Annotated in this window: 54 protein-coding genes, 1 pseudogene and 1 riboswitch (2 of these 56 only partly in view); of the genes and pseudogenes, 17 read left to right on the plus strand and 38 right to left on the minus strand. The window is 55.8% G+C overall.

Annotated elements, in window-relative coordinates:
- A protein-coding gene (locus Q3V30_RS14510) for an iron-containing alcohol dehydrogenase family protein (RefSeq protein ID WP_306206756.1) crosses the window boundary here: on the plus strand, positions 1-16 show its 3' end. Its footprint begins 1,070 nt before the window's first position; 16 of the gene's 1,086 nt are visible here — the last part of the coding sequence; its start codon lies off the left edge, out of view; its stop codon occupies positions 14-16.
- A 72-nt stretch (positions 17-88) separates the two neighbouring features.
- Here Q3V30_RS14510 and Q3V30_RS14515 read toward each other — a convergent pair whose 3' ends face one another.
- The 4 genes from Q3V30_RS14515 to Q3V30_RS14530 form a co-directional block, all read right to left on the minus strand.
- Positions 89-865, minus strand: coding sequence for a DUF3750 domain-containing protein (locus Q3V30_RS14515; protein WP_306206758.1), 777 nt, complete (start codon positions 863-865; stop codon positions 89-91).
- A gap of 214 nt (positions 866-1,079) precedes the next feature.
- A complete protein-coding gene (locus Q3V30_RS14520; protein ID WP_306206760.1) occupies positions 1,080-1,529 on the minus strand; it encodes a GNAT family N-acetyltransferase in 450 nt (149 codons plus the stop codon).
- 8 nt (positions 1,530-1,537) lie between these two features.
- Positions 1,538-2,059: a GNAT family N-acetyltransferase gene (locus Q3V30_RS14525; RefSeq protein WP_306206762.1), complete on the minus strand. Its 522-nt coding sequence runs from the start codon at positions 2,057-2,059 to the stop codon at positions 1,538-1,540.
- Positions 2,059-2,622 (minus strand): helix-turn-helix domain-containing protein, encoded by a 564-nt coding sequence (locus Q3V30_RS14530; protein ID WP_306206764.1) that lies wholly within the window; start codon positions 2,620-2,622, stop codon positions 2,059-2,061. The genes Q3V30_RS14525 and Q3V30_RS14530 overlap by 1 nt, the downstream gene beginning before the upstream one ends.
- A gap of 144 nt (positions 2,623-2,766) precedes the next feature.
- Between Q3V30_RS14530 and Q3V30_RS14535 the strand changes: the two genes are divergently transcribed.
- Positions 2,767-3,507 carry a MerR family transcriptional regulator gene (locus Q3V30_RS14535; protein WP_306206766.1) on the plus strand — a complete coding sequence of 247 codons (741 nt, stop codon included), beginning with the start codon at positions 2,767-2,769 and terminating at the stop codon, positions 3,505-3,507.
- 162 nt (positions 3,508-3,669) lie between these two features.
- On the opposite strand, the gene Q3V30_RS14540 is transcribed toward Q3V30_RS14535, so the two are convergent.
- Entirely contained in the window at positions 3,670-3,843 is a 174-nt protein-coding gene (locus tag Q3V30_RS14540; protein WP_306206768.1) for a hypothetical protein, read from the minus strand.
- Positions 3,844-3,908: 65 nt separating this feature from the next.
- Entirely contained in the window at positions 3,909-4,493 is a 585-nt protein-coding gene (locus Q3V30_RS14545; RefSeq protein WP_306206770.1) for a hypothetical protein, read from the minus strand.
- A gap of 255 nt (positions 4,494-4,748) precedes the next feature.
- On the opposite strand from Q3V30_RS14545, the gene Q3V30_RS14550 reads away from it, so the two are divergent.
- The gene (locus Q3V30_RS14550; RefSeq protein WP_306206772.1) at positions 4,749-4,853 is read left to right on the plus strand and encodes a protein YohO; all 105 of its coding nucleotides are present in this window, start codon (positions 4,749-4,751) and stop codon (positions 4,851-4,853) included.
- Here the strand turns inward: Q3V30_RS14550 and Q3V30_RS14555 are convergent.
- From Q3V30_RS14555 to osmF, 4 genes are read right to left on the minus strand one after another with little or no spacing between them, the layout of a single operon-like run.
- Positions 4,840-5,565 (minus strand): ABC transporter permease, encoded by a 726-nt coding sequence (locus Q3V30_RS14555; RefSeq protein WP_306206774.1) that lies wholly within the window; start codon positions 5,563-5,565, stop codon positions 4,840-4,842. The two genes, Q3V30_RS14550 and Q3V30_RS14555, sit on opposite strands and share 14 nt — an antisense overlap.
- Position 5,566: 1 nt before the next feature.
- The gene (locus tag Q3V30_RS14560) at positions 5,567-6,499 is read right to left on the minus strand and encodes an ABC transporter ATP-binding protein (RefSeq protein WP_306206776.1); all 933 of its coding nucleotides are present in this window, start codon (positions 6,497-6,499) and stop codon (positions 5,567-5,569) included.
- On the minus strand, positions 6,496-7,656 hold the full coding sequence (locus tag Q3V30_RS14565; protein WP_306206777.1) for an ABC transporter permease: 1,161 nt from the start codon (positions 7,654-7,656) through the stop codon (positions 6,496-6,498). Before Q3V30_RS14565 ends, Q3V30_RS14560 begins: the two co-directional genes overlap by 4 nt.
- 46 nt (positions 7,657-7,702) lie before the next feature.
- Entirely contained in the window at positions 7,703-8,617 is a 915-nt protein-coding gene (osmF, locus tag Q3V30_RS14570; protein ID WP_306206779.1) for a glycine betaine ABC transporter substrate-binding protein OsmF, read from the minus strand.
- A gap of 220 nt (positions 8,618-8,837) precedes the next feature.
- Between osmF and Q3V30_RS14575 the strand changes: the two genes are divergently transcribed.
- Positions 8,838-10,313, plus strand: coding sequence for an MFS transporter (locus Q3V30_RS14575; RefSeq protein ID WP_306206780.1), 1,476 nt, complete (start codon positions 8,838-8,840; stop codon positions 10,311-10,313).
- Positions 10,314-10,363: 50 nt separating this feature from the next.
- Here Q3V30_RS14575 and idi read toward each other — a convergent pair whose 3' ends face one another.
- From idi to bglX, 5 genes are all read right to left on the minus strand, one after another.
- Entirely contained in the window at positions 10,364-10,903 is a 540-nt protein-coding gene (gene idi, locus Q3V30_RS14580; RefSeq protein ID WP_306206782.1) for an isopentenyl-diphosphate Delta-isomerase, read from the minus strand.
- 110 nt (positions 10,904-11,013) lie between these two features.
- The gene (locus Q3V30_RS14585; protein ID WP_306206784.1) at positions 11,014-12,909 is read right to left on the minus strand and encodes a methyl-accepting chemotaxis protein; all 1,896 of its coding nucleotides are present in this window, start codon (positions 12,907-12,909) and stop codon (positions 11,014-11,016) included.
- Positions 12,910-13,045: 136 nt separating this feature from the next.
- Positions 13,046-14,155, minus strand: a complete 1,110-nt coding sequence (locus Q3V30_RS14590) for a suppressor of fused domain protein (RefSeq protein WP_306213217.1) — start codon at positions 14,153-14,155, stop codon at positions 13,046-13,048.
- A gap of 179 nt (positions 14,156-14,334) precedes the next feature.
- A complete protein-coding gene (locus tag Q3V30_RS14595) occupies positions 14,335-15,207 on the minus strand; it encodes an oxygenase MpaB family protein (protein ID WP_306206786.1) in 873 nt (290 codons plus the stop codon).
- Between the two features lie 84 nt (positions 15,208-15,291).
- A complete protein-coding gene (gene bglX / locus Q3V30_RS14600) occupies positions 15,292-17,589 on the minus strand; it encodes a beta-glucosidase BglX (protein WP_306206788.1) in 2,298 nt (765 codons plus the stop codon).
- A 181-nt stretch (positions 17,590-17,770) separates the two neighbouring features.
- Here bglX and dld point away from each other — a divergent pair, with 181 nt between their 5' ends.
- Positions 17,771-19,504 (plus strand): D-lactate dehydrogenase, encoded by a 1,734-nt coding sequence (gene dld / locus Q3V30_RS14605; RefSeq protein WP_306206790.1) that lies wholly within the window; start codon positions 17,771-17,773, stop codon positions 19,502-19,504.
- Between the two features lie 126 nt (positions 19,505-19,630).
- On the opposite strand, the gene Q3V30_RS14610 is transcribed toward dld, so the two are convergent.
- From Q3V30_RS14610 to Q3V30_RS14620, 3 genes are all read right to left on the minus strand, one after another.
- Positions 19,631-22,066, minus strand: a complete 2,436-nt coding sequence (locus Q3V30_RS14610; protein WP_306206792.1) for a DUF3772 domain-containing protein — start codon at positions 22,064-22,066, stop codon at positions 19,631-19,633.
- 111 nt (positions 22,067-22,177) lie between these two features.
- A complete protein-coding gene (gene pbpG / locus Q3V30_RS14615) occupies positions 22,178-23,122 on the minus strand; it encodes a D-alanyl-D-alanine endopeptidase (RefSeq protein ID WP_306206794.1) in 945 nt (314 codons plus the stop codon).
- Positions 23,123-23,302: 180 nt separating this feature from the next.
- Positions 23,303-23,890, minus strand: a complete 588-nt coding sequence (locus tag Q3V30_RS14620; RefSeq protein ID WP_306206796.1) for a Yip1 family protein — start codon at positions 23,888-23,890, stop codon at positions 23,303-23,305.
- A 213-nt stretch (positions 23,891-24,103) separates the two neighbouring features.
- Here Q3V30_RS14620 and Q3V30_RS14625 point away from each other — a divergent pair, with 213 nt between their 5' ends.
- Complete coding sequence (locus Q3V30_RS14625; protein ID WP_306213218.1) at positions 24,104-24,688, plus strand: DedA family protein; 585 nt, start codon at positions 24,104-24,106, stop codon at positions 24,686-24,688.
- 53 nt (positions 24,689-24,741) lie between these two features.
- Here the strand turns inward: Q3V30_RS14625 and Q3V30_RS14630 are convergent, their stop codons facing one another.
- Positions 24,742-25,518: an SDR family oxidoreductase gene (locus Q3V30_RS14630; protein ID WP_306206798.1), complete on the minus strand. Its 777-nt coding sequence runs from the start codon at positions 25,516-25,518 to the stop codon at positions 24,742-24,744.
- A 140-nt stretch (positions 25,519-25,658) separates the two neighbouring features.
- On the opposite strand from Q3V30_RS14630, the gene Q3V30_RS14635 reads away from it, so the two are divergent.
- Together Q3V30_RS14635 and Q3V30_RS14640 are read left to right on the plus strand one after the other, a co-directional pair.
- Positions 25,659-27,473: a glycoside hydrolase family 15 protein gene (locus Q3V30_RS14635; protein ID WP_306206800.1), complete on the plus strand. Its 1,815-nt coding sequence runs from the start codon at positions 25,659-25,661 to the stop codon at positions 27,471-27,473.
- A 215-nt stretch (positions 27,474-27,688) separates the two neighbouring features.
- Positions 27,689-28,682 (plus strand): annotated as a pseudogene (locus Q3V30_RS14640) (L,D-transpeptidase family protein); the annotation flags it as partial.
- A 385-nt stretch (positions 28,683-29,067) separates the two neighbouring features.
- On the opposite strand, the gene Q3V30_RS14645 reads toward Q3V30_RS14640, so the two are convergent.
- Entirely contained in the window at positions 29,068-30,072 is a 1,005-nt protein-coding gene (locus tag Q3V30_RS14645) for a DUF481 domain-containing protein (RefSeq protein WP_306206805.1), read from the minus strand.
- Positions 30,073-30,488: 416 nt separating this feature from the next.
- Between Q3V30_RS14645 and Q3V30_RS14650 the strand changes: the two genes are divergently transcribed.
- Positions 30,489-32,099 carry an inorganic phosphate transporter gene (locus Q3V30_RS14650; RefSeq protein WP_306206807.1) on the plus strand — a complete coding sequence of 537 codons (1,611 nt, stop codon included), beginning with the start codon at positions 30,489-30,491 and terminating at the stop codon, positions 32,097-32,099.
- A 12-nt stretch (positions 32,100-32,111) separates the two neighbouring features.
- Positions 32,112-33,029 (plus strand): polyphosphate kinase 2, encoded by a 918-nt coding sequence (gene ppk2, locus Q3V30_RS14655; RefSeq protein WP_306206809.1) that lies wholly within the window; start codon positions 32,112-32,114, stop codon positions 33,027-33,029.
- Positions 33,030-33,106: 77 nt separating this feature from the next.
- On the opposite strand, the gene Q3V30_RS14660 is transcribed toward ppk2, so the two are convergent.
- From Q3V30_RS14660 to Q3V30_RS14695, 8 genes are all read right to left on the minus strand, one after another.
- Positions 33,107-34,315 carry an MFS transporter gene (locus Q3V30_RS14660; RefSeq protein ID WP_306206810.1) on the minus strand — a complete coding sequence of 403 codons (1,209 nt, stop codon included), beginning with the start codon at positions 34,313-34,315 and terminating at the stop codon, positions 33,107-33,109.
- A gap of 216 nt (positions 34,316-34,531) precedes the next feature.
- On the minus strand, positions 34,532-35,479 hold the full coding sequence (dusC, locus tag Q3V30_RS14665; RefSeq protein WP_306206812.1) for a tRNA dihydrouridine(16) synthase DusC: 948 nt from the start codon (positions 35,477-35,479) through the stop codon (positions 34,532-34,534).
- 47 nt (positions 35,480-35,526) lie between these two features.
- On the minus strand, positions 35,527-36,966 hold the full coding sequence (gene rhlE / locus Q3V30_RS14670) for an ATP-dependent RNA helicase RhlE (protein WP_306206814.1): 1,440 nt from the start codon (positions 36,964-36,966) through the stop codon (positions 35,527-35,529).
- A 199-nt stretch (positions 36,967-37,165) separates the two neighbouring features.
- Positions 37,166-37,945 (minus strand): anti-sigma factor family protein, encoded by a 780-nt coding sequence (locus tag Q3V30_RS14675; protein ID WP_306206816.1) that lies wholly within the window; start codon positions 37,943-37,945, stop codon positions 37,166-37,168.
- Positions 37,942-38,460, minus strand: a complete 519-nt coding sequence (locus Q3V30_RS14680) for an RNA polymerase sigma factor (protein WP_306206818.1) — start codon at positions 38,458-38,460, stop codon at positions 37,942-37,944. The genes Q3V30_RS14675 and Q3V30_RS14680 overlap by 4 nt, the downstream gene beginning before the upstream one ends.
- A 33-nt stretch (positions 38,461-38,493) precedes the next feature.
- The gene (locus tag Q3V30_RS14685; RefSeq protein ID WP_428979211.1) at positions 38,494-39,021 is read right to left on the minus strand and encodes a tetratricopeptide repeat protein; all 528 of its coding nucleotides are present in this window, start codon (positions 39,019-39,021) and stop codon (positions 38,494-38,496) included.
- 28 nt (positions 39,022-39,049) lie between these two features.
- Positions 39,050-39,607, minus strand: coding sequence for a cytochrome b (locus Q3V30_RS14690; protein ID WP_306206820.1), 558 nt, complete (start codon positions 39,605-39,607; stop codon positions 39,050-39,052).
- Between the two features lie 122 nt (positions 39,608-39,729).
- A complete protein-coding gene (locus Q3V30_RS14695; RefSeq protein ID WP_306206822.1) occupies positions 39,730-40,119 on the minus strand; it encodes a YbhQ family protein in 390 nt (129 codons plus the stop codon).
- Positions 40,120-40,301: 182 nt separating this feature from the next.
- On the opposite strand from Q3V30_RS14695, the gene Q3V30_RS14700 reads away from it, so the two are divergent.
- Genes Q3V30_RS14700 through Q3V30_RS14710 form a run of 3 tightly spaced genes read left to right on the plus strand, consistent with a single transcriptional unit; the run spans position 40,302 to position 43,269 of the window.
- Positions 40,302-41,063 (plus strand): endonuclease/exonuclease/phosphatase family protein, encoded by a 762-nt coding sequence (locus Q3V30_RS14700; RefSeq protein ID WP_306206823.1) that lies wholly within the window; start codon positions 40,302-40,304, stop codon positions 41,061-41,063.
- Positions 41,060-42,304, plus strand: coding sequence for a cardiolipin synthase ClsB (clsB, locus tag Q3V30_RS14705; protein ID WP_306206825.1), 1,245 nt, complete (start codon positions 41,060-41,062; stop codon positions 42,302-42,304). Before Q3V30_RS14700 ends, clsB begins: the two co-directional genes overlap by 4 nt.
- Positions 42,304-43,269, plus strand: coding sequence for a lysylphosphatidylglycerol synthase domain-containing protein (locus Q3V30_RS14710; RefSeq protein WP_306206828.1), 966 nt, complete (start codon positions 42,304-42,306; stop codon positions 43,267-43,269). Before clsB ends, Q3V30_RS14710 begins: the two co-directional genes overlap by 1 nt.
- Before the next feature lie 118 nt (positions 43,270-43,387).
- Here Q3V30_RS14710 and Q3V30_RS14715 read toward each other — a convergent pair whose 3' ends face one another.
- Positions 43,388-44,098, minus strand: a complete 711-nt coding sequence (locus Q3V30_RS14715) for a Bax inhibitor-1/YccA family protein (protein WP_306206830.1) — start codon at positions 44,096-44,098, stop codon at positions 43,388-43,390.
- Between the two features lie 273 nt (positions 44,099-44,371).
- Between Q3V30_RS14715 and Q3V30_RS14720 the strand changes: the two genes are divergently transcribed.
- Positions 44,372-46,315 carry a methyl-accepting chemotaxis protein gene (locus Q3V30_RS14720; protein WP_306206832.1) on the plus strand — a complete coding sequence of 648 codons (1,944 nt, stop codon included), beginning with the start codon at positions 44,372-44,374 and terminating at the stop codon, positions 46,313-46,315.
- A gap of 371 nt (positions 46,316-46,686) precedes the next feature.
- Here Q3V30_RS14720 and Q3V30_RS14725 read toward each other — a convergent pair whose 3' ends face one another.
- The 6 genes from Q3V30_RS14725 to moaA form a co-directional block, all read right to left on the minus strand.
- Positions 46,687-47,739: a DUF1615 domain-containing protein gene (locus Q3V30_RS14725; RefSeq protein WP_428979265.1), complete on the minus strand. Its 1,053-nt coding sequence runs from the start codon at positions 47,737-47,739 to the stop codon at positions 46,687-46,689.
- Between the two features lie 127 nt (positions 47,740-47,866).
- Positions 47,867-48,319, minus strand: a complete 453-nt coding sequence (gene moaE / locus Q3V30_RS14730; RefSeq protein ID WP_306206836.1) for a molybdopterin synthase catalytic subunit MoaE — start codon at positions 48,317-48,319, stop codon at positions 47,867-47,869.
- A 1-nt stretch (position 48,320) separates the two neighbouring features.
- Complete coding sequence (gene moaD, locus Q3V30_RS14735; protein ID WP_306206838.1) at positions 48,321-48,566, minus strand: molybdopterin synthase sulfur carrier subunit; 246 nt, start codon at positions 48,564-48,566, stop codon at positions 48,321-48,323.
- Positions 48,559-49,044 (minus strand): cyclic pyranopterin monophosphate synthase MoaC, encoded by a 486-nt coding sequence (moaC, locus tag Q3V30_RS14740; protein ID WP_306206840.1) that lies wholly within the window; start codon positions 49,042-49,044, stop codon positions 48,559-48,561. Before moaC ends, moaD begins: the two co-directional genes overlap by 8 nt.
- A gap of 3 nt (positions 49,045-49,047) precedes the next feature.
- Positions 49,048-49,563, minus strand: a complete 516-nt coding sequence (gene moaB / locus Q3V30_RS14745) for a molybdenum cofactor biosynthesis protein B (RefSeq protein ID WP_306206842.1) — start codon at positions 49,561-49,563, stop codon at positions 49,048-49,050.
- Between the two features lie 16 nt (positions 49,564-49,579).
- Positions 49,580-50,569, minus strand: a complete 990-nt coding sequence (gene moaA, locus Q3V30_RS14750) for a GTP 3',8-cyclase MoaA (protein WP_306213220.1) — start codon at positions 50,567-50,569, stop codon at positions 49,580-49,582.
- A riboswitch (molybdenum cofactor riboswitch) is annotated at positions 50,556-50,686 on the minus strand. (Overlaps the previous gene by 14 nt.)
- 179 nt (positions 50,687-50,865) lie before the next feature.
- Between moaA and Q3V30_RS14755 the strand changes: the two genes are divergently transcribed.
- A complete protein-coding gene (locus Q3V30_RS14755) occupies positions 50,866-51,780 on the plus strand; it encodes a gluconeogenesis factor YvcK family protein (protein ID WP_306206844.1) in 915 nt (304 codons plus the stop codon).
- Positions 51,781-51,859: 79 nt separating this feature from the next.
- On the opposite strand, the gene uvrB is transcribed toward Q3V30_RS14755, so the two are convergent.
- Positions 51,860-53,887 carry an excinuclease ABC subunit UvrB gene (uvrB, locus tag Q3V30_RS14760; protein ID WP_306206846.1) on the minus strand — a complete coding sequence of 676 codons (2,028 nt, stop codon included), beginning with the start codon at positions 53,885-53,887 and terminating at the stop codon, positions 51,860-51,862.
- A 449-nt stretch (positions 53,888-54,336) separates the two neighbouring features.
- Between uvrB and Q3V30_RS14765 the strand changes: the two genes are divergently transcribed.
- Positions 54,337-54,735: a hypothetical protein gene (locus Q3V30_RS14765; RefSeq protein ID WP_306206847.1), complete on the plus strand. Its 399-nt coding sequence runs from the start codon at positions 54,337-54,339 to the stop codon at positions 54,733-54,735.
- A 72-nt stretch (positions 54,736-54,807) separates the two neighbouring features.
- Positions 54,808-55,527, plus strand: a complete 720-nt coding sequence (locus tag Q3V30_RS14770) for an ABC transporter ATP-binding protein (protein WP_306206849.1) — start codon at positions 54,808-54,810, stop codon at positions 55,525-55,527.
- Between the two features lie 52 nt (positions 55,528-55,579).
- On the opposite strand, the gene bioD is transcribed toward Q3V30_RS14770, so the two are convergent.
- Together bioD and bioC are read right to left on the minus strand one after the other, a co-directional pair.
- Positions 55,580-56,254, minus strand: a complete 675-nt coding sequence (gene bioD / locus Q3V30_RS14775) for a dethiobiotin synthase (protein WP_306206852.1) — start codon at positions 56,252-56,254, stop codon at positions 55,580-55,582.
- Positions 56,247-56,656, minus strand: partial view of a malonyl-ACP O-methyltransferase BioC gene (bioC, locus tag Q3V30_RS14780; protein WP_306213221.1) — the 3' portion only. It continues 349 nt past the right edge of the window; the window shows 410 of its 759 coding nt (coding positions 350-759); its start codon lies off the right edge, out of view — the gene reads right to left on this strand; its stop codon occupies positions 56,247-56,249. Before bioC ends, bioD begins: the two co-directional genes overlap by 8 nt.

Consider the following 56,656-nt stretch of genomic DNA (forward strand, 5'->3'; position numbering starts at 1 on the left):
GGCGGCCGGGCTGTAACGCCGTCTGTTTCTGCGCATCGGCCACCAGAAGAGAGCCTGTACCGCTGAATGTCTCGTCCGCCGCTGGGGGTTACCCCGCGGCGTCACTCTCCAGCTTGGTTTGCCCTAAACGGCCGACAAAAGGCAGGCGCAGCGCCGGGGACTTCACATCGATCCCCATATTGAAGCCCAGAATATTCACTTCCAGCCCCTCTTCTCCGCCCAGGGTCAGACCCAGCACGCCCAGCAGTGAAAGCTGCAGCCCACGACCTGACGGCGGCAGGCCAACCGGATTTTTGAGCGGGCGGAAATCCTTCCCGATGGCATTGGCAGGCAGATCCAGCCGTAGCGCTGGCACTTCCCTGCCAATGTGCGCCAGAAAAGTGTTGCTGTTGGGGCCGGGCCAGACCCGGTAGGTGTGTGGCCAGGGATAGCTTTTTATCGCCTGCTCAATCTGCGGGATCATTGCCGCCGCTGCCGCCCCGCGATGGTCAACAATCATCTGGGGTTTCGCGCCGAACCAGTAGCCGTCCGCCAGCGCATAGTTCTCACGGATAACGTTACTGCTGCCCCAGCTCACCACTTCATAACGGCTGAACTCTGTCTCCCCTGCCTTTTTAAATATGATCCAGGGGTGCACGGCAAACAGTCCCCGCCAGCCAAAGGTTGGGGCAACATAGACCTGCACAATGGCCGTCTGACGGAACGTCAGCGGATCCGGCGCCAGCTCCGCAGAGTCGCGTCTTGCGGTAGACCAGCTCTGGCCGCTCAGCTCCACACCGCTGTGCGTAGCTTTATAGTAGCTCTGGCCAAACGAGAGCAGCATGACGCAGAGAAAGCCTAAGGTAATGATTTTCAAATAGAGCATAGTTCCTTCGTCCACCCGCCTGAAGCGGGTAAAAAGCGTGTATCGGATTGGGTTGATATCGCGGCTGGGACAGGGCGTCGTCAGGCTCAGGGAAGGTGACGTTTGTCACATTACTGAAATAGCTGCCGCGGTTCAATGATTATTCTTTGCACAGCATGATGTGTGCAAAGTGCGGCAAAAAGGGGCGCTGGCGCGCTGTTTTGTCTGCACCGTTTCAGAGCAGACGTCCCAGGCAAACGGCCTCTTCCCGACCCACATAGCGGCCAAAATTTTCACGGATCCGGTAGCCGTTTCTTAAATAAAAACTGACAGCTCGTTCATTGGCCTTGCGTGTTTCCAGCCAGATTTCCCGATATCCCCTTTTTCTTGCTTCCCCTTCGAGGAAAGAAAGCAGCGCATGGCCCACTCCCCAGGTGCCAGGAGAGGCGAACATCCTTTTTAACTCTGCAACATCTTTTTCTCCGGCCAGGGGCCTTATTGCCCCACACCCTACCGCTTCACCCTGAGTATTACGTGCAAGAGCAAAACAGGCACGAGGGTGTGCAACCTCTTCAGCATTGAAGCTGGCTCGCCCGTCGCTACCGGTTATGTCGTGTAAAATCATGGATAACATTGCCAGCAGCTTTTTTGCTTCTTCGCTGGTGACCTCTCCAGGGCTGACCATAATCATTTTCACTGCAAAAATTTGTACATCACGGTGGTGGCATCTGCTATGCCTTCAGTTGAGATCGCATAACCGGGGATCTGCCCGCATACCAGCCACCCCTGCGACAGATAGAGCTGCTCTGCCACATCACCCGAGCGGGTATCCAGCACCGCCAAAGATCGTCCCGCCTGCCGCGCCAGCTTTTCAGCCTGTTGCAGCAGGAGGCGGGCAATGCCCTGGCGTCTCGCTTTGGGATGCACCAGCAGTTTGGCTATTTCAGCCCGATGCGCGCCGTTTGGTGGCATATCCAGCACCACTATCACTGTCGCCACAATCTCCCCGTTCTGCCGGGCGACAATCAGCTGTTTATTGCCCTCTGTCAGGCTTGTGATCATACCCTGCCATAAACGCTGCATCGGTTTGGCATCCAGAGAGGTAAATCCAATGCTGGCGCCCTCTGCCACACAGGCATAAAGCACGTGATATAAGGCCATCTGTTCCGATTCTGCCTGGGCGGCAGTAAGGATCTGATACTCAATCTTTTCCATCAACGGCACACCACCAACGCATAATGCGCGCCTTCGGCCTCTGGCGCGTGGAAAGAGGAGCGGCCAAAGAGGTGAAAGCGCAGGCAGTCGCCCGCTTCCAGCCGCCACTGCTGGTCATTCATGCTGAACACCAGCACACCTGCAAGCATCCAGATGTGTTGTTCTATCCCTTCCACCGGCGGCGCATCATATTCAATCTTTGCACCGCTTATCAGCCTTCCCTCTACCAGCTCGCCGTGAAAGTTGCCGGCGGGTGGCGAAATGCTCCGCCGGTGATAGCCATTCTCGTGGTCCTGCCAGACGCTCTGCTGGTGGCGGCGTAAATGCTGCGGCCCCGGCTCTTCCACCTCACTTAACAGCCGGGACATGGTTAACCCATATGCGATGCATAAACGGTTCATTAAAGAGGCTGTAGGGCTGGTCTCGGCGCGTTCGATGCGCGACAGCGAGGCTCTGCTGATGCCGGTAATCTCGGCCAGCGTCTCCAGCGACCACCCTTTATCGACCCTGAGCGACGCAAGACGTTGGGCAAGACGGTGTTCAGTAGAAGAAGGTTCAGACATGGATTTCTCATTTAAGGGAATTATTCTCTTAAATGAGATCTACAGGGTTTAAGGCGCAGTATCAACTTGTACAGTAAAATAATAGTTGTACAGCAATCAAGAGTCCGCTACGGTAGACTGAGTGGTAAGGATGAGAGGAACTGCATGGCATTGTACAGTATTGGTGATGTAGCCGTACGCTGCGGGATGAATCCCGTCACCCTTCGGGCGTGGCAGCGCCGTTACGGCTTACTGAAGCCACAGCGGACCGAGGGCGGTCACCGTCAGTTTGATGACGAAGATATTCAGCGTATTGAGGAGATCAAACGCTGGATCGAGAGCGGCGTGCCGGTAGGCAAGGTCAAGGCGTTGCTTGAGGGAGAAAATGTTAACGTCCATGATGGATGGGTCAAGCTGCAGGAAGAGATGATGGCTGTGCTTCGCCACGTCAGGCCCGCTAAACTCCGGGTTAAAATTGCGGCCATTGGTCGTGAACATCCGGCTGATGCCCTCATCGATCACGTCTTTATTCCTATCCGGCAGCGCCTTGGACTGGATCAGAACACGGCACGCACCATGTGCAGCCTGCTTGATGGCGCTCTTATCGATTATGTTGTTTTCTGCTTAACAGGCTCGCGCAAAAAGCCGGGTAAAGATGCGCTGCTGATTGGCTGGGCTAATGAAGATCGCACCCGACTGTGGCTGGAGGCCTGGCGCCTGTCGCAGCAGGGCTGGCGAGTGGATGTGCTGGCAGAACCGCTTGAAATGCCGCGCCCGGAACTTTTCCCGGGACAGAAACTGTTTATCTTTACCGGGAAGTCTCTTACCCACAGACAGCAGGAACAGTTATCACACTGGCAGGAGCAGGGTTTTGCCATTACCCATCTGCCGGGAAGTACCGGGTAATTAACGCGGCGGCTGGCATTAACGAACCGCAAATTTTAACTGCTAAATATCGCGCCATTAACCACAAGGGTATTCTGTGGCGACTGAAAACCATATTAAGTGAATCATCGCGCTGAAAAAGGCCCCCATTGGGAGCCTTTGCACTTCGTCGGATAAGTGAAACTAAGCGAATTTCACCTGTTTTTCTGCTCTCACAGGCCCCACCAGATCGCTCTCTTTCTCTTTTAGTCCTACTCTGGAGAGTTTCTCTCCATCTATTGATGTCCAAAATTCTGTAGTGCTTTTTATTGCTGCTATAGCCCTGACAGATTGAATTTTTTTGGCTGGTTTGATCATAACGTCTCCTTACGATTAGCTCAAAACTAAGGCAAAACCTTACCTCAATAGTGCTCATATAACAATCAACTCCTGTCCGAACTGTTCCCCAGCTCAATAGCAGCAACTTTAGCTTTGATATGAAGAAGAATATTGTTCACGCTAGCTGACATTTTATCAGCATCATCCCACACTTGGGCAAAACCATAGGTGACATAACGCTGGCGCGATCCTGGAGTGGGATTCTGAATATAAATTTCATCAATTCCAATGGCTTTGCAAAAAGTAGTCGCATAAACCAGAGCAATGATCAGTACTTTACCGGTCATCTGCGTGACATTTCCCTCCAGAAAGTTCTCAAGCATGCACAGGGCAAACTGTGACCTTCGAAAGTCGTACTTGCAAATGATGGCGGCATGCAATGTATTCGCTGCCTGATGACCGATTAGCTTTATTGAGATATGCAGTAGGCCATCAGCAGCCTCCCCGCTGTATCGCTCCATCGCCCACCTCCAGTTCAGTACACTGTTAATACTCCCCATTTCAAGTAGCCGCATCTCTTCCTCGTTCAAGGCACCCACATCAATATTTACCCAGCCGAATCCATGAATAGCCTCCTGCGTAGCCTGCAAACAAAGCTCATGAATTTGTGCAAGAGTGAGTTCATCCATTCTCAGCCATCCTTAGCGCCCATTCATTTTGGAACAAGAATAAAGCACAGAAAGGGAGAGAGTGAACGTTGAGGTTAATTACTGAGAGCGGCTTTCCATTATCCCGATCCCGCTGTTCGCCGTGAAGGGCAGTGAGTGTACTGACAGGCTGGTGGATAATTTCCAGACAACAAAAAGCCAGCAAAGGCTTAACCAGCCGGGGTGAAAAGCGCTATACTTCGCCCTCTTCTGCGGCAGACCAACGGACATACCGGCATGAACTGGCAAAAAATTGGCGTAATTTTTATCTTCCTGTTGATGGCCCTCGGCGGCATTGGCGGGGTTATGCTGACGGGTTACACTATTCTTATTCGCGCGTAAAGCGTCTCTGCAGGCGCTCAAAAAGGCGGTCGGTGACGATAGCCAGCAGCGCCACCAGGCAGGCTCCCTGGATAACATAAGCCGTATTAAATCCGCTCAGCCCGATAATCACCGGCGATCCCAACGTTTTTGCACCTACCGTTGAAGCGATGGCTGCCGTGCCGATATTGATGATCACCGAGGTGCGGATACCTGCCAGGATCACCGGGCCTGCCAGCGGCAGTTCCACCTTATATAAAATCTGCCAGGGGCTCATGCCGACACCTTCAGCAACCTCCCGTGCGCTGGCTGGAACGGCGCTGATCCCCGCCAGGGTTCCCTGCAAAATCGGTAACAGTCCGTAAAGCAGTAAGGCGATAATGGCCGGTCTTTCGCCAAAGCCCATCACCGGAACGGCAATGGCCAGTACGGCGACGGGCGGAAACGTCTGCCCTGCTGCGACCAGCGTTTCAATCAGCGAGCGGAACTCTCTTCCCCATGAGCGGGTCACCAGGATACCGGCTCCCATTCCCACAATCACCGCAAACAGGCTTGAGAGAGCCACCAGTTCAATGTGGGCCAGCGCCAGCTGCAGGAAGCTCTCCTGCTGATATAAGGGCCTGTCGAGCGTCGGAAACCAGTGGGCAAACAGCGGGCCACTGTAAGGCATTGCCAGCAGCAGCGCAACAAAGCAGAGCACCAGCCAGAGTAAGGGGTCACGAAACCTGCGCATATTACGTCCTCTTCTGCTTTAACAGATCGGCAAAGTGCAGCACGCCCAGCGGCCTGCGTGCTTTATCCGTCACCGGCAGTCGGTCGGTCTGGCGGGCAATAAATTGCGAAAGGGCTTCGCGCAGCGTCATCTCTTCCGATATCGCCTCCTCCTCCAGCCACTCACCGCGCCGCGCCGCCGAACCCGCATTTCCTAACGAGAGTAAACGCACGCCCAATTCACTGCGGCCAAAGAAGTCCCTGACAAAATCATTGAGCGGCTGGGTAAGCAGTTCAACCGGCGTGCCCTGCTGGATAACCTTGCCGTTATCCATCAACACCAGCCTGTCGGCCAGCGCCAACGCTTCATCAATATCGTGCGTGACCAGCACGATGGTTCGCCCGGAAAGTTGATGAATACGCACTATCTCCTGCTGAAGTGCGCCGCGGGTAACAGGGTCCAGCGCGCCAAAAGGCTCATCCATTAACAGGACCTCCGGATCCGCTGCCAGCGCTCTTGCCACGCCCACCCGCTGCTGCTGACCACCGGAAAGCTGATGGGGAAAGCGGTGACGAAACTGCTCATCCAGGTTCAGCAGCGCCAGCAGCTCAGTGACTCTGCCGGCTATCCGCTGCTGAGGCCATTTCAATAAGGCGGGCACCGTGGCGATGTTTTTCTCTACCGTCCAGTGGGGAAAGAGACCAATAGACTGGATAGCGTACCCCATGCGTCTGCGCAGCTCCTGAGGGTTAAACCCGCGGATTTCCTCTCCGGCAAACTGGATGGTGCCTTCATCATGCTCAATCAGCCGGTTGATCATTTTCAGCGTGGTGGATTTACCTGAACCCGAGGTGCCAATCAGCACCGTGAACTCGCCTTCAGCAATATTCAGCGTCAGATTGCTGACGGCCGCTTTACCGGCAAAGTGCTTGCTCACCTGGTTGAAGTTGATCATTGGCGCTTCGCCTCAATAACGGAAAGAGTAAATTTGAACAGGGTATCGATAATTACCGCCATCGCGATAACGGGAATGACGCCCAGCAGCACAAGATCCAGTGCGCTGCTGAGCAAGCCCTGGAATATGATGGCGCCAAATCCTCCTGCGCCAATCAACGCCGCAATCACGGCCATTCCCACGGTTTGCACAGCGATGACCCGGAGCCCGGTGAGCAGCACAGGCAGAGCCAGCGGCACTTCAGCCTGCCAGAATATCTGCCCGGCGGTCATGCCCATTCCCTGCGCGGTCTCGATCACCTCTTTCGGCACCTGCTGCAGCCCGGCAACCACGCTACGCACCAGCGGCAGCAGCGCATAGAGCACTAACGCGATCAGCGCTGGCGCCATGCCGATGCCGCTGATACCGATCTGCGACAACAGCGGAAAAGAGCGGGCCAGTCCCGCCAGGGGCGCAATCAGCAGGCCGAACAGGGCAATGGAAGGCACAGTCTGAATCACGTTCAGCACGGCAAACACGGGCGACTGCACGGCCGTTTTTTTCGCGCAGAGCCAGCCAAGCGGGATGCCTATCAGCAGCGTGGGCAGCAGCGTCCCCACCAGCAGCAGCAGGTGGCGGGAGAGCGCCTGGTCGAAGACTTCCTGTCGGTTGGCATACTCTTTCAGCAGCGCCAGATCATGGAGCTGGCCGCTCAGCAATAAGAGGATAACCGGTAGCCAGATTTGCCCGTTAAGCAGCAGCCGCCACAGCGCGCTTTTGGTCAGCCGTGCGGTGGCGTCGGCCGCAAGCAGCAGGCAAAGGGCGGCACAAAACCAGAAACCACTGCCCCAGGAGGTTCTGGCAAGCGGGCTTCCCTGCTGCGCCAATACGCTGGCGTGATAGCCGCTCAGGGCAACCAGCGCAATAAACAGCAGTTCGCAGAGCAGCACCGTAAAAAGCAGATTCAGGCGGCTGACGGGAATAAACGCCTGCAGGAACAGCAGCAGCATCGGCAAGAAAAGGAGCCACTCTGGTCCGCTCAGGATCTGCTGCAACAGCAGGGGTTGACCAGAGACCAGCCGGTTGGGCGCATAGTTTAAAAAGGGAAACAGAGCAGCCGCCACGCCAAGCAGGATGGAGAGCGTTAGCAGCACGCGATTATGAATTGTAGGGCGCAAAATTTTTCCGATAGCTTGCGGGCCAGCTTAGCCGGCCCGGGTTTCGCTACAGCAGTTTTTTCTGCTGCAAATAGTCTGCTGCCACCTTTTTCGCGTCCTGCCCTTCTACGGCAATTTTCGCGTTGAGTTCCTGCAGCGTTTTTTCATCCAGCGAAGCAAAGACCGGTTTCAGCCAGTCGGCAATCTGCGGGTAAGCCTTCAGCACCGCGTCACGAATAACCGGCGCCGGCGCATAAATAGGCTGCACGCCTTTGGGGTCGCTCAGGGTTTGCAGGCCGAGCGCCGCCACCGGGCCATCGGTGCCGTAGGCCATCGCCGCATTAACGCCCGAGGTCTGCTGCGCGGCAGCTTTGATGGTGACCGCTGTGTCGCCTCCTGCCAGGGAGAGCAGCTGATCCTGTTTCAGCGTGAAGCCATAGGCTTTCTGGAACGCAGGCAACGCATCGGGCCGCTCGATAAATTCTGCGGAAGCGGCCAGCTTGAATTCACCGCCCTTTTTCAGGTAGGCGCTGAGATCCTCCAGTGAATTCAGCTTGTTCTTCTGTGCCAAATCGCCGCGCACGGCGATGGTCCAGGTATTATTAGCCGGGGCCGGAGTCAGCCAGGTGAGCTTATTTTTCTCCTGGTCCAGCTTCTTCACTTTCTCATAACCGGCCTGCGCATTTCTCCAGGCGGCGTCATGCTCATCATTAAAGAAAAAAGCGCCGTTGCCGGTGTACTCAGGATAAATATCGAGTTCGCCAGCGGTAATCGCCCCCCTGACTACCTGAGTGGTGCCGAGCTGTACTTTGTTCACCGTTTTCACGCCGTGCTTATCCAGTACCTGAAGGATGATATTGCCAAGCAGCGATCCTTCAGTATCAATTTTCGATCCGACCTTCACCGGCTCCGCCGCGCCAGCGGTTGCGGTCAGCGCGAGTAAACCCGCCAGTGCGAGCGCAAGCCCTGTTTTCTTCACCATTTTTCTTTTCCTTTTCGTCAGGTTAGTAACAAGCGTAGCCTAATAAATTCCGGGAGAAAGCCAGACGGCGAAAAACTCACCCGCTGCACAGCAAAGAGAAGCTACCTGTGCTTGCTTTTTCAACATGCATTTAGTTTTAAGTTATAACCAGCAGGAATTTAACTCTGTCTCCGCCGGGAGTATTCTCTGAGCTTATTCTTATAAAACAGACCCCAACATCATGACTGATTTAACCACTTCGGCGCACGTCGCCATGACAGGGAATACCCCGACGGGTGAAGCCGTCACCCTCCGGCGAGCTGCCGATGTTTCTCAACTGGTCAACAACAGCACCCAGGCGCGCAGCAATGCCCGCATCGTGATTGGCATTGCGCTGGGCGGCGTCTTTCTTGATGCTTACGATTTGGGCGCCCTCGCCTTCGGCATGAAGGATGTCACCCGCGAGTTTGGCCTGTCGCCAACCGGTGCCGGTATGGTGGCTTCCGCGATAGCTTTTGGCGCCATTGTCGGCGCCCTGATTGGCGGTTACCTCACTGACAAAATTGGCCGTTACCGCGTCTTTATGGCCGATATGTTCTTCTTTGTTTTTGCCGCACTGGCGTGTGCCTTTGCCCCGAATGAGTATGTGCTGACAGCCGCACGTTTTGTAATGGGGCTTGGCGTTGGCATCGACCTGCCGGTGGCGATGGCCTTTTTAGCTGAATTTTCGAAGCTTAAGGGACGGGGCAATAAAGCTGCCAGCATTGCGATGTGGTGCCCCACCTGGTATGCGGCGATCTCCATCTCCTATCTGCTGGTATTGTTCTTTTACACGGTGTTGCCGGAAGCGCATGCAGGTCTGCTGTGGCGAATTATTTTAGGCTTTGGCGCTGTTCCCGCCATCCTGATTATTTGCATTCGTAGCCGCTATATGAGCGAGTCACCGGTCTGGGCAGCCAACCAGGGCGATCTGCATGGCGCGGCAGCTATCTTACGCAACTCATACGGCATTAATGCGCATGTGGCAGAGGATGCCGACCTGTCGCCTGCCACGCGTGGGCGTCGCGCCAGCTGGCGCAATTATGGCGAACTGCTGAAAGGGGTTTACCTGCGGCGTACCATTCTGGCAACGGTGACGGCGATTGCCTCCGCTTTTGCCTATAACGCCGTGGCGTTTGGTCTGCCGGTGATTATCTCCAGCTTCCTGGCGCAGTCGATGCTGACCACGATTCTGGTGTCGCTGGCGTTAAACCTGCTGTTTGCGTTTGTTGGCGGGATACTGGCCGTACGGCTGGTGCCAAGATTTGGCGCATGGAAGATGACGACGCTGGGCTACTGCTTCCAGTTTGTCGCGCTGGTGGGCCTGGCGCTGGTGGGGCGTCCAGCTGATGGTGCAGAAGCGGCCATTTCGATTGCGATGCTGGCGCTGTTCCTGCTGGGCCAGGGGTTTGGTCCCGGCTCGCATACTATGACCTTCGCCTCACTCAGCTACCCCACCTCTTTACGTGGCGTCGGCGTTGGCTTTAACCAGACGCTGATGCGCGGCAGTTCCACCGTCTCGCTGTTTATGTTCCCCCTGCTCTCTGCGGCGTTAAGCACCAATGTCTTTTGGGTCATTGCCCTCGCCCCGCTGGCAGGCCTTATCGCGCTGCTGGCGATCCGCTGGGAACCGTCCGGCTACGATGTGGATGCGGAAGATTTCGTGCGCGAACCCTAACCTTTCGCTGCTAAAAAGCCCGCCATACTGGCGGGCTTTTTTCTGCCTGTTCAGCAGGCCATCTGAGCCGTAAAAGTTTTAAAAGCAGCCGGGATGCGGGAAAAGGTATGCAGGAACCAGGGCGTAAAACGTTGCGGATGAGTCTGCATCTCCTGCTGGATCGCTGCCAGCGAAGCATAGCGCCAGCCATCAGCCTCGGCGGGATCGGGCACGGGAAGGGCATCGCTGAACGCGAAATAGACATGACCATATTCATGCTCGGTCAGCCCATTTCCCATCGGCAAGTTGTAGCTCAGCTCAAACACCGGATGGAGCTTCAGGCACATGCCCATCTCTTCCTGCAGACGGCGCTCTGCGGCATGCTGCGTCAGCTCCTGAGGAAAAGGGTGTCCACAGGTGGTGTTGCTCCACAAGCCGCCGCAGTGATATTTCCCTGCCGCGCGCTGCTGTAGCAGCAGTTGATGGCGCGAGTTGAACACGTAGACCGTTACCGCGCGATGCAGCAACCCTTTCTCGTGAACCTCAAGCTTTTCCATCCTGCCGGTGGGGCGATCGTGGCGATCAACCAGAATAACTTCGATTGCAGACATGGGCGCTCCCTGAGACTTATCTTAGGTATTGTGGCACATCTCTGCGGGATCCTGCTGCGTAAAATCGTGCGGAAGTAAGAGGGGCAGCACAAGGCTGCCCCGGTGACCGGTTATAATTTGAAGCTGCTGACCACCAGCTCAAGTTGCACGCTTTGCTCTTCCATAGCCTGAGCAGCCGCAGAGACCTGCTCCACCAGCGAGGCGTTCTGCTGCGTGGTGCTGTCGAGCTGGTTAATGGCAGTGTTGATCTGATCGATCCCCATGCTCTGCTCACGGCTGGCGGACATGATTTCAGCCATCAGCGTTGTGACGCTGCTGACGCCACCCATCAGCTCCTCCATGGTGTTGCCCGCTTCCTGCACCAGCTGGCTGCCCTGGTCAATATTGGCGACCGACTCTTCAATCAGCTTTTTGATTTCCCGTGCAGAATTAGCGGAGCGCTGAGCCAGATTTCGTACTTCAGACGCCACTACTGCAAATCCCCGGCCCTGTTCTCCGGCACGTGCGGCTTCCACCGCGGCGTTCAGCGCCAGGATGTTGGTCTGGAAGGCGATACTGTCAATCACGCTGATAATATCGACAACCTTGCGGGAAGAGGTGTTGATTTCGCCCATGGTGGTCACCACCTGCTTCACCACGTTGGATCCGCGAGCGGCCACGCGTGAAGCATCTCCTGCCAGCTGATTAGCATGCGTGGCGTTATCGGCGTTCTGTCGTACGGTGCCGGTCAGCTCCTCCATTGAAGCCGCCGTCTCAACGATTGAGCTGGACTGCTCTTCGGTCCTGGCAGAGAGATCCAGGTTGCCGCTGGCAATCTCTTTTGAGGCGGAAGTGATAGCCAGCGCGCTGTCGCCCACCTGGCGCATCAGCCCCTGAAGATACTCAATGAAATTATTGAAGCTTTGTGACACGGCGTTGAATTCCGGGCTGCTGCTGGCTGGCAGGCGCTGTGTCAGATCTGCACCGCCCGTAGAGAGCGCCAGGATATTGTCGTTCAGTCCACCCAGACGTTTCATCATGGTACGGATAAAGCCCAGCAGCACCAGCAGCAGCAGGATAGCTAACGGGATCTGCACCAGACCCAGACGCGTCAGGATGGAGTCAGTCTGTTTGGAGAGCAGCGCAGTGGGAACATCGCTGGCGATAAACCAGGGACTGCCCTCGATCTGCTGGAGAAACAGCGTGTGGTTGCCATCTTCACTGTCAAAGGTACTCTGAAGAGGCTCCTTGCCCGCTGTTGCCAGCAGTGTACGCAGCGTCGCGGCCATTGGCGTGGCCAGTTCGCTGAGATTACGCAGTTTTGGCGTGCCGCCGATCAGGCTGGCGTCTCCCACCACTTTGCCATCGGCTTCCACAATCAGCGCTTGCCCCTGTACCGCATCCCCCATCTGTTTTGCCAGATGGTTGAAAAAGCCCAGCGTGACGTCGATAGTGGCGACGCCCCAGGCGCTGCCGTTGCGATAAATACCCATGGCGCAGTTGGTGCGCGGCTGCGGGCTGGCAGCATCCTGATAGGCCTTCGCCCAGGCGCACTGCCCTTTGGCTGCCGCCTGGCCATCTTTGTACCAGGGTTGCTCGTAGTAGTTGGGTGCTTCAGCAGAGTTCCAGAAAGTATTGACCTGAAGGTTATTACTGCTGTCACGGGCAAAGAAGGTACTGAATTTATCTCTGGCCGGATCGCGCACTTTAGGCAGTGGCCAGATGCCGCCGCCAAAGACGTTTACGTCCTGATACTGATTCACTAAAGCGGGAAGCACGCTATCGATAGCGGCGCTGTCGAGCACGGCGACCGTTTCGGTAATAGTGCGCTGCTGTGCCTGAATACGGTTCATCATTTCAGTAATTCGCGAACCAATAGAATCCACTTCATAACGCACCAGACGACTCTCATTGGTCGCTAGCTGAGGCGCAACAAACATATTAATTACCACAACCGTGATCAGCAGCAGTAGCATAAAAAAGCCGACGATCAGGAGGGTAAATCTGGCCTGGGTTGTTTTAAACATGACGAGCCCCGCTCAACGCATTCAGGCACAATTGCCTGATCGTGTTAACGGCGTGTTACAGGAAAACTTGATGTGATAAACGTCGCATTCCAGAGAAAAGTGGCATTAAAAGGGAAACGGTGGTGGCTGGCAAAATTTAATCTTGTGGATCAACCACCTGCTGACGGGGACGAAAAATATGATTCGCGCCGGCCTGACGCAATCTTTCCACCAGCTGATTGCCGCCGCTCTCTTCTGCCTGCGCGAATTCGCGTTCCGCCATGGTAACCGGCGTGGTCCAGAGCAGCGTGACTGTTTCGCCCTCGCGTTTGGGCAGGCTGAACTGCGCCTCTGCCCCGCCCAGTTCACCCGAGAGCAGGAAGCCTTCAAAACCGACCGGCGCCACGGCAGACTCCAGCGTATGTCCCTCTCCCAGCCAGCTGATTCGTGCCCAGGGGAAGTGTGCAAAGCTGGCGAGCGCGCTCGCCATCTGCACGGCGTTCTCTTCCGTCATGACCTCTGCATCTATCGCCATCGCCAGCTCAATTCTGCGGTGCTGGGGGGCCAGATCTTCAAACAGAAAATCGACCCACGGCAGTGGACGAATGCTCATTCCCAGCGTCAGGAAATACCAGCTGCCCTGATGATAGTGCTGCGAAATCGCCATCGGTGGCCAGTTGCCCTGATCCACCGAGTAATACTTTAGCGACTCGCCATACTGGGATTCATAACACTTTAACAGGTCGCGCTGCATCGGCTCCCAGAGATGGCCATCATGCCAGTCGCGCCAGAAGTGACGATGTTTTTCAGCTTCAGCATAATAGTCATTAGTGGAAGCGGAACCCAGCGGAGCCGTCAGCCGGTTTTCTTTAATGCAGCCAGCCGAGAAGCTGACCTGCTTGTTCTGATAGAGGCTCCAGCCCGGGATCACCGCCAGTAGCTGCCCCTGATACCATAATGCCGCTCCGTCATCGCTGGGGGCCCAGATAATCTGCAGGCCAGCGGGGTCGAGCATCGGTTCCGCTTCCAGCGTACGGCAATATTCTGCGCTCAGGAGCGGCGGAATGCCCTGCTCCATCGCTTCCCTGTCTTCACGGGCCGGCGCGGGCAGAAGATTGCGCAGCCAGCAGCCGCGCACGGCGAACTGCGTGCGGAACGGTTCCGCAGGCCGGATATAGAAATAGGCGGCGCGCTCATCCTGCTCAACCTGAGCTGTCAGCGTTTGCTGCTGATTGGTGACTTCAGCAATCCGGTACAACTGTGTCATAAAGCCTCGACGATGGATGTAGGGGATCCCACCCGGAGAATAGGGCAGGATGTCCCGTTGTGCCATGCCGTCGCAAGGGTAATAGTCTCAAAAATCGGCCTGGGGCGGGGTTTAGCGCTGTAAAGAGGGGAAAAAGCGCTGGTGCGACGGCTATCGACGCAGAGCAGCAGATGTTTACTCTATCCTTCCCGCCCCATGCGCTGCATAGCGCGGTGGTAGGCACCGCGTCGGATAGACCAGCGCAGCCCTTTTGCCAGTACCCGCATACGTAAGCGAAGCGTTCCGCGCCCCATGCCTGAAAAACGGAAGCCGAACTGCTGCTGTGCCCACTCTGGCAGCAGCTCTATGCCTGCCATCATCATCACCTTCATTGCCGGGCGCGCCTGCCAGCTCGGCGCTGGCGCGTTCATCAACAAAGAGAGCACCTCCCGGGTACGCTCATCACACCGCAGCTCTGGCTGCATTGCCAGCAGGTAAGCCTCCACCGCCTGTACCGACTTCGGCACGGTCTCTGCACCCAGCGCCTCCGCAACGACGGCGGCCTCGGCGTAATAGCGGTCCTGCTCAGCAAGGCTCAGATCGGGATTTTTATAGCGCAAATGCGCGGCGAGAAAACGGCTGGTTTCCGCAACGTGTACCCAGGTCAGCAGATGAGGATCGCTCGCAGCATAGGGCGCTCCCCGGGCATCCACGCCATTAACCTGTAAATGAATGCGCTTCACGCGATCGATCAGCGTTTGGGCATCCACGCTGTTACCAAACGTAGTCACGGCAATAAACTGGCTGGTCCGGCGCAGCCGTCCCATCATATCCTGCCGGAAGGTGGAGTGATCCCAGACGCCAGCCAGCGCCAGCGGGTGAAGCATCTGCATCAGCAGTGCAGAGATCCCCCCGCAGAGCATACTGGGAAAGTCGCCGTGCACCCGCCAGATCACGCTGTCAGGCCCGTATAATCCCGGATCGCCCAGCGGTTGAGATAAATCAAACTCGTTCATAGCCAGCCCATTCAGGCGAAACACCTGCTGCTGAATTCTGTCCCGGATTGAAGACATAGTACGACCCTGCTGAAAGAAAAAGGGACGAAGATCGTCCCTTAAGTTTATGCGTTATGAAGCGGCATCCTTGCCCTCTGGCGTTTACAGATAATCAAACTCTGCATCCGTGGTGCGGGCAGAATCAAGCCCGATCATCACGCTGAATTTACCCGGCTCCGCCACCTGCTGCATCCTGGCATTCCAGAATTTCAGCGCGTTGACCTCAATCGGGAAGGTGACCGTTTGCGACTCGCCCGCTTTCAGCATGATGCGCTTAAAGCCTTTCAGCTCTTTTACCGGACGGCTGATACTTGCCATCTGGTCACGCAGATACATCTGCACTACCGTCGCCCCATCCCGATCGCCGGTGTTGGTAACGGTAACGCTGGCATTGACCGTGCCGTTGCGTGGCATGGTGGCAGAGGAGAGCTTCACAGGCGAGAGCTTAAAGGTGGTATAGCTCAAACCGTAGCCGAACGGGAACAGCGGGCCGTTGGCGGCATCGTAGTAATGCGAAGTATATTTATTTGGCTTGTTGGCATCGTACGGACGCCCGGTATTAAGGTGGTTATAGTAGATCGGGATCTGGCCGACTGAGCGAGGGAACGACATCGGCAGCTTACCTGACGGGTTGTAGTCACCAAACAGCACGTCGGCGATAGCATTACCCCCTTCGGTGCCGCTGAACCAGGTTTCCAGCATCGCGTCCGCCTGCATGTTCTCTTTCACCAGGGTCAGAGGACGACCGTTCATCAGCACCAGCACCAGCGGTTTGCCGGTTGCCTTCAGCGCCGCGATCAGCGCCTGCTGGCTGGCGGGAATGGCGAGTTCGCTGCGGCTTGACGCCTCATGCGCCATGCCCTGCGCCTCCCCGACTACCGCCACAACCACATCCGCCTTCTTCGCGGTAGCAACAGCTTCATCCAGCATCTGCTGCGGGGTGCGGCTGTCTACGGTCACCGCTTTTTCATAGAGGTTCAGGAAATCCTGAATGCCTTTATTATCGGTGACGTTGGCCCCTTTGGCATAGAGCACCGTGGCCCGATCGCCCAGGGCATTCTTCAGCCCCTGCAGCACGCTGACAGACTGTCCTGCCTTACCGGCTGCGGACCAGCTGCCCATAATGTCACGCTGGCTGTCCGCCAGCGGCCCGATAAGCGCAAGCGTACCCGACTTTTTCAGCGGCAGCGTCTGCAGACGGTTTTTCAGCAGCACAATACTTTTACGCGCCACATCGCGCGCTTCGGCACGGTGAAGGCGGCTTTCGGCATTGGTATCTGCCGGATCGCTCTCTTTTGGACCAAGATGGCTGTAGGGATCGTTAAACAGCCCCATATCATATTTTACGTTCAGCACATGACGCGCCGCATCGTCGATCTCGCTTTCACTGACCGCGCCCGTTTTCACCAGCCCCGGCAGATACTTGCTGTAGTACTCGTCGCTCATGCTCATGTTCACGCCGGACTTGATGGCAATGCGCACCGCATCCTGAGGATCGCTCGCCACGCCGTGCTTCATCAACTCCTTGATGGCGCCATGATCGCTGATCGTGATCCCTTTGAATTTCCACTCATCACGCAGCAGATCTTTCAGCAGCCAGCTGTCAGCCGTAGCCGGCACGCCGTTCAGCGAGTTCAGCGCCACCATCACGCCCCCGCTTCCGGCATCCAGCGCCGCCTTGTAAGGAGGCAGGTAATCCTGCGCCAGCCGCTGCGGGCTCATATCCACGGTATTATAATCGCGTCCCCCTTCCACCGCGCCATAGGCGGCGAAATGCTTGACGCTGGTCATCACTGAATAGCGGTCTGCCGGGCTTTTACCCTGCATTGACTCCACCAGCGTACGGCCCATTGCCGAGGTCAGATAAGTATCCTCGCCAAATCCTTCGGAAACCCTGCCCCAGCGAGGTTCCCGGGTGACGTCCACCATCGGAGCCCAGGTCATATTCAGGCCATCATCGGCAGCTTCATAAGCTGAAATGCGCCCCACATTAGCGACCGCATCGAGATCCCAGCTTGCGGCCAGGCCAAGAGGGATAGGGAACACGGTGCGCTGTCCGTGCACCACGTCATAGGCAAAAAACAGAGGGATTTTCAGGCGACTGAGCTGCATCACCTGATCCTGCATCGCACGGATATCTTTTCGCGTAACCGTGTTAAAGATGGCGCCGACCTGTTCGTGTTTGATCATTTCACGAATCGCTTCTTTCGGGTTATCCGGGCCGACGCTGATCAATCTCAGCTGCCCTATCTTTTCATCCTGGGTCATTTTGTTAAGTAAATCAGTAACAAATGCGTCACGCGCTTCCGGAGTCAGCGGATGAGGTGCAGACAGGTTTTCAGCAAAAGCCGGCTGCAGGCTCAGGGCGGCAGCGAGGCTGGCAGAGTAAATCCATTTCATCAGGTTGGGTTCTCTTAAATAACTGCGGGGCAAGTAAAGGCCACAAGAATTTCAGTGTGCCATAACTTCAGGATAGCAGGTAGTTTTCAACATATTGGCGCGATCGGCGTCTGATTTTCTGCCGTCCGATAGCGAAAAGTAGTGTTAAAGTTAATCAGTGACAGTCAAAAGGAGCATGGATATGCACACCCCCTCTTCCCGGACCAGCCAGAAACTGGTCGCTGAACTGCTCCGCATCGTCGGACGTTCCCACCTTCTTACCGATCCTCAACAAACCGCGCGCTACCGTAAAGGTTTTCGCTCCGGGCAAGGCGATGCGCTGGCGGTGGTCTTTCCCGGTACGCTGCTGGAGCAGTGGCGCATTCTGCAGGCCTGCGTGGCGGCCGATACCATCGTGCTGATGCAGGCCGCCAATACCGGCCTTACCGAAGGGTCCACGCCGAACGGCAACGATTACCAGCGCGACATCGTGATTATCAGCACGTTGAGAATGGACAAAATTCAGCAGATTGACGGTGGCAAGCAGGTACTCGCTTTTCCGGGCAGCACCCTTTATCAGTTAGAGAAAATCCTGAAACCTCTGGGGCGAGAGCCGCACTCGGTGATTGGCTCTTCCTGCATCGGCGCCTCGGTATTGGGCGGCGTCTGTAACAACTCCGGCGGCTCGTTGATTAAACGCGGCCCCGCTTACAGTGAAATGTCGCTCTATGCGCAGGTGGACGCGCAGGGCAAACTCAAGCTGGTTAACCATCTGGGCATTGAGCTGGGCAGCACGCCGGAACAGATCCTGACGCGGCTGGATGATGAAACCTGGCAGCAGAGCGACGTAAAATATGATCAGCGGCAGGCCTCCGATGGAGAGTATGCAGCCCGTGTTCGCGAGATCGATGCCAATACGCCCTCACGCTTCAATGCGGATGCACGGCGTCTGTTTGAAGCTTCAGGTTGTGCAGGAAAGCTGGCCGTTTTTGCGGTGCGCCTGGACACCTTTGTCAGTGAAAAAGAGCAGCAGGTCTTTTATCTCGGCAGCAACAATCCGGACGTATTCGATGAGATACGCCGCCACATGTTGCAGTCGTTCACCAATCTGCCTGTCGCCGCTGAGTATATGCACCGCGACATTTTTGATATCGCGGAAGTCTACGGCAAAGACACCTTTGTGATGATTGACAAGTTTGGCACCGACAAGATGCCGCTGTTTTTCACGCTGAAAGGCCGGGCGGATGCGCTCTCAGGCAGTGTGCCTTTTTTAAAACCCCACTTTAGCGACCGGCTGCTGCAAAAAATCAGCAAAGTTTTGCCCTCCCACTTACCCAAAAGGCTGAAGGAGTACCGCGACCGCTATGAACATCATTTGATGATCAAAATGTCGGGTGAGGGCATTGCCGAAGCACGCGACTACCTCGAAAGCTACTTCCAGCAGGCGGAAGGCGACTTTTTTGCCTGCACGCCGGACGAGGGCGCGAAAGCTTTCCTGCACCGCTTTGCTGCCGCCGGTGCAGCGGTACGCTATCACGCCGTTCACAGTGACGAGGTAGAGGATATTCTGGCGCTGGATATTGCTCTGCGGCGTAACGATCGTGACTGGTTTGAGCGTCTGCCGCCGGAATTTGATGATGCGCTGGTGCATCGTCTCTATTACGGCCACTTTTTCTGCCACGTATTCCATCAGGATTACATTGTGAAAAAAGGGGTGGACGTCCATGCGCTGAAAGAGAAGATGCTGGCGATGCTGGCCGATCGCGGTGCCGAGTATCCGGCAGAGCATAATGTTGGCCATCTCTATGCCGCTAAGCCGCAGCTGAAAGCCTTCTACCAGCAGCTGGACCCGACCAACAGCTTCAACCCCGGGATTGGTAAAACGACTAAAGCGAAGAACTGGGGAGAGTGTGACTGCGGGGCGAAGCATTCCTGAATGTCTTGCCTGGGGAGTAACGCTCTCTGTGAGAGATCTCCTCAGTGGCGGAGCAACAGCGGAAGTTCTGGCACCCTTCCGCCTCTGCGACTTAAACAGGGGCGGAAGAGTAAACCTGCTGCCGGATCAGGAAATTTTGTCGTCCTGCACCACCACCTGCTGACCGTTGCGCTGCTCGACAATCATGGTTTGCGGTCTGGAGAGCACCACGCCCTCTTTCCGCAGTCGGGTCAGGATATCAAACAGCAGATCGCTCTTGGCACCGGCAACCTGACGGGGGCTTGCCACGTTACCCGTTACGGCCAGCACGATGCCAGCCGGGGTAAGATCCTTAAACGAGACTGAAGGCTCCGGCGTCTCCAGAATGCGTTCATTCTCGTTATAGACCTCCAGCAGCAGATCGCGCACCTGAACAGGATCGATATCCAGCGGGAAGGTCAGCGTAATGGTCGCCACCCCCTGCGCATTACCCATCGTCGCGTTACGCACGTTCTGTGAGATCAGCTGGGAATTCGGCACGATCACCGTGGATTTGTCGCCAAGCTGGATTTCCGTGGCGCGCACGTTGATGCGGCGGATATCCCCTTCTATCCCGCTGATGCTGACCAGATCGCCAACCTTCACCGGCCGTTCCGTCAACAGGATCAGGCCCGAGATAAAGTTTTTTACGATCTCCTGCAAACCAAAACCGATACCCACCGACAAGGCGCTGACTATCCACGCCAGTTTGTTCCACTGCAGCCCCATAATCGAGAGCGCCAGCAGGAACACCAGCACGTAACCGAGGTTGCTGAACAGGGTGATAAGCGAGACGCGCATCCCCACGTCCATGGTGGTTTTCGGCAGGAAATCCTGGTCCAGCCAGCGTTTAACCGAGCGCAGAACATAGATGCCCACCACCAGCGTGATCAGGGCGTTGAGCACGTGGGCCGGCACGATATTCATCGACTCCAGGCCTTTACCGCCCCAGAACTCAATCGCCTGCTGTACCAGCTCAATCGGCGTCGAGCTGCCAAAAGTGCCGTTCAGCAGCGCCATTGCCGCAATCAGCACCAGAACAGTTTTACCCAGCCCCGCCAGCAACGCAGCGACCTGAGCCAGATGACGCTCATCAATATTCAGCGAACGCTGAATGCTTTTACCCGCAGTGGTGTGGGGGGAGAAGAGGCTCTCACAGCCATCAGCCACCAGCTGGCTGACAATGTAGAACGAGCCGAAAACGATGCCCATCCAGATCAGTTCATAACTCAGGAAGCGGGCCAGCGTGACATAGCCGATCACCAGCGTCACCATGATCGCCACGCCACACAGCGTAATCGCCATCTGGATCAGCCCAACCAGCGTCGATTTCGCTTCAGGCTGCTGACCCTCCAGCAGCATTCTGCGGCGCACGCGGTTGGTACGGAAACTGATAGAGAGCGCGGTGGCGCCAATCAGTAAAGCCGTCAGGCCGTTGGCAAAAATCGTGGTGCCTACGCTGGTATTTGCGCTGCTGTTGAGGCTTTCCACCGTCTGGAAGACAAATACCAGAGCGGCCGTGAGCGGCGGAAAGGGTTTTAATGCCATGGCCACTTCATTAGAGATATTCGGCAGGCGCCATGAAGGACGACGGGTGGACAAAAATGCTCTGCCAAGACCGGCTATCAGCCCACAGAATACGCTCAGCCCTACCAGCTTGTCGGCAAAGTCGCGCACGTCATCCACGACATCATCATGACGGGTGAACGCGAGATCGAGAAAATTAAAGGCCAGTACCACTGCAAGCAGCGTAGTGATGGCGGTGGCGGCAGCCAGGAAGCTGCGACGCAGCCGCCCTTCCGGCAGCAGATGGATGCCGACCCACGCTAGAAACTCTTCCAGATAACGACGACCGAGCGTGGCTACCACCCCAGCAAACAGGATCCACAGCACGGTACCTACGCGCCAGCCTGGCTCCCAGGAGAGCATGGCGGTCTCTTTCAGCTCCTGCACAAAATCGCTGACCTTGTCGCTGTCTTCGCTGTGTTTATTAAACAGCGGCGACCAGAAACGGGGGCCAAAAATACTGCCGGCGTTCAGGGCCAGCTGCGTTTTCAGCGCATCCCGGCGCAGCTTAACGATTTGAGCTGAAAGATTGATTGAACCGCTTTTGATCGCTTCAGCCTGCTTGATCTGGTCATCAATTTTCCCTTTCTGATTTTCCAGGTTTTTACGCTTGCTGGTGACTTCTGCGGTCTCTTTCACGCCGCTGCCAGCCTTGGGTGCGGGTCCCAGCACCTCCAGCTGCGCCTGCAGCTGCGCACGCTGCGGGATGATCCCCTGCATCAGGGTATCGGCATCGCCAGAGAGTTCCAGCGCCATATCATTCAGGGCGTTGAGTTTGCCGTCGTTAGTTTCGCCAGAAACCTGCTGCTTGATCTTATCCAGCACCTTCTGCATTTTTGGCAGTTCTACCGCCGCATTGACTTTAACTGGGGCGTCGCTGGATTGCTGGCTCTCATCATCGGCGGCGTGCGCCAGCACGGGTGAGAGCGTGACAAGGAGTAACAGGCAGAGGCGAAAAAAGGTTAACAACATAGACATGAAGGTTTCCAGGTATCAGGCATGGCCGGGCAGTTCCGGCACCATAAAACTTGCGCGCCAGTCTATGCTTTCGCCCGGCCCGACACTATAAGATTCAGTAACGAAAAAAGGTTACTCGACGATCTCGGTGGTGCTGCCGGTGCTGGCCATTTCCGCCGCTTTCTGCTTTTTATAGCTCAGCGCAGCCGCTGGCACCGGGGAAATTTTGCCGGTTTCCATCCAGCTACGCAGGCGGTTAGCATCGGCAAAATGGGTATATTTACCAAAGGCATCCATCACCACTAACGCCACAGGGCGCTGCTTTATCACCGTGCGCATCACCAGGCAATGGCCCGCTTCATTGGTAAAGCCCGTTTTGGTCAGCTGGATATTCCAGTCGGGACGGTAAACCAGGTGGTTGGTGTTGCGGAAAGGCAGCGTGTAATTGGGACTTTTGAACACCGCCATATCTTCATGAGTGGTGCTCAGCTCACCCATCAACGGATAGCGTTTGGTGGCGATTAGCAACTTCGTCAAATCACGGGCTGTTGAGACGTTTTGCGTCGACAGACCGGTTGGCTCTACATAGCGGGTCTGGGCCATACCCAGCGCTTTGGCCTTGGCGTTCATGGCGCGGATAAACGCATCGTATCCGCCCGGATAGTGGTGAGCCAGGCTCGCGGCGGCGCGGTTTTCAGAGGACATCAGCGCCAGCAGCATCATATTCTTGCGGCTGATCTCACTGTTGAGACGGACGCGGGAATAGACGCCGCGCATCTCTGGTGTGTGGCTGATATCCACATTCAGCATCTCATCCATCGGCAGATGCGCATCCAGCGTCACCATTACCGTCATCAGTTTAGTGATGGAGGCCATGGGCCGCACCAGATCGGGATGGCTGGCGAAGATCACTTTATTGGTGTTGAGATCGACAATCATCGCGCTGCCGGAGGCGATCTGCGGCTGTACAAGAGGGGCAGCGTCAGCCAGCGTGCTGGCGACGGCCTGGCTCAGAGGCGCCTGAGCAGTAAAAAGCAAAGCCAGAGTCAGAAGAGACAAGCGAATTTTTGCAGGCATCTTATAAAAACTTAACCGGGAAGTGATTCATGTGCGGTAAAACCGCACGCCGCCACCGCGCAAAGCAGGCCACACGGGGGCTGGCAAGCGCATCATACGACGGAGGCTAAAGAAATTCCTAGTGGAGATTCGTTTCTGATGATGAATGAGAAACCGCCGGGATCCCGGCGGCTGAACGCGTTAAAACAGCCGGTAACCGTAACCCCAGAGCACCACCGTCATCGCCAGCAGCACTTCCAGGACCAGTACCCCAATCGCCAGCGTGGAGCCGGAGAAGCGCAGGCTCTCTTCCCGATCAATATTCAGAAACAGCGGAATGCCGACATATAACAGATAGCCGGTATAGACCAGCGCCAGCGTACCCACAAATACGCAGAGCCAGACCAGCGGATAGAGCGCCACTAAGCCGCTAAGAAACAGCGGGGTTGCCACATAGCCGGCAAACACCGTACAGCGTTGCAGGCTGGGACGCTGAGGGTAGTCCCTCGCCATCCAGTAGATCACGCGGCCCATCACGGCAACGCCGCCGAGGATCAGGGCATAAAAGAGCACCGCCAGGGCAAAGGCGTTCATCAGCGACAGCGCAATAGTGTGCTGAGCGCCTAAATCCCAGCCAATTTGCGTGGTGCCGATAAAGGCGCAGAGCACCGGGATTAGCGCCATCAGTAACACATGGTGCGTATAGTGGTGAGAAATGGTCTCGTTCTCTTGCTTGATGTCACGCATCTCGCGGTCAGGATGCGCAAGAAGTCCCCATACATGGTTCATCTCTTCACTCCTCTATCTACTCGGTAAGCCGCGGCCAGGGCGGGGTACCTCAAGTATAAGTGGTTGTGAATTGTTTGTTTTTTACGCAACCCAAGTTTGTGCTAATTAATTCATTTCATAGCGAAAATAAACGCTCATTCAGCGATCTTTCATCACGGTTTAAGCCACAGCGGTTAGACTTAGGGCTTTCTGCGCAACTACCGGGGAGAGAATATCCATATGGACGTAAGCAGTCTGATTTCGCAGTACGGTTATTTTGCGCTATTTATTGGCTGCATCGCCGAAGGGGAAACGTTCACGCTGCTGGGGGGGATTGCCGCTCATGAAGGTTTGCTGACCTATGGCTGGGTAGTGCTGGTGGCGATGGCGGGCGGGATCCTTGGCGATACCGCGTTGTTCTTTATTGGCCGCTATTACGGCGAAGCTATTCTGAAGAAATTCAAAAAGCATCAGAAACAGATCGCCAAAGCCAATAAAAAAATCCGTAAACGTCCGGTACTCTTTGTGCTGGGGGTCCGCTTTATGTATGGCCTGCGCATTGTCGGCCCGATCATCATCGGTGCCAGCAAGCTGAAGCCGCAAAAATTTATGCTGCTGAATGTGATTGGCGCAGTGCTCTGGGCGGTGATTTTCGTCTCGCTGGGCTATCTTGGCGGTCAGGTCATCGCTCCCTGGCTGCACGCGGTCGATCGCCATCTCAAGCAGATCTTTTGGGTGGTGCTGATTCTCGCGCTGGTCTGGGGCGTGAAGATCTATTTCAAACGCAGGTCCGACCGCGAACCGGAGGATGAGTCATAAACGCACCGGTTTGCGTTGCCGGGGACGGCTCCTTCCGTCTCCGGCCAGGGCCGTTAGCTCTGCATATAATACTGGGGGTTAGCCAGCGTAAAGCCGCCATCAATGATGAAGGATTGCCCGGTGGTATAAGTGGACCACTGCGAGCAAAGCCAGGCGACCATGCTGGCGATTTCCCGCGTATCTCCCGGCCGTCCTGCCGGGATTTCAGGCATGGAGATGCTCCTGGCATCCTCGTTGCTCATCTCATTCATTGGCGTGGCGATAGCGCCTGGCGCCACGGAATTAACCAATATTTTATGCGGCATCAGGCTCAGCGCCATCGCTTTGGTCAGTCCGCCCAGCGCATGTTTGGCTGCCGTATAGGCAATGGAGCCGGGCAATGGCGTATGCTCATGAACCGACGTGATGTTGATAATCCGTCCGCCCTCTCCCTGCGTGACCATATGCCGCGCGGCAATCTGACCACAGATAAAAGCACCATCCACATCTACTGAAAAGACTTTTCGCCACTCTTCGAACGTTGTTTCCAGAAAGTCGGCTTTGACATTAGTCCCCGCATTATTCACCAGCACGTCGATACGCCCTAAGCGCGCAATCAACGTCTCCAGAGAACGTCCGCCCTCTTCAGGATCGGCCAGGTCAAGGTGTTCAACTTCCGCCCTGCGCCCCCGTTCACGCACCTGCCGGGCAGTTTCCTGCGCGCCTTGATCATCAGAACGCCAGGTGATGCCAATATCAAACCCCTGCTCAGCCAGCATGATGGCGCTGGCCTGACCGATACCTGAATCTGACGCGGTAACAACGGCCACTTTAGTCTCTGGTGTGCTCATGGTTTTCTCCTGTAAGTGGTGATAGCCAACCGCAAGTATAGAAGAGGAAATCTCAGCCGCTTCACCTCTGGCGCGCCGCCTCGCCACAAATGATGACTATAGTTACCTCTCAAGCCCTTTTCTTAATGCCGGGAAATAAGATGAGTGAGATTAAAAGAAAAATAGAGGATCACGGCGTGATTGGGGATTTACGGACCTGTGCGCTGATCGCCAATGATGGTGCCCTTGACTACTTTTGCTGGCCAAACCTGGACAGCCCATCGGTTTTCACCGCCCTGCTGGATGGTGACGAGGCGGGGATCTTTAGCATCGCCCCTGAGTGGCAGGATGTGCGCCGTCAGCAGCTCTACCTGCCCGATACCACCATTCTGCAAACTCGCTGGCTGGCTAAAGAAGGCGTGGCGGAAATTACCGATTATATGCCGATATGCCATCAGGAAGATGACCAGCCGCGCATTATCCGCCGGGTGAAGATGGTGCATGGCGAGGCTACTTTTGCCCTGCGCTGCTCGCCCGTCCATGACTATGCCAGAGCGAATACGCAGGCCCAACTGGGGGAGCAAAGCGTAGCATTCAGCGCCGAAGGGCAGCCTACGCTGCGCCTGTGTGGCCAGGTGGACTTTACGCTGGACGGTGCAGCCGCGGAATCCCGCTTTACCCTGAAGTCAGGAGAATATCGTGTCTTTATCCTGGGCAGCGCCGATGACGACCATCTCGATGATGAAAGCACGGAACGCTGCTTCCAGGCGACGCTGAACTACTGGCGGCACTGGAGCGCCAAAAGTACCTACCGCGGACGCTGGCAGGAGATGGTGACCCGCTCCGCGCTGACGTTAAAGCTGCTCACCTCCTGGAAGCATGGCTCCATTGCCGCAGCGGCCACCTTTGGCCTGCCGGAGGAGTTAGGGGGAGGACGCAACTGGGATTACCGTGCCTCCTGGCTGCGTGACGCCTCTTTCAGCATGTATGCCCTGATGCGTCTGGGTTACGTTGATGAGGCCAAACACTTCACGCATTGGGTAGGACGCTGCGTGGAGAACAGCCATAACGATGTGGAAAAACTTCAGGTGATGTATCGCCTCGACGCCGGTACTGAACTGCACGAAAGCGAGCTGCTCAATCTTTCCGGCTATGCCAACTCCACGCCGGTCAGGATCGGTAATGATGCCTGGAATCAGTGCCAGCTGGATATCTATGGCGAGCTGATGGACGCGGTTTATCTGGCCAATAAATATGGCGAGGCCATTTCGCACCGTGGCTGGAAGCATGTCAGCAAAATGATCGATTACGTCAGCGAAAACTGGAACCAGGCGGATGCCGGGATCTGGGAGATGCGCGGCGCACCTCAACATTTCCTCCACTCCCGGCTGATGTGCTGGGTGGCGCTCGACAGGGCGATCCGGCTCGGAGAAAAACGCTCTCTCTCTTTCCCTTATGCCCGCTGGTGCGAAGCGAGAGACGCGATCCGTGAAGATATCTGGAGTAACTTCTGGAATGAAGAGCGCGGCCATTTTGTTTCGGTCCGTCACGGCGAGTTCGTGGATGCCTCCATGCTGCTGATGCCGCTGGTGCGCTTTGTGGGCGCGACCGACCCGGACTGGCTGGCCACGCTGGATACCATTAAAGAGAAGCTGGTAAGCGATGGGCTGGTACGCCGCTACAACCTGGCAGAAACCCCGGCCGATGGCCTGGAAGGGGATGAAGGGTCGTTTACGGCCTGTTCTTTCTGGTATGTGGAGTGTCTGGCTCGCGCGGGGCGGGTGCAGGAAGCGCACTTTGAATTTGAGAAACTGCTGAGCTATGCGAACCCGTTGGGGCTCTATGCAGAAGAGTTCGATAAAATGGGCTATGCCTTAGGCAATACGCCACAGGCACTGAGCCATCTTGCGCTGATCAGTGCCGCTTTTTTCCTTAACCGCAAGCTCAGTGGCGAAGATCCTTTATGGCAGCCTTAATGCAAAAGCCGCTTCTTAAGCGTCGCCAGCAAGGATATTGCTCTCCTCTCCCATAGCGGGGAGCCGTTTCGCTGACATTTTTGAGTAAAGTTAGTTCAACTGTTATAAATCCTGGTTTATTCCTGGGGTGTATGACCATATAATGTGCAGCCGGTTGAACCTGACCGGCACAGGCACATTTATCCACTGTTTACAGGCGCTTCATTTTAAAGAATATGAAAAAAAGCATCCGCGCGTTAGCCACCTTAGTCCTGGCCGTTACGGCATACAGCCACTCAGCCTTTGCCGTCGTCTACTCCCTGCCCGCGGCCAACAGCCGTCTGCTGGGTGAGAACCTGGAAATTACCGTGCCTCAGGAGAGTAAACTGCCGCTGGAAGCGTTTGCTGCGCAGTACCAGATGGGCCTGAGCAATATTCTGGAAGCCAACCCTGGCGTTGATGTTTATCTGCCGAAAGCGGGCACTAAACTGATTATTCCACAGCAGCTGATTTTGCCCGACGCCCCGCGTGAAGGCATCGTCATCAACAGCGCCGAAATGCGCCTCTATTACTACCCGAAAGGCACCAAAACCGTGGTTGTGCTGCCTGTTGGCGTAGGTGAGCTGGGTAAAGACACCCCGATCAACTGGACCACCACCGTTCAGCGTAAAAAAGATGGCCCGACCTGGACGCCAACGAAAAAAATGCATGAAGAGTCGGTCGCAGCAGGTTCACCTCTGCCGACCATCTTCCCTGCCGGGCCGGATAATCCAATGGGCCTCTATGCGCTCTACATTGGCCGCCTTTACGCTATTCACGGCACTAACGCCAACTTCGGTATCGGCCTGCGCGTGAGCCACGGTTGCGTGCGTCTGCGTGCTGACGATATCAAATGGCTGTTTGACAATGTGCCGGTCGGCACCCGCGTGCAGTTTATCGACCAGCCGATTAAAGCTACCGTCGAGCCGGACGGTTCCCGCCTGGTGGAAGTGCATAATCCACTTTCTCAGACCGAAGAGCAGTTCAATTCACGCGAGCCGGTTCCGCTGACTATCACCCCTGTGGTGAATAAAGTGGTGAGCGATGCCAGCGTAGATACGGCCGCCCTGGAAGCTGCGCTGAAGGCGCGTACCGGTATGCCGACCAAAGTGAACGGTGCAGCGGATAATGTCCCGGCCGCACCTGTTGCCGTGCCGGAAACGGACAACGCAATGCCGACAGAGCAGCCGATGACTCCGGTGACGCCACAGGGTGCGAACGTGATGGATCCGAACGCTACCCCGGCAGCACCAGCAGAGGCTGCGGCCCCTCAGGATAATGCAGCGCCAGTGGATCAGGCAGCGCCTCAGGATAATGCGGTTCCAGCTACCCCGTCAGCGCCTGCGGTAAACCCGGAAACGGGGGACTCTGCGCCTGCTGCAGAGCCAGCGACGCCAGCCGCACCGGCAACGCCTGACAACAATACCTTCGTGGTACCAAAACAGCCAGGTCCGGTTTATGAAAGCAAACCGGCTTCGGTGCCCGCTAAAGTTTCCGCGCCGGTTGCGGCTTCCGCAGCGAACACGCAGTCTTAATCACGCACTGCAATAAAAACGGGCCTGACGGCCCGTTTTTTTTACCATTTCACCCCAAGTCCGGTAGTGAAGTTACGCTCATTTAGCGTGTCTCTGGTCCCGCTAATCAGGTTGTGCCCGTAAGTGATATTCAGCGAAGACCAGCTGGTAAGCTGATAGCGTAGCCCTACCTCGGCATCCATGCTGAAAATGGCGTCATCATCCAGTGAATGCCCCACCTCGCCATGGGTAAAGAGCGCCAGCTCTTTACCCCGCAGATTGCGCTGGTAATCCCAGCGCACGGATGCCCCGGCATGATTGTCTGAACTGCCGTCACTGTAGCGGTAACCAAACGCACCCCCAAGCAGCGCCAGTGAAAAAGATCCTAACTCGTTATCCCAGAACTGATAGCCAGGTCCGGTGCCAATCAGGATCTGGCTGGAGATATCTTCCACCCAGTCACGTTTATAGGTTGCCCTTCCCTGCCAGAAGTACTGTTCCCGGAACGTATAGTCCAGCGCGTAACGCAGGCTGTAATTATCCGTGTTCATGGTGTCGTCTTCTTTCTCACGGTTATAGGTGCCGCCGAAGTCGTTACGCCATTTCCCCACGTTAATTTTATTGTTGTACGCCAGGTTATAGTCCTGGGTGCGCGTTGACGCTTTTTTCAGGCTGATGCCCGCATCAACGTTGCCTGTCCAGTCGATGGCGTCCGTCTGCTCTTTCGGCTTCATAAACTCTTCAAGTTTATCTGCCCTGACCCGCTGCTCGTCGTCACCGCGCCGCACGATAATGTAGCCCGCATCGGCAGCCTCAAGCTGCGCTTTAATAGTGGTATTGCCGGTGGAAACATCAATCGGCTTATCGCTGGAGAGCGTGCTGACCGCGCTCCAGTTGAGGGAAACGGTGCCGCCATAGCTGGTCTCCATCACCAGTTTGCCGTTACTTAACGAACGGATAGTGCCGCTGAGGCGGTCGCCGTTTTTCATCCAGACGGTGTCAGCATGAACCAGAGGGGAAAAGAGCAGGCAGCCTGCTAACAGATGAACCGGTTTGGGATGAAACATAACGGGTAGCTTTTACTCATATGCGGAAGCGATCAATCCTTTATACACTAGTGGAATTCTGGTGCGACTTTCAGGGGGAAATATCTGATAAATCAGTCTGCTGGCTATATTTTATCGCGCCGCCGTAGTGCCAGCCAGCCGGCTAGATCATTGGTAAAATCGGGTTTCTGGGTTGTCAGGGGCTGCCGTTGGGTCATTTTCTTGCCGTGTGTCACCAATTTGTAACGCCATTCTGTGACAGAAAGTTGACCGCCTGTTTTGCACAGAAGATAGCCGCCGGAAACAGATCCAGCGCCAGCCTGAGCGCCGTTTCAGCTTCATCTCTTTGTCATAAAACCTGCGTACACCCTCTCTGAGACGTGCTTCTCACTATCCGGCAGTTCATAGCCTGTCACCCGGTCAGCCCAGGAGATTTTATGAGCCATAACAGTGCGATCCAGCAGAGTCAGGGCAATGCCGCCCGTCCGCCTATCTATGGCAAGAACAGCCGCTTTTCGGTAATGCTTTTTATTCTTCTGGTGATCCTTGGCATTGCTTTCGCCGGGGTGAACCTGTTTAAAGATGTCAGCAATGCGGGAGGCGCCTTCACCAGCTATGTCCCGTTCCTGTTGCTGGGCCTGGCGCTGCTGATAGCGCTGGGGTTTGAATTTGTGAATGGTTTCCACGACACCGCTAATGCGGTAGCTACCGTGATCTATACCCATTCGATGACGCCAAATATTGCGGTGATGTGGTCAGGATTCTTTAACTTCCTCGGCGTGCTGATGTCCAGCGGCGTGGTCGCCTTCGGCATTATCTCCCTGCTACCGGTAGAACTGATTTTACAGGCTGGAACCGGTAGCGGCTTCGCGATGGTTTACGCCCTGCTCTTCTCCGCCATCATCTGGAACCTGGGAACCTGGTGGTTCGGCCTGCCCGCCTCCTCTTCCCATACGCTGATCGGATCGATTATTGGCGTCGGCGTGGCAAACGCCCTGATCCATGGCCGTACCGGCACCAGCGGAGTGGACTGGGATCAGGCACTGAAGGTCGGCTATGCGCTGCTGTTCTCGCCAGTTATCGGTTTTGCCTGCGCGGCGATCCTGCTGCTGGTGATGAAGCGCATGGTCAACAAACCGGAACTTTACAGCGCGCCAGAGGGCAATAAAAAACCGCCAACCTGGATCCGCGGGCTGTTAATTCTCACCTGTACCGGCGTCTCTTTTGCTCATGGCTCGAACGATGGTCAGAAAGGTATGGGGTTGATCATGTTGATTCTGGTGGGCACGATGCCGATCGCCTACGCGTTAAACCGCTCCATCCCGCCAGAGCAAAGCCCACGCGTTGCGGCGTTAGCCACGGTCACTCAGCAGCAATTGATGGAGCTGTCGCCCGGCATCACGCCGCCTGCTTCACCTTATAAAGTTCTGACCGAGTATGTGCGCACCGGCACGCTCACCCCCAACGTGATGCCTGCGCTGGCCCAGCTGACCGGGGCCATTGGCAATCAGATCCGTCAGTACGGCACGGTGGAGAAAATCCCGGCTCAGGCCGTCTCCAACACCCGAAACGATATGTATCTGGCATCGGAAACCATCAAGCACCTGAAGAGCGATAAGCAGGCCAGCATACCGGCACAGACACAACAGGATCTGGACGCGCTGAAAGTTGAGCTGGATAACGCTACGCGCTTTATCCCGTGGTGGGTAAAAGTTGTGGTGGCGATTGCACTGGGGCTTGGCACGATGGTTGGCTGGCGCCGTATCGTGGTCACCGTGGGCGAAAAAATCGGTAAAACGCACCTCACCTATGCGCAGGGTGCCAGTGCGGAACTGGTGGCGATGGCCACCATCGGCGCGGCGGATGCCTTTGGCCTGCCCGTTTCCACCACCCATGTGCTCTCGTCCGGCGTGGCGGGCACCATGGCGGCAAACCGCTCTGGTCTGCAGATGTCCACGCTGCGCAATCTGCTGATGGCGTGGGTGCTGACTCTGCCGGTTTCCATCCTTCTTTCAGCCTCGCTCTACTGGCTGTTTACCCACTTTTAACAGGAGTCTGTTATGGCTACTCAGGATAATGGCTTTACTGAAAACCGCTTTTACGAGCGCCTGTTGCAGGAGTTCTACGACAGCTACGATGAAGAACTGGAGATGGAGCTGGATGACGTCCGTTTTGGCGAAGATCAGACACCGGATCCCGACAAAAAGGCCTGGCGTAAATATTACTTCCGCGAGCTGCTTCGCCTGCAGGGCGAGCTGGTCAAGTTACAGGAGTGGGTAACCCGCACCGGCCACCGCATGGTGATCATTTTTGAAGGCCGCGATGCGGCGGGCAAAGGGGGCGTGATCAAACGCATCACGCAGCGCCTGAACCCCAGAACCTGCCGGGTTGCCGCCCTGCCCGCCCCTAACGACCGCGAGCGGACGCAGTGGTATTTCCAGCGCTATATCGCCCATCTGCCCGCCGCCGGTGAAATCGTGCTGTTTGACCGCAGCTGGTATAACCGCGCGGGGGTGGAACGCGTGATGGGCTTCTGTAACGATGAGGATGTCGAGGAGTTTTTCCGCAGCGTGCCGGAGTTTGAAAAAATGCTGACGCGCAGCGGCATTCAGATTGTGAAGTACTGGTTCTCCATCACCGATGAAGAGCAGGAGCTACGTTTTCTGAGCCGGATCCACGACCCGCTGAAGCAGTGGAAGCTCAGTCCGATGGACCTGGAAAGCCGCCGCCTGTGGGAAGACTATACCGAAGCAAAAGAGATTATGCTGGCGCGAACCCATATCGCCGAAGCGCCGTGGTGGGTGGTGCAGGGGGTGGACAAAAAGAAAGCCCGTCTGAACTGCATCAGCCACCTGCTGCGGCAGGTGCCTTATGAAGAAGCCGAAGAGAAGAAGATTGATCTGCCCCCGCGTGAGCGCAATGAAGATTATCGTCGCTCACCGGTGCCGGAAAACATGATTGTGCCGGAAGTCTACTGAGTAAACCGGGTGGAGGGTAAGTTAAGCGGGCGTGAGCTCAGTGACCCGCTTTGCCCTCTGCCCGGTTCAGATGCGCTTCACGCCACGCCCCTTTTTTCCGCTTCTCCCCGCCGCGCCATCAGTTGCAACCTTAAGGTCAGCGCAAAGGCAAAGAACACCACCACTGCCGCCCCCAGATAGAGAGAATCGATGCCCCAGTGACCAATCAGCAAGCCCGCCACCGGTCCCGTAATGCCGAGGCCAAAATCCAGGAAGGCGGAATAGAGCCCCAATGCGGAACCCTGATTTTCCGGCGCCACCTGTTTAATCGCTTCTACTCCCAGCGCCGGGAATATCAGCGAGAAGCCGGAGCCGGTCAGGAACGCGCCCGCATCCACCATCAGCGAAGAGGTGCTCTGCCAGATCAGCAGCAGTCCCATACACTCGATGGCGAAGGATACCAGCGATACGCGAATGCCGCCAAAGCGGCCGATGTAGTTGCTGAACAGCAACCTCATGGCAATAAAGCCCAGACTGAATAAGGTCAGGGAGAAAGCCGCGCCGTTCCAGTTATGGCTGGCAAAGTAGAGCGTAATAAAGGTGGCGATAGAGCCGAACCCCACGGTTCCCAGCCCCAGACCCAGCCCGTAGACCCAGATACGGGAAAAGACCTTATTGAAGGGGATACGTTGCCCGACTGCCACCACCACGTCGGCGCGTTTAGTCGCCAGCCAGAAGCCAAAAATCGCCATCAGCATAATCAGTACGGCAAACCCCGGAATGCCAAACCCCGCGTTAAGCATCACGCCTAGCGGTGCCCCTACCGCCATCGCCAGATAGGTTGCCACACCGTTCCAGGAGATCACTCTGGCGCTTTGTACCGTACCGACAATATTTATCCCCCATAAAATCGAGCCGGTTGCGGTCAGGCTTTCACCCAACCCTAAAACAACCCGCCCAGCCGCCAGCAAAATTAAACTGGTTAACGGGGTGGTTTGCCAAAACACCGCCAGCAGTGTGAACAGCCCACTCGCCCCGCACAGTACCAGCCCCACCAGCACCACTCTCTTTGGGCCGAGCACATCGGCGTAGCGGCCCGACTGCGGACGGCTGATAAGCGTGGCAAAATATTGCAGGCTGATAATCAGCCCTGCCATAAACGAGCTGTAGCCAAGCTGGTTATGCACATAGCCCGGCAGCACCGCCAGCGGCAGACCAATGGAGAGATAACAAAAGAAGGTGAAAACCACCACAGAGATAATGCGTTTGTTGAGCTGTGCATTGGATAATGCCGGGGTTGCAGACATGTCGGAGCCAGAAAAAGAGTGTGATGTAACGCACATCATACCCTTAGCAAGCTAAGATATCCTGTGAAGATTGGCAACAAATGTGACGGCTCTTTTCAGCCCTCTGACTAAAGCGATTATGGCAGCGTGTTCCCTGCAGCGCAGCGGTACAAGCTGCCATTTCTGACTCTGAGAGGATAGTCTGGCAGGATAAAATTTTCCCTTCCGCGGGATAACTCAGGTTTCGCTTACCTGATAGTGCGTCACCAGCCGGGCAATTTCACCCGACGTTTTCGTGGCGCGGATCAGGCTGAACAGCTCACTCGCCTCACCATACTCTTTACGCAGATAACCCAGCCACTGTTTGATGCGGGCCACGTGATAGAGGCCGGTATCGCCCTGCTTTTCAAGCTGGACATACTTTTTCAGCAGTTTCACCACATCCGGCCACGGCATGCGAGGTTCATTATATTTAATCACCCGGCTGAGGTTAGGCACGTTCAGCGCCCCACGCCCGATCATGACCGCATCACATCCGGTGGCCTTCATGCAGGCCTGCGCGCTCTGCCAGTCCCAGATTTCACCATTAGCGATCACCGGAATGGTGAGCCGCTGACGAATTTCGCCAATGGCTGCCCAGTTAATACGCTCGGCTCTGTAGCCATCTTCTTTGGTGCGCCCGTGAACCGTCAGCTCTGTCGCACCCGCCTGCTCTACCGCATCGGCAATCTCAAACTGCCTGTCACCCGACTCCCAGCCCAGCCTGACTTTGACCGTCACCGGGAGATGCAGCGGTACCGCTTCCCGCATCGCTTTCGCGCCACGATAAATCAGCTCGGGATCTTTTAATAAGGTTGCCCCGCCGCCGCTGCCGTTCACCGTTTTTGACGGGCAGCCACAGTTTAAATCGACGCCCCAGGATCCTAACTCAACCGCGCGGGCCGCATTTTCAGCCAGCCATTCAGGGTATTGCCCCAGAAGCTGGATGCGGACCAGCGTACCAGACGGTGTGCGGCTGGCATGATCAAGTTCCGGGCAGAGTCGGGTAAAGGATTTTACAGGGAGAAGTTGATCAACAACGCGGAGAAATTCCGTGATGCAGAGATCGTAGTCGTTAACATCGGTGAGCAGTTCTCGCACCAGCGAGTCCAGCACGCCCTCCATCGGGGCCAGTAAAACGCGCATGTGACAGCCTGTTAAAACGGGGACCTGGCGGTCCCCACACTACGTTATTAAGCCGGGTTAGAACGGCGCTGACGGGTTTTGTTGCGAGGTGCCCCGCTGCTGCTGCCTTCCGTCCGTGCGGTGCCGGAACCGGCGCCCTGACGGCGCTGCCCGTTACTTGAGCTGCGTTCACCGCCAGCAGACTGGCTGCGTTCGCCGCCGTTGCTGCTGCTGTTGCCGCTACGGTTACCGCTTTGACCGCCACGGTTACCACCCGGTGCGCCACGACCACGGCCTGCACCGCTACCGCCACCGCCTGTACCACCACGCTGCTGGCGACCGTTCTGAATCGGCTCCGCTTTGATCGAAGGATCCGGCTCATAGCCTTCAATGGCAATACGCGGGATTTCACGCTTCAGCACGCGTTCGATATCGCGCAGCAGCTTGTGTTCATCCACACAAACCAGAGAGAGCGCTTCACCGGTTGCCGCCGCGCGACCAGTACGGCCAATACGGTGTACATAATCTTCCGGCACGTTTGGCAGCTCGTAGTTCACCACGTGTGGCAGCTCAGAGATGTCGATCCCGCGTGCGGCGATGTCGGTGGCGACCAGCACACGGATTTTACCCTCTTTGAAATCGCTCAGTGCGCGAGTACGGGCGCCCTGGCTCTTGTTACCGTGAATAGCGGCGGCAGTGATGCCATCTTTATTCAGCTGCTCAGCCAGGTGGTTTGCACCATGCTTGGTACGGGTAAAGACCAGCACCTGCTGCCAGTTGTCACGGCCAATCAGGAAAGAGAGCAGCTCGCGCTTACGTTTCTTATCAACGAAGTGCACGTGCTGTTCAATCTGCTCGGAAGCGGTGTTGCGGCGCGCTACAGAGACTTCTTCCGGGTTGCGCAGCAGTTTTTCCGCCAGACCTTTGATCTCATCAGAGAAGGTGGCAGAGAAGAGCAGGTTCTGGCGTTTAGCAGGAAGTTTGGAGAGCACGCGACGGATATCGTGAATAAAGCCCATATCGAGCATACGGTCCGCTTCATCCAGCACCAGGATTTCCACCTGAGAGAGGTCCAGCGCGTTCTGATGTTCCAGATCCAGCAGACGGCCTGGCGTTGCCACCAGCACATCCACGCCGCCGCGCAGCTTCATCATCTGCGGGTTGATGCTGACGCCGCCAAAGACGACCAGAGAACGCAGGTCCAGATATTTGCTGTAATCATGAACGTTTTCCCCTACCTGAGCTGCCAGCTCACGGGTGGGGGTTAAGATCAGCGCACGAACCGGGCGACGACCTTTAGGGTGCGGGGTGCTGCTGCTCAGCAGCTGTAACAGCGGCAGCGTAAAGCCCGCTGTTTTGCCGGTGCCGGTCTGGGCACTGGCCATCAGGTCGCGCCCTGCCAGGACTACCGGGATAGCCTGACGCTGGATAGGCGTAGGCTCGTTATAACCCTGTTCTGCAACAGCACGCAAAATATCGGCATTCAGGCCGAGAGAATCAAATGACATAAAATTGACTGACTCCGGATCCGCCCTGACCGCGTTACACGGTGTAGTTTCCAGGGGGAGAATATGACGCCAGGCTTCGCCTGACGTTGAAAGGGAGCACAAACCACGGTGCGTAAGAGCCGGATTATAACAGATGTTATGTCAGCACAGAGAGCGTTTCTTTTTTTCGGCAGGATAAGGAGGTTACTCCCGCTAAGATTCAGACCGAAGCGGAGAGCGTTTGAGCCAGTTTCATCATCGCGGGCGCAGGCAAATGCCCAATAAGCATAAATTGATGCTGCTGCTGCTGCCAGTAAACAACATTCATATCCCGCCGGGTTTCAGTGGACAATGTCCGTGAAGCCTGTCGGGAGGTGGCGGTAATACATAACGCCAGTGGGCCAGTTTCACGCTCATCCCAGACAATTTGCGCAATCGCTTTATCGTCGTAGCTGAGCATTCTGGCACTTTTAAACGCGCTACCGTTCAACGTCAGCGCCTGCGGCGACAGAGGTAAATCCAGATGGCGACTGATGTACGCTAATTGCTGCCGCATTACGCTGGCAGAAGGCGAAACGCCTTCAAACGTCTCGCGGGTATAAAGCGCCATATATTGCGCTACCGTATCCCGCCAGCCATCATCATTATCAAACAGCCGTTGGCCTTTGTTGCCGCCAACCACTCCCAGAGCCAGCGCAGAGAGGGTAGCCGCAATGAGCGTTCTGCGGCTGATACCTCGCGCTGGCGGCTCAGGAGAGTGATTAAGCATGCCTCCAAGCCGTTGCTGCAGACGAGTTATCGGAGCCTCTTCTAACAGTGGCGCAAACGCAGCGGCGAAGTCAGCGTTGCCGCTATCCAGGCGGGCCAGGCGTTCTGCCAGAAAAGGATCATTCCTGAGCATCTTTTCCACCTGCTGATACTGCTGCTCATCAAGTTGATTATCCAGCCATGCCACCAGTATTTCATCGGAAACCGGCATTCCTTTTTGCCAATGAGTCACCCTTCTCCCCCTCTGTTATGCCTGCTCTCAGTGGTTACAGCTTTTGCCAGCCTGTGACGTGCATTGGCTAACCGACTCATAATAGTGCCAATCGGCACCGCCAGAGTCTCTGCCGCTTCCTGATAAGTAAAACCTTCGACATAGACCAGAAATACCGCGTTGCGCTGCGCCTCTGGCAGTCTGTTAATGCGCTCTCGTACCTGCTGCGCCCACAGATGGTCGCTCTCGCCATCGCTCACCTGCAACGCCGCCCCGTCCAGCTCATCAATGTTTTGCTGTTGAGTCAGATGCGTGGCGCGGACCTGATTGATCCAGATGGAGTGCAGAAGGGTAAACAGCCAGCGATCCAGGCGAGTACCCGGAACAAACTGGCTGCTTTTCTCCAGCGCCCGCACACAGGTTGCCTGCACTAAATCTTCAGCTACGTCCCGTTTTCTGGAGAGCACCAGGCCATAACGCCATAGCCGCGCCAGATAAAGCGGTAATTGCGTGCGAAGCTCGACGCTGTTACCCACCTGCACTCCTTACCCTCTTGCTCATCGCCACCATCAGATCTCCGGGTGTCCGGCTATAGCTGCTGAAAGATCGCGGTACTCTTCACAGCTCGTGCCGCAGATCCCTGCAATAATTTTTAGCTGCTCGCGAGCCTGAACCGGCTGCCGCTTAACCATATACGCTTCGCCCAGATATTCACGAACTTTGGCATAGCGTGGATCTAAGGCGATTGATTTTTGATAATAGCCTATCCCCTCGTCCGTTCTGCCCAGCTTACGCGTGGCGTAACCCCGGTAATTCCAGGCTTTGGCGGTGTTGGGCTGCTGCAGGCGGTCCAGCATCTGCAACGCCTCATCGTAACGCCCGGCTTTTGCCAGCGCATAGGCGTAATCGGTACGATCGCTGTCGTTGATCATGCTGGTTTTTTCCGGCACACAGCTTTTGCCCTGTTTATCGTAAATCTGGCCTTTCGGGCAGGTTGGCGGTTTATCATCGTCATCGCCCATCGCGTGAGCCATTCCGCTAATCAGCACGCTGGAGAGTGTGGCAAGGTAAAATATACGACGCAGTGTTTTGGTCATTTTCTAACTCCGGAAGAGTAGCAGAGGGTCATTTAAGTTTTGGGATCATCCGTTTCAGCGTGCCGTCCCGCAGCACGTAGTGATGCAGCAGCGCCATCGCGGCATGTCCGCCAGCCAACAGAATAAGTAGCCAGGCGTTGTAGTAATGCAGCGCGCCCAATAGCTTACGTAGTGAGCCGTCGATGTAGAGCAGTTCAGACAGGTCGCCAAGACCAAAAAAGGAGAATGGCGCACCCTGCGCCCAGCGGAAAAGAAATCCCAGGGTTACCTGTGCGACAAGCAGCAGATAGAGCAGCCCATGCACAGATTTTGCGCCAATATGTGCTGCCCTGGAGGGGCTGGCAGGCGGCAGGCGACGTCCTTTGCTGGCCCGCCAGATAATCCGGAAAACCATAAGCAGCGCCAGCAAAAGGCCGAATGAGATGTGCAGCGATTGCAGGTTATGACGTAGCGGCGTGCCTTTTTCCAGACGCGACCAAACCTGAAAGCTGGCAAACAGAAAGATCACGTCAAGAGCCGTCAGCCAGTGCAGCGTGAGGGTAATTTTGTCGTAATGGGTGGACGTGGCAGTCTGCCGTTGGCGCATAAGAAATTCCCCGTGTAGTAGTGACAGGGTTAACAGTTCAGCGCAGGATTTTATTCAGAACAATTTGTTATAACAGAAAGGTTTTTAATAAAGAACAGGCCACTTTCGCGGCCTGTTGTGCTTTAGCGGTGACGCTGGTGAGCGCGAACAGGCTCTTTAGCCAGCAGAGAGACCACACAGGGTCCGGTCAGCATCAGCACTCCAACACACCCTAACAGCAGGTTGTTGTGGACCACGCGGGAAAGCATAACTAACACCAGCATCGCCGCGCCAAAATAGTAGGTGGTGGTCACATCCTCAAGGAAGTCCCCAACCCGGCGCAAACGTGGCAGCCGCTGAGTCAACAGCATGGCGGTAAACACGCTGGCATACATCGCCAGTAAAACCGTGCTGACCTGCAGCAGCGCCTGATGTTTCCATCCCCACACCAGCCCGGCAATCAGCAGGAGGTGCAGCGTGATATGTACACAGGTTTGTCCGGTGACAATCTGAATACGGTTAGACCATTTCATTTTCTTCTCCTGGCAGACCCAACAGAGGTCGCCCAGCCTTGTTAACACAGTAAGTGATAACGAATTTCCTCAGACTACCTTAGTTTTCGGATAATGCCGCAAAGAACGCCGTTTCAGGGCACTCTTTTGTGACAAAGACTACACTTCACTCTTCACCAGATGAAAAGGAGAGCGCGCACAGTATGTCACAAAAAGCGCAGGGATTTTCATTAAAAGTCCTGACAATCAATACGCACAAGGGCTTTGCCGCTTTCAACCGCCGTTTTATCCTGCCTGAACTGCGTGATGCCGTCAGGGCAACGGCGGCGGATATTGTCTTTTTACAAGAGGTGATGGGTACCCACGCCGTTAATCAACTGGAGGTTGAAAACTGGCCTGACACACCTCATTACGAATTTCTGGCCGATACCATGTGGAACGATTTTGCCTATGGGCGAAACGCAGTCTATCCCGAAGGGCACCATGGCAATGCCATTTTGTCCCGCTTTCCGATCGTGGCGTTTGAAAACCGCGATATTTCGGTAGAAGGGACGGAAAAGCGCGGGCTGCTGCATTGTCAGGTGCAAATCCCTGACCAGACTCATCCCTTACACGCCATCTGCGTGCATCTGGGGCTGCGTGATGCGCACCGGCATGCGCAGCTAAACCTGCTGTGCGACCTGGTAAATGGCCTGCCAAAAGAGGCGCCGGTGGTAGTCGCGGGAGATTTCAACGACTGGCAGCAAAAAGCCAACGCTATTTTGAAAAAAGGGGCAGCAATGGAGGAGGTCTTCAGCAGAAAAAATGGACGCCCGGCGCGAACCTTTCCTGCCCGCTTCCCGCTGCTGAGACTTGACCGGATCTATGTCCGCAATGCCGGGATCAGTCACCCGCAGACCATCCCGCTGCGGCCCTGGTCCCATCTTTCCGATCACGCCCCTCTGGCTGTGGAGATCCACCTATGAATATGGAGTGGCGCGATGGCAATCGCCTGCGCCTGCTGGAAAACGGCGAAGAGTACTTCCCACGCGTATTTGAAGCTATCCGCCGTGCGCGAGAGTTCGTGCTGCTGGAAACCTTTATCCTCTTTGAAGATGAGGTAGGAAAAGAGCTGCATGCGGTGCTGCTGGAAGCGGCAAAACGCGGGGTTAAAGTTGAGATGCTGCTGGACGGGTATGGATCTAACGACCTCTCCGATGAGTTTGTCACCGCCCTGACCTCGGCTGGCGTGCGGTTCGTTTACTACGATCCCCGCCCTTTAGTGTTGGGGATGCGTACCAACATATTCCGTCGTCTGCATCGTAAAATTGTGGTGTGCGACGGTGACATCGCTTTTGTCGGCGGCATCAACTACTCCGCAGAGCACAATTCCAGCTATGGTGCAGAAGCGAAGCAGGATTATGCCGTTGAGGTGAAAGGTCCGATTGTTGATGACATCACCGCCTATGTGCAGCAGTCGCTGAACAGCGAAGAGATTACCCGCCGCTGGTGGGGCGGCCGTTCGCATCGTCCGGCCAAAAATGCCACGCCGGGCGAGGCACAAATTCTGTTTGTCTGGCGAGATAATGACGAACACCGGGATGATATTGAGCAGCACTATATCGACATGCTGCGCAGTGCAAAAAAGGAGGTGATCATTGCCAACGCCTACTTCTTCCCGGGCTATAAGCTGCTGCGGGAGATGCGCAGCGCTGCGCAAAGAGGCGTCTCGGTGAAACTGATCGTTCAGGGTGAACCCGATATGCCGATAGTGAAAGTCGGCGCCGAGCTGCTTTATAACTATCTGGTGGGCGGCGGTGTGGAGATTTATGAGTATATCCGTCGTCCGCTGCATGCCAAGATCGCCATCCAGGACGATTACTGGTCAACCGTCGGCTCCAGTAATCTGGATCCCTTGAGTCTCTCCCTGAATCTGGAGGCGAACCTGATCGTTCACGACCGGACCTTTAATGAAATAGTCCGGAGTAAACTTAACCGTCTGCTGCAAGAAGATTGTAAACGCGTGGAGGAGAGCCAGCTCCCCCGCCAGAACTGGTGGCAGCTGGGGAAAAGCGTGGTGGTATTCCACTTTCTGCGTCATTTCCCGGCCATCGCTGGCTGGCTGCCGGCCCATACGCCGAAGCTGGCGCAAATCTCTCCTCCTGTTCAGCCTGAGCTGGAAACCCAGGATCGTGTTGAGCCTGATAAAGAGCGAGTAAAATCCTGATGTCTGCTGCGCAATCCCGTTGGAAGTGGGTGAAGAAGATCCTCACCTGGCTGTTCTTTATCGCCGTCGTCGTGTTGCTGGTTGTCTATGCCCGTAAGGTGAACTGGCACGATGTGATTGAAGTGATAACCCATTACAACCGCGTCGCTATTTTGAGCTCCGTGGCGCTGGTAATAGTGAGTTATCTCACCTATGGCCTCTACGATCTGATAGGTCAGGCGTATTGCGGCCACAAGCTGCAAAAGCGCCAGGTGATGCTGGTGTCTTTTATCTGTTATGCCTTTAACCTGACGCTGAGCACCTGGGTTGGCGGCGTGGCAATGCGCTACCGACTCTACTCCAGGCTGGGACTGGAAAGCAGCACCATCACCCGTATTTTCTCGTTGAGCATCGCCACTAACTGGCTGGGTTATGTGCTGGTAGCGGGCGTGGTCTTCAGTACAGGCATGGTGCCCATTCCTTCCGGCTGGTTTATCGGCGAGGGAACGTTAAGAACTATCGGTGTGGCGCTGCTGGCGTTTGTGGTGGTTTATCTTGCGCTTTGCGCCTTCTCAAAGCGTCGTCGCTGGACGGTAAAAGGGCATAAGCTGGCGCTGCCATCTTTCCGTATGGCTATGCTTCAGTTTGCTGTTTCCAGCGCAAACTGGCTGGTGATGGGTGCCATTATCTGGCTGCTTCTGGCCCAGAGAGTCGATTATCCGCAGGTGCTGGGCGTGCTGTTAATCAGCAGTATTGCCGGAGTAATCATTCATATCCCGGCGGGCATTGGCGTGCTGGAAGCGGTATTCCTGGCGCTGCTGGGCGGCGAGCATCTCTCTCACGGCTCTATTATCGCTGCGCTGCTGGCCTACCGCGTACTCTACTTTATCGCCCCGTTGTTACTGGCGCTGGTGCTCTATCTGTGGCTGGAAGGACAGGCAAAAACGCTGCGGCAGAAGAACGAGCGGGATATGCAGAAGTCGTGATGACGGGTTAACGCTACGCCAAAAGAGTGAGTTTAACCCGCAGAGTTATAGCGGAAGTGTAGCCCGGACGGAGCAGAGCCGTCCGGGCTGAGCAGAGTAAAAAGCTTGCTCTCTGCGGCTAGCGGCGGTTGCCGAAGATACGCAGCAGCATCAGGAACAGGTTGATAAAGTCCAGATAGAGCGTTAATGCTCCCAGAATCGAGTAGCGACGCAGGTTCTCTTTATCTTCAACATTAATCCCTTCACCGATATTCTTCAGCTTCTGCGTGTCATAGGCGGTCAGCCCGACAAACACCACCACGCCGATATAGGTCACGGCCCACATCAGCGCAGAGCTTTTCAGCCAGATATTCACCAGTGAAGCCAGCACAATGCCGATCAGCGCCATAAACAGCAGGCTACCCATTTTGCTGAGGTCGCGTTTTGTGGTGTAACCCCAGAAACTCATGACACCAAACATCCCGCCGGTCACCACAAAAGTGCTGGCGATAGAGGAGTAGGTGTAAACAAGGAAAATACTTGCCAGGGTAAGGCCAGTTAGCGCGGAATAGAGCATAAACAGCGCCGTCGCTGCCGCCCCGCTAAGCTTGTGCACCATACCGGAAAGCACAAATACCAACCCTAACTGCACAATAATCAGACCAAAGAAAGTGATGCGGTTGGCGAAGACCAGCTCCATGACCGCAGGCGTGTTCGCCGCAAACCATGCAACAAAGGCGGTCAGCAACAGACCGCACGTCATCCAGCCGTAAACCTGAGCCATATAAGTCTGCAAACCGGTGTTGGCCTGCGAAACCATAGAACTGTTGGAACGTGGATATCGATCCATGATGCTCTCCTGATTCATAAATTAGCAAAGTGATCCCGGAAACTCGCGCAAGGGCCGTTGTCGGGGCCGCTCTTAAGTCTGGCACAGTCCTGGCAAATTAAGCCAGCCCCGCTTATGACTTTTCCCTTGCCGTTTATCAGCCGGTGTAATTTTGTTGCGTGATTATTGCAGGGTTGCATAAAGCTTGTGCATATCTTGCCGATAAAGTGATCACAAGGAGATTACCTGACAGGAAGTTAATTACGCGCCATCTCTTACACCGGGGAATCTTTTATGCAGAAAACCACCGCCAAACGCAAAATGAGCACCCGAACGCTGATGCTTGTTGCGGGCGCTCTGACCATCACTCTTGGCTTTACCATCACCATAGGCCTGCTCAGCTGGCAGTCAAGCCAGCATCAGCGCAAACTGGCTGAAGATTACCTGGGGAAGATTGCGGAAAGTAACGCCCTCAGCGTTCAGAAAGAGCTTGAATATGCCCGCACGGTGGCACGCAATCTTGGCCAGAGTCTGATCGCCCTGCCCGCTTCGGGCATCACCGACCGTAAGGTTGGTGAAGAGTTAATGAAATACTCCCTGAAGCAGAATCCGGACTATCTCTCAATGTCGGTGATTTTCGAAGAAAATGCGTTTGACGGTCGTGACGCGGAGTTTGCCCAACAGCCCGACTCTGCACCGAAAGGGCGTTTTGCGCGCTTTGTCGATCGCGACGCTTCAGGCAGCTTTGCGCTGCACAATCTCGACTCCATCTTCAAGCCGGGTCAGGGTGATTACTATTTAATCCCGCAAAAGTTAAAAAAAGATGTTCTGACCGAGCCTTACAGCTATGCCTACAACGGCGTCGATACGCTGCTGACTTCGGTTGCGGCCGTGGTGCTTGATGATGACAAGCTTAAAGCGGTGATCACTTCTGATATTTCTCTGGCTACTTTACAGAAAACCGTGGGTGCGATTAAGCCGTGGGAAGGCTTGGGTTATGCCCTGCTGCTTTCCAATAAAGGTCTGGTCGTTTCCAGCCCGGATAAAGCGATGGCCGGTAAGCCCTACAAGGGCGTGACCGATGAGTTTACTCAGCAGGTAGTGGAGCATTTTGACACTACGCTGGGTGAAAATGTGCTGGAAACCTGGCGACCTATCACCGTCGGTACCAGCAATCTGCCGTGGTATCTGGGAATTGTCACGCCCGTCAGTGCGGTAATGGCGGAAGCGAATCGTCAGCTGATGCACGCCCTGATCATGATGCTTCTGAGCATAGTGATTGTCTGTACCGTACTGGGGCTGATCTTCACCCGCAAGATAGCCAAACCGATCGGCGGCGAACCTTCTCAGGCGGCAGAGATAGCGCTGGGCGTGGCAGAAGGCGATCTGAGCGCTGAGATCCCGGTAGCTGCACGCGATCGTCAGAGTATTTTCTTTGCGATGCAAACCATGCAGCAGCAATTAAGGACCATGGTGGGCGAGATTATTTCCGCCAGCGACTCTGTTCGTCAGGGCGCGGAAGAGATTGCCTCCGGTAACCTTGATCTTGCTTCCCGTACAGAGCAGCAGGCCGCTGCGCTGGAAGAGACGGCAGCGAGCATGGAGCAGCTAACCGCTACGGTGAAACATAATGCCGATAATGCGCACCAGGCGACATCGCTGACAGAGAATGCGACAGATATTGCTCAGCGCGGCGAGATTTTGGTTCAGCAAGTTGTACAAATTATGCAGCAGATCGATGAAAGTTCCCGCAAAATTGGCGCCATTACCAGCATCATTAACGGCATCGCTTTCCAGACAAACATTCTGGCGCTGAACGCCGCCGTTGAAGCGGCCCGCGCGGGTGAACAGGGTCGCGGTTTCGCCGTGGTTGCTGCTGAAGTGCGCAGTCTGGCGCAGCGAAGCGCTAACGCGGTTAAAGATATCTCTGCGCTGATTGGCGAGTCTACACAGCGGGTCAATCACGGCGTATCGCTGGTACAGGATGCAGGCAGAACCATGCAGGAGATGACTGCTGCGGTGAATTCCGTGAAGACCATTATTGGTGAGATTGTGCATGCCTCTGATGAGCAGTCGCAGGGAATTGGGCAGGTGACGGTAGCGGTTAACCAGATGGATGGCGCTACTCAGCAGAACTCCGCGCTGGTGCAGCAGATGTCTGCGGCTGCCGCTTCACTGGAAGAGCAGGCGAAACAGCTGGCGCAAACGGTACAGATCTTCCGACTGGATGCAGCTTAAATATACCTGAGGCAGCGTGGATGAAACCGCGCTGCCTGATTTCAGGGCATGTTGCCTGAAAGTGGGTTGGCCTGCTCAGGGAGAGGGGGCTGAACACAAAAACGCCGTGAACCCTTCCGTGGGGGCTGCGAAGCGGCGTCCATGCCGCTTAGCTTTTGCTTATCAGCCCCCTCTCCCCTCCCCTCAGCTTTGGTGTTGCCTGTCACAGAAAACCAAACCGACTTCCAAATCCAGCAGCAAAGCTGGTTTTGACCTGTGTGAGCGCTGAAATCAAAGACAACACCGAATTTTCTGGGTGGCGCCATAGAGCACGTTAGCCGAGTGTATGCCGCAGGGATGCGGCAACCATCACAGCTGCCGCTTCAGCAGAACTATTTCCCGCGCGCCAGACAGCTTTGGTAACGTCCATTCACACGTTGGGCAAACCAGGCGGTGGTCAGGTTACGGGTGATTTTCGGGCTTTCAAGCTTGATGCCAGGCAGCATCTCTCGCGGCTGACGTCCTCCGGCATTCTTATCGGCCAGGGCAAAGACCTGCTGCCATAAATCCGTTTTTTCAAACTCTATACTTTGGCCCTTCTCCAGCGCACTGCGGATAGCACGATCGCTCATATCCAGACGCGATTTCAGCGTCCTTACGGCAAGTTCCGTAGAGCCAGCCTGGTCAGAGCCGTACAGGATCAGATCGCCATCAAGCGTCAATTTAATGCCGCTCAGCCGCGATACTGCCGCCTGGAAGGCCGCATTACGGCTGGCATACCAGCCGGCATTGAAATCGGCAAACCGGTAAATTTGCCGACTGTAATTCGCCGGATAGCCCAGCAGATGCATCGTTCCGAACCAGACGCCGCCGCGCCGGGTAAATACCTCACGGCGAATGGAACCGTCTACAGGCCAGGGATACCCTTTGGCGTGCGCTTCCGCAAACGCAATGCTGACCTGCATTGGCCCACCGGTATGGATAGGGTTGAGATTGCCAAACAGCGTCTGCCCCATCGGCACCATATTGATGAAATCGTCAAAAATCGCGCTCAGCTCCTTCTCGCTGCGCACGTTATCCAGTCTTGCGGTATAACTTTTCCCGTTGGGAGAGTTGATCATCAACGCAGTGCGAACGACAAAAGAGGGAATATGCAGCTTTGCGGCGCGGCGGTCTATTTCGCCCCAGGCAATTTTAGGCAGGCCTGCCACGGTTGCATCCGCGCTGAAGGTGGACTCCTGATCGGTGACTGCGATCACCGAGCAGAGATTAGAGACGCTGGGATCCAGCCCCTGACCGTTAAACGCAGCAAAAATGTCGTTACTCCATCCCTGACGGTCGCTCACCTTTGCAGGCAGCAGTTGCGCTATCTGTGCTTTAACATCTGCCGGGCGGCGCTCCGGCAGATCCTTTTTCGGCTGGCTGGTACAGCCTGCCAGCACCATCAGGGCCAGCAGGGAAAGACGCTTAGGGTAAGTCATTGCTTTCCTTGTTTTTCAACGGCTAATCCCCTCAGGGTACACAGCGCAACGGCAGGAAGCTATCGGAGCAGCCCTTAAATCCTGAATCTCACTACTTCCAGCGTGCCGCTGATTCATGGTCGCTGTCACGGGACTCCACCCAGCGATCGCCCTCCGGCGTGGCTTCCCGCTTCCAGAAGGGCGCCCGGGTTTTCAGGTAATCCATAATAAATTCGGCGGCAGCAAACGCCCCTGCGCGGTGCGCCCCGCTCACGCCTACCATCACGATCTCATCGCCCGGGAATAACTCACCAATGCGATGAATAACCGTGACGCGCTGCATCGGCCAACGCTCACGCGCTTCGGCGACAATCTCTTCCAGCGCTTTTTCAGTCATGCCCGGATAGTGCTCCAGGGTCAGCGCCGACACGTTATCCCCCAGGTTGTGATTCCGCACTTTTCCGGTAAAGGTCACAACCGCACCATCTTCATCACAGGCCGCCAGCCAGCGATACTCTTCGCCCATGTCGAACGGCGCGGAGCCAACTCTGATCCTCGTCTCCATCCTAGCCTCCGGTTACCGGTGGGAAGAAGGCGACTTCGTCACCCGCTTTCAGCGCATGCTGTGGAGAAACCAGCGTTTGATTAACCGCAGCGAGGATCTTGCCCGACTCCAGCGCCAGCGCCCAGCGGTCGCCTTTGGCAACCAGCGCCGCACGCAGCGCTTCCACCGTGGCGTAGTTCTGGGTCATGGTCACGCTTCCGGTACCCACCAGCTCGCGTACCTGAGCAAAAAACAGCACGTTAATCATGGGGAACCGCCAGAAAATCACCAGACTTGCCGCCGCTTTTGCTGAGCAAACGACACTGCTCAATGCTGATATCTTTTTGCACGGCTTTACACATATCGTAGATGGTCAACGCCGCCACGGAGGCCGCCGTCAGCGCTTCCATCTCCACACCCGTCTTGCCGGTCAGACGACAGAGCGACTCAATACGCACCTGACTGTTAGCCTCATCGGCAAACAGCGTCACCTCGACCTTGCTCAACAACAGCGGGTGGCAGAGCGGGATCAGCTCCCAGGTACGCTTGGCAGCCTGAATGCCAGCGATGCGCGCGGTGGCAAACACATCCCCTTTGTGATGGCTGCCGTCGATAATCATCTTCAACGTATCGGGATGCATTTTTACAAACGCTTCGGCACGCGCTTCACGTACGGTTTCAGTCTTGGCGGAAACATCCACCATGTGCGCCTCGCCAGAGGCATTAATGTGGGTTAACTGAGACATAAATTAAGGCTTCTTCACGTGCGAAACAAAATGACAGGGGCGGGTACGGGCATCGAGCTGATCCTGAATAATCCGCTCCCACGCAAGCTGGCAGGCGCCGGTGGAACCCGGTACCGCAAAAATCACCGTCTGATTAGCGATGCCCGCTATGGCACGGCTCTGCAGCGTGGAGGAGCCGATATCTTCATAAGAGATCATGCGGAACAGTTCGCCGAACCCTTCAATTTCGCGGTCAAACAGCGGCAGCAGCGCTTCAGGCGTGCTGTTTTTACTGTTAAATCCCGTCCCGCCGTTAACCAGCACTACCTGCACATCGCTGCTGGCAATCCAGCTGGAGACCACGGCCCGGATACGGTAGCGATCGTCTTTCACCAGCGCATGGTCCAGCACCTGATGACCTGCTTCCGTCAGCGCCTCGCGCAGATAGTCGCCAGAGCTGTCGCTGGCAGCATCGCGGCTGTCAGAAACGGTCAGTACTGCCACGTTAAGCGGCATAAATTCAGCCGAAGGTTTAGCCATGTTCACGTCCTTAATGTTAACCGCCGATATAAGAGAGATTCTGCGTAATGCCGGTATTGCCCTGATGCAGGAAATGCGTCTGCTTTTTGGTTCGCAGGCTGGCGGCGATCCGTTCCTGCAGTTCGGCCTGCTGCCCGTCATTTTGCAGCAGATCGCGCAGGGAAACCCCGCCATCGCCAAACAAACAGAGATGCAGCTTGCCGGTAGCGGAGACCCGCAGCCGGTTACAGGTGGCGCAGAAATCTTTTTCGTAAGGCATGATCAGGCCGATTTCGCCCTGATAGTCAGGATGACGGAACACCTGAGCCGGCCCCGCGCTGCGCTCGCCTGGCTGACGGATCCAGCCCTGCATAATCAGCTGGTCGCGGATCACTTCGCCAGAGAGATGATGTTTGCGGAACAGATTGCCGCCGTCGCCCGTCTCCATCAGCTCGATAAAGCGTAGCTGAATGGGTCGCGGGCGGATCCACTCAAGGAAGGTCTGGAGGCTGTTATGGTTAATGTCACGCATCAGCACGGTGTTCACTTTCACTTTGCTGAAACCAGCTTCAAATGCCGCATCAATGCCGCTCATCACCTGATGAAATTTGTCCTGACCGGTGATGGCATGAAACTGGCGGGCATCCAGACTGTCGATGCTGACATTGAGCGCGGTGAGACCCGCTTCGCGCCACTGCGCTACGTCGCGGGCCAGACGGTAACCGTTGGTGGTCACCGCCAGCTGGCGAATAGCACTGTTTTCACGCACGGCAGCGATGATCTCAGTGAAATCACGGCGCAGGGAAGGTTCTCCGCCCGTCAGACGCACTTTTTCCGTCCCCGCAGCCGCGAAGGCACGGGTAACGCGGCGGATCTCATCCAGCGACAGGAAACTTTTATTGCTGGCGCCCTGTGGCTTGTAGCCATCAGGCAGACAGTAGTTGCAACGAAAATTGCAGACGTCTGTGATCGACAGACGCAGGTAATAGAACTTGCGATCGAAGTTATCAGTAAATTGTGACACCAGAACACCTTTCCAAAGCGGGAGATGCAGGCATTTCTTTCTGCACCCTGGCAACTCGAAGTTGCGGCCAATACTCCATATCAGATGACGTAGGGGTAAAGGCTAAGTGTGATTTACCGCACATCGGCAAACCTTGGTGTGAAAATTCTAGCGCTAATGTGTGAGGGATGCCAGAAGAGAGTTTCGCTATGTATTTGGATATATAACGTATTTTGCCGTATTTTAGTCACACATTACGCTAAAATAGCCTCAGCAGCCCGTTGCGCCTCGCCTCAATGAAACTTAAACAAAGGATTTTTATGCGTAATCGCACGTTAGCCGATCTCGACAGGGTAGTGGCACTGGGCGGCGGACATGGCCTGGGACGGGTGATGTCTGCGCTCTCCCCGTTGGGATCCCGGCTGACCGGTATCGTCACCACTACAGATAACGGTGGATCTACCGGACGCATTCGTCGCTCTGAAGGGGGGATCGCCTGGGGCGATATGCGCAACTGCCTTAATCAGCTGATTGCCGAACCCAGCGTGGCCTCGGCCATGTTTGAGTATCGCTTCAGCGGCAACGGCGAGCTGGCAGGTCATAATCTGGGAAACCTGATGCTGAAAGCGCTGGATCATCTCAGCGTCCGCCCTTTTGAAGCGATCAATCTGATCCGTAATCTGCTCAAAGTGGATGCCTTCCTGATCCCGATGTCCGAGCAGCCGGTGGATCTGGTCGCTGTCGACAGCGAAGGCAACCAGATTTATGGCGAAACCGCTATCGATCAGATGCAGCAGCCGCCGCAGGAGCTGATGCTTTCCCCTACCGTCAGCGCTACCCGGGAAGCGATTGAAGCGGTGGCCGAAGCGGATTTAATTCTGATTGGTCCCGGCAGTTTCTACACCAGTCTGATGCCGGTGCTGCTGATGCCTGATATGGCGCAGGCGCTGCGCCGCACGCCAGCCACCATGGTGTTTATCGGCAACCTAGGCCGGGAGCTGAGTCCCGCGACGGCGCAGCTTACGCTGGAGGGAAAACTGGCGATGATGGAAAAATATATCGGTAAAAAGGTGATTGATGCTGTGGTGGTAGGCCCCTCTGTCGATACCCGCAACGTCACCGACAGAGTGGTTATTCAGGAACCGCTGGAAGCCGCTGATATTAAATATCGCCACGACCGCCAGCTGCTGCATATTGCCATTGAACATGCAGTTCAGGCGATTAAGTCCGCCTGAAGAGCTTCCCGCAGACTCAGAAAATATTCACGGGCGGAACAGCTTCCGCCCGTTTGCTGTAGGGGCATCCACGCCTTATTTAAGAAGCGGCGATAAACAGCTCGCGTACCTGATGAAGCTGGTCACGCACGTTAGCCGCCTCTTCAAACTCCAGATTCTGCGCATGCTCCTGCATACGGGCCTCCAGCTCATGGATTTTCTTCTGCAGCCCTTTCGGCGAGAGATCGAGATAAGGTGCGTCATCTTCCACAATAGCGCGAGGCGTCTTGCCGCGACCTTTCGTTTTGCTCTTATTGTTGATCCCCTGCCCCAGCTCAAGAATATCGGCGATTTTCTTGTTCAGCCCCTGCGGAACGATGCCGTTCTCCTCGTTATGGATCTGCTGCTTCTCACGACGACGCTCGGTTTCACTGATAGCCCGCGCCATAGAGGGCGTAATTTTATCGCCGTAGAGGATCGCCTTACCGTTGAGGTTACGCGCGGCGCGCCCAATGGTCTGGATCAGCGAGCGCTCTGAACGCAGGAAGCCCTCTTTGTCGGCATCGAGGATAGCGACCAGCGACACCTCTGGCATATCCAGCCCCTCTCGCAACAGGTTGATCCCTACCAGCACATCAAATTTCCCCAGACGCAGGTCACGGATGATTTCGACACGCTCCACGGTATCGATATCAGAGTGCAGATAACGAACCCGCTCGCCATGCTCTTCCAGATACTCGGTCAGATCCTCTGCCATCCGCTTGGTCAGCACCGTCACCAGCACGCGCTCGTTAATGGCGACACGCTTACGGATCTCCGACAGCAGATCGTCTACCTGGGTGCCCACCGGGCGCACTTCAATCAGCGGATCCAGCAGGCCAGTAGGACGAACTACCTGATCGATCACTTCACCGCCCGACTTCTCCAGCTCGTAGTTGCCCGGCGTGGCGGAGACATAAATGGTTTGCGGTGCCAGTCCCTCGAACTCCTCAAACTTCATTGGACGGTTATCCAGAGCCGAAGGCAGGCGGAAACCATACTCTACCAGCGTCTCTTTACGCGCGCGGTCACCGCGGTACATGCCGCCAATTTGCGGGATAGTAACGTGAGATTCGTCAATCACCAGCAGGCCGTCGGCGGGCAGATAGTCGAAGAGCGTGGGCGGCGCTTCGCCTGGCCCACGGCCGGAAAGATAGCGCGAGTAGTTCTCAATCCCGGAGCAGTAGCCCAGCTCGTTCATCATCTCCAGATCAAACTGGGTGCGCTGAGAAATTCGCTGCTCTTCCAGCAGTTTATTATTCTCCATCAACGTTTTGCGCCGATCGGCCAGCTCCACCTTGATCTCTTCCATCGCCTGGAGAATACGCTCACGCGGCGTCACGTAGTGCGTTTTGGGGTAGATGGTGTAGCGCGGAATAACCGAGCTAATCTGCCCGGTTAACGGGTCAAAAATTGACAACCGCTCAACTTCCTCATCAAACAGCTCCACGCGCAACGCATAGTCGTCTGACTCTGCCGGGAAGATATCAATCACCTCTCCGCGCACGCGGAAGGTGCCACGCTGAAAGGCCTGATCGTTACGGGTGTACTGCAGTTCAGAGAGCCTGCGCAGGATTGCGCGCTGGTCGATAACCATCCCGCGGGTCAGGTGCAGCATCATTTTCAGATAGAGATCGGGATCGCCCAGACCGTAAATGGCCGACACTGACGCCACCACAATCACATCCCGCCTTTCCAGCAGCGCTTTGGTGGCGGAGAGACGCATCTGCTCAATATGCTCATTTACTGAAGCATCTTTCTCGATAAAAGTATCTGAGCTGGGTACGTACGCTTCTGGCTGATAGTAATCGTAATAAGAGACGAAATATTCCACCGCGTTTTCCGGGAAGAACTCTTTCATCTCGCCGTAGAGCTGCGCGGCCAGCGTTTTGTTGGGCGCCAGCACCATGGTTGGGCGATTAAGATCGGCAATGACGTTGGCGACGGTAAAGGTTTTCCCGGAGCCGGTTACCCCGAGCAGCGTCTGATGCGCCAGCCCATCTTCCAGCCCCTCTTCCAGGCGACGGATCGCCTCGGGCTGGTCGCCAGCGGGTTTGAAATCGGAGTTGAGTTTAAAGACTTTGCTCATTGAATGGCTACCTGGTGATGAAGTGCGCGGACAGAAACCTAATTTTACTCTGCCACAACGATTTTACCAGCAAAAAAGACTGGATATAATTACAGTTATTTTGCAAGATGGTGAAGCGTGAAGAGCAACACTGCCTGCAGAGGATGGCTGAGCGTCCTCCTGGCTACAGCCTGGCAGGGTTATCCCCAAGAGGATAGAAAGTTTAACAATTGTCAAGCGTCACTGACAAAATGCGGGTGCCATCATATCGCAGAAGTTTATGCGGCTTGATTTTAAATAACGCATTGATTTTATTTAGTTTATCCCCAGAGACGAGTTTCGCATCACTTCGTGCTCAACCCGCGCCCGCTCTCGCCTGGCGTAAGTTTTCAGACGCTCATGCACATGGTTATCCACAGGAATGGTGGATAACTGATTTCAGCGCCCGACCCGTCTGCTGTGTATAAATCGTGATCACCCTGCCGCTGCCCCCACAAATATTTTTTTTTGCATTATTTTCGTCCGTGGCTTCACGATTGGTGCCAGCAAAGAGCATAGATCCCCGATTGCCGCCACCCTTTTCTCCGCGTTTTTTTCACTTTGATGACAGCCCGGGATTGCCTCTGAGACAGGCAGTTGCACCAGAAATGATTCTTACGCAGCACCGAGTGGGTGCAGGGGAATATTACCTGGGGCAATTATTTAACTTTTATTACCAATCACTGGTGCTGATTATCAGCTCCTCCGCCGTTTTCCCCGCCTTCCGCCAGATTGGCCTGTCAATTGCAAGAGAAAACGTAACCGCCTCACGCTTTCTTAACACCAGAGCGAGAAGCCCAAAGCCGCAGGCGTTTCACTGGAAACGTTGACGACTGTTTGCCACACGACGTAGAGCGGATGCAACCAGGTGCGATCGAAAACTGTCTGGAGGAGAGTGTCAGATGCTCAGCTTACGTTCAATCAACCAATTTTATGGGCAGAATCACATCTTGTGGGATGTTGACCTGGATCTTACCCCTGGCACCTGTACCGGGGTTCTGGGGCGGCCTGGCATGGGAAAAACCACGCTGGTCAACTGCATCATGGGCCATCTGCCTATCAACAGCGGGTCGATGATCTGGCAGGAGGCGAATCTTCCTCCCCAGGATCTGCTGCTGCAACCGATGGAACAGCGCGCCGCGCTGGGCATTGGCTACGTGCCGCAGGGACGGCAAATCTTCTCACAGCTCAGCGTGGAGGAGAATTTACAGATCGCCCTGCTGGCCGGTGCCGGACTGGAGTGTCACAAAGCGATCCCACAGATGGTGTATGACCTGTTCCCGGCGCTCTACTCTTTGCGGCATCAGCGCAGCGGGGAGCTACAGATGGACCAGCAGCAGCAGTTAGCGTTGGCCAGAGCGCTGGTGTTACAGCCGAAGCTGTTGATTCTGGATGAGCCAACCGAGGGCATGTCGCCGTGGCTGGAAGAGGAGATGGGCAATCTGATCCACCGGCTGAATCATGATTTCGGGTTGACGATTCTGCTGCTTGAACAACGCATCTCTTTTATCCGCAAGGTGGCGGATTACTTCCTGCTGTTGCATCGCGGGCGCAATGTGGCCCATGGCAAAGTCGCTCAGCTGGATGAGAGCATGGTCAACACCTGGCTTACGGTATCATAAGAGCGATTCCGGGGGCGCGCTCCCCGGAATCAACATGGCTGCTGAGCGGCTATTACTGCGGTAAACGAAGATAGTGCCCAAGCTTGTCAAACTCATCGGCGTGAGCCAGCCAGGGGATCTCTCCCAGCATCGGCGCGGGCAAACGCTGTTTTAACGTCGCCAGGTACTCCTGGTGCCGTTTTCCTGCTGGCTGAATGTCATTGGCTATCCAGCCAGCCAGACGCAGCCCGCTGGCTTGTATCGCCTGTGCCGTCAACATGGCATGATTGATACAGCCCAGCTTCACGCCTACCACCAGCACCACAGGCAGCTGCTCTTGCTGCACCCAGTCGGCAAACGTTGTGGTGGCAGAGAGCGGCGTAAACCAGCCTCCGGCGCCTTCAGTCAGTACCCAGTCCGCCTGTTGGGTCAGGGCGGCCAGACCGGCCGAGAGACGTTCAAAGGTGATGGGTCTGCCCTCTTCTTCACTGACAATATGCGGCGAAGTGGGCTCTTCGAAAGCGAGGGGATTGATGCGGTCATAAGGCAGCGCCAGCACGCTGTTTTTTTGCAGCGCCAGCGCATCGCTGTTACGCAATCCTACCGGCGTAACGTCACAGCCTGACGCCACCGGTTTGTAACCCACGCTGCAAAAACCCGCCGCTCTGGCAGCCTGCAGCAGTGCGGTACTGGCTACCGTTTTTCCTACTTCCGTATCCGTTCCGGTGATAAACCAACGTTCACTCACGATCCATAACTCCATACACCAGGTGATAGCTGAGCAGGTAGCCCCGGCTGTCGCGCGGCCAGTTCTGCTCAAGCTGTTGAAAATGCCCTCTGTTCAGGCCGCCTTCACGCCTGCCGCTATGCAGATGCGTGGCGCCAATTCCCTTCAGCGAACGCAGGGCGCTGAGCACATTGGGAAAGGCCAGCGTCACGATCTCCTGCTTCAGCCTCAGCGGCAGCTGATTGCCGGCCCGCGCAATAGCTTCAACCGGCAAAAAATTATTCACAGGCGCCGGCAGATCCAGCGGCTGCCAGGCTTTGGTCAGCTCGCTTAAAGAGCCAGCCGACAGCGTTGAAAACAGCACCTGGCCGCCGGGAAGCGTCACCCGATAGAGCTCCGTCAGGGCCAGCCGTAAATCACTGC

The organism is Erwinia pyri (assembly GCF_030758455.1).
Taxonomy (GTDB): domain Bacteria; phylum Pseudomonadota; class Gammaproteobacteria; order Enterobacterales; family Enterobacteriaceae; genus Erwinia; species Erwinia pyri.

Bases quoted from the DNA above. Each gene is read 5' to 3' on its own strand.
- Q3V30_RS14515 (WP_306206758.1), bottom strand. From the start codon at position 865: ATGCTCTATTTGAAAATCATTACCTTAGGCTTTCTCTGCGTCATGCTG.
- Q3V30_RS14520 (WP_306206760.1), bottom strand. From the start codon at position 1,529: ATGGTCAGCCCTGGAGAGGTCACCAGCGAAGAAGCAAAAAAGCTGCTG.
- Q3V30_RS14525 (WP_306206762.1), bottom strand. From the start codon at position 2,059: ATGGAAAAGATTGAGTATCAGATCCTTACTGCCGCCCAGGCAGAATCG.
- Q3V30_RS14530 (WP_306206764.1), bottom strand. From the start codon at position 2,622: ATGTCTGAACCTTCTTCTACTGAACACCGTCTTGCCCAACGTCTTGCG.
- Q3V30_RS14535 (WP_306206766.1), top strand. From the start codon at position 2,767: ATGGCATTGTACAGTATTGGTGATGTAGCCGTACGCTGCGGGATGAAT.
- Q3V30_RS14540 (WP_306206768.1), bottom strand. From the start codon at position 3,843: ATGATCAAACCAGCCAAAAAAATTCAATCTGTCAGGGCTATAGCAGCA.
- Q3V30_RS14545 (WP_306206770.1), bottom strand. From the start codon at position 4,493: ATGGATGAACTCACTCTTGCACAAATTCATGAGCTTTGTTTGCAGGCT.
- Q3V30_RS14550 (WP_306206772.1), top strand. From the start codon at position 4,749: ATGAACTGGCAAAAAATTGGCGTAATTTTTATCTTCCTGTTGATGGCC.
- Q3V30_RS14555 (WP_306206774.1), bottom strand. From the start codon at position 5,565: ATGCGCAGGTTTCGTGACCCCTTACTCTGGCTGGTGCTCTGCTTTGTT.
- Q3V30_RS14560 (WP_306206776.1), bottom strand. From the start codon at position 6,499: ATGATCAACTTCAACCAGGTGAGCAAGCACTTTGCCGGTAAAGCGGCC.
- osmF (WP_306206779.1), bottom strand. From the start codon at position 8,617: ATGGTGAAGAAAACAGGGCTTGCGCTCGCACTGGCGGGTTTACTCGCG.
- Q3V30_RS14575 (WP_306206780.1), top strand. From the start codon at position 8,838: ATGACTGATTTAACCACTTCGGCGCACGTCGCCATGACAGGGAATACC.
- idi (WP_306206782.1), bottom strand. From the start codon at position 10,903: ATGTCTGCAATCGAAGTTATTCTGGTTGATCGCCACGATCGCCCCACC.
- Q3V30_RS14585 (WP_306206784.1), bottom strand. From the start codon at position 12,909: ATGTTTAAAACAACCCAGGCCAGATTTACCCTCCTGATCGTCGGCTTT.
- Q3V30_RS14590 (WP_306213217.1), bottom strand. From the start codon at position 14,155: ATGACACAGTTGTACCGGATTGCTGAAGTCACCAATCAGCAGCAAACG.
- Q3V30_RS14595 (WP_306206786.1), bottom strand. From the start codon at position 15,207: ATGTCTTCAATCCGGGACAGAATTCAGCAGCAGGTGTTTCGCCTGAAT.
- bglX (WP_306206788.1), bottom strand. From the start codon at position 17,589: ATGAAATGGATTTACTCTGCCAGCCTCGCTGCCGCCCTGAGCCTGCAG.
- dld (WP_306206790.1), top strand. From the start codon at position 17,771: ATGCACACCCCCTCTTCCCGGACCAGCCAGAAACTGGTCGCTGAACTG.
- Q3V30_RS14610 (WP_306206792.1), bottom strand. From the start codon at position 22,066: ATGTCTATGTTGTTAACCTTTTTTCGCCTCTGCCTGTTACTCCTTGTC.
- pbpG (WP_306206794.1), bottom strand. From the start codon at position 23,122: ATGCCTGCAAAAATTCGCTTGTCTCTTCTGACTCTGGCTTTGCTTTTT.
- Q3V30_RS14620 (WP_306206796.1), bottom strand. From the start codon at position 23,890: ATGAACCATGTATGGGGACTTCTTGCGCATCCTGACCGCGAGATGCGT.
- Q3V30_RS14630 (WP_306206798.1), bottom strand. From the start codon at position 25,518: ATGAGCACACCAGAGACTAAAGTGGCCGTTGTTACCGCGTCAGATTCA.
- Q3V30_RS14635 (WP_306206800.1), top strand. From the start codon at position 25,659: ATGAGTGAGATTAAAAGAAAAATAGAGGATCACGGCGTGATTGGGGAT.
- Q3V30_RS14645 (WP_306206805.1), bottom strand. From the start codon at position 30,072: ATGTTTCATCCCAAACCGGTTCATCTGTTAGCAGGCTGCCTGCTCTTT.
- Q3V30_RS14650 (WP_306206807.1), top strand. From the start codon at position 30,489: ATGAGCCATAACAGTGCGATCCAGCAGAGTCAGGGCAATGCCGCCCGT.
- ppk2 (WP_306206809.1), top strand. From the start codon at position 32,112: ATGGCTACTCAGGATAATGGCTTTACTGAAAACCGCTTTTACGAGCGC.
- Q3V30_RS14660 (WP_306206810.1), bottom strand. From the start codon at position 34,315: ATGTCTGCAACCCCGGCATTATCCAATGCACAGCTCAACAAACGCATT.
- dusC (WP_306206812.1), bottom strand. From the start codon at position 35,479: ATGCGCGTTTTACTGGCCCCGATGGAGGGCGTGCTGGACTCGCTGGTG.
- rhlE (WP_306206814.1), bottom strand. From the start codon at position 36,966: ATGTCATTTGATTCTCTCGGCCTGAATGCCGATATTTTGCGTGCTGTT.
- Q3V30_RS14685 (WP_428979211.1), bottom strand. From the start codon at position 39,021: ATGACCAAAACACTGCGTCGTATATTTTACCTTGCCACACTCTCCAGC.
- Q3V30_RS14690 (WP_306206820.1), bottom strand. From the start codon at position 39,607: ATGCGCCAACGGCAGACTGCCACGTCCACCCATTACGACAAAATTACC.
- Q3V30_RS14695 (WP_306206822.1), bottom strand. From the start codon at position 40,119: ATGAAATGGTCTAACCGTATTCAGATTGTCACCGGACAAACCTGTGTA.
- Q3V30_RS14700 (WP_306206823.1), top strand. From the start codon at position 40,302: ATGTCACAAAAAGCGCAGGGATTTTCATTAAAAGTCCTGACAATCAAT.
- clsB (WP_306206825.1), top strand. From the start codon at position 41,060: ATGAATATGGAGTGGCGCGATGGCAATCGCCTGCGCCTGCTGGAAAAC.
- Q3V30_RS14710 (WP_306206828.1), top strand. From the start codon at position 42,304: ATGTCTGCTGCGCAATCCCGTTGGAAGTGGGTGAAGAAGATCCTCACC.
- Q3V30_RS14715 (WP_306206830.1), bottom strand. From the start codon at position 44,098: ATGGATCGATATCCACGTTCCAACAGTTCTATGGTTTCGCAGGCCAAC.
- Q3V30_RS14720 (WP_306206832.1), top strand. From the start codon at position 44,372: ATGCAGAAAACCACCGCCAAACGCAAAATGAGCACCCGAACGCTGATG.
- Q3V30_RS14725 (WP_428979265.1), bottom strand. From the start codon at position 47,739: ATGGTGCTGGCAGGCTGTACCAGCCAGCCGAAAAAGGATCTGCCGGAG.
- moaE (WP_306206836.1), bottom strand. From the start codon at position 48,319: ATGGAGACGAGGATCAGAGTTGGCTCCGCGCCGTTCGACATGGGCGAA.
- moaD (WP_306206838.1), bottom strand. From the start codon at position 48,566: ATGATTAACGTGCTGTTTTTTGCTCAGGTACGCGAGCTGGTGGGTACC.
- moaC (WP_306206840.1), bottom strand. From the start codon at position 49,044: ATGTCTCAGTTAACCCACATTAATGCCTCTGGCGAGGCGCACATGGTG.
- moaB (WP_306206842.1), bottom strand. From the start codon at position 49,563: ATGGCTAAACCTTCGGCTGAATTTATGCCGCTTAACGTGGCAGTACTG.
- Q3V30_RS14755 (WP_306206844.1), top strand. From the start codon at position 50,866: ATGCGTAATCGCACGTTAGCCGATCTCGACAGGGTAGTGGCACTGGGC.
- uvrB (WP_306206846.1), bottom strand. From the start codon at position 53,887: ATGAGCAAAGTCTTTAAACTCAACTCCGATTTCAAACCCGCTGGCGAC.
- Q3V30_RS14770 (WP_306206849.1), top strand. From the start codon at position 54,808: ATGCTCAGCTTACGTTCAATCAACCAATTTTATGGGCAGAATCACATC.